Annotated in this window: 37 protein-coding genes and 1 pseudogene (1 of these 38 only partly in view); 18 read left to right on the forward strand and 20 right to left on the reverse strand. The window is 57.2% G+C overall.

What is annotated here, in order from left to right; genetic code table 11:
- From phnK to cbl, 15 genes and pseudogenes are all read right to left on the reverse strand, one after another.
- Nucleotides 1–373 carry the 5' end (the start) of a phosphonate C-P lyase system protein PhnK gene (gene phnK / locus HEP82_RS11780; RefSeq protein WP_192458257.1) on the reverse strand. It extends 416 nt beyond the left edge of the window, so the window shows 373 of its 789 coding nt (coding positions 1–373); it begins with the start codon at nt 371–373; its stop codon lies beyond the left edge, outside the window.
- Complete coding sequence (locus tag HEP82_RS11785; RefSeq protein WP_192458258.1) at nt 363–1,214, reverse strand: alpha-D-ribose 1-methylphosphonate 5-phosphate C-P-lyase PhnJ; 852 nt, start codon at nt 1,212–1,214, stop codon at nt 363–365. The genes phnK and HEP82_RS11785 overlap by 11 nt, the downstream gene beginning before the upstream one ends.
- A complete protein-coding gene (locus HEP82_RS11790; RefSeq protein WP_192458296.1) occupies nt 1,201–2,283 on the reverse strand; it encodes a carbon-phosphorus lyase complex subunit PhnI in 1,083 nt (360 codons plus the stop codon). Before HEP82_RS11790 ends, HEP82_RS11785 begins: the two co-directional genes overlap by 14 nt.
- The gene (gene phnH / locus HEP82_RS11795) at nt 2,283–2,876 is read right to left on the reverse strand and encodes a phosphonate C-P lyase system protein PhnH (protein WP_192458259.1); all 594 of its coding nucleotides are present in this window, start codon (nt 2,874–2,876) and stop codon (nt 2,283–2,285) included. Before phnH ends, HEP82_RS11790 begins: the two co-directional genes overlap by 1 nt.
- Nucleotides 2,873–3,322: a phosphonate C-P lyase system protein PhnG gene (gene phnG / locus HEP82_RS11800; protein WP_192458260.1), complete on the reverse strand. Its 450-nt coding sequence runs from the start codon at nt 3,320–3,322 to the stop codon at nt 2,873–2,875. Before phnG ends, phnH begins: the two co-directional genes overlap by 4 nt.
- Nucleotides 3,323–4,042, reverse strand: a complete 720-nt coding sequence (gene phnF / locus HEP82_RS11805) for a phosphonate metabolism transcriptional regulator PhnF (protein ID WP_192458261.1) — start codon at nt 4,040–4,042, stop codon at nt 3,323–3,325. It abuts the gene before it with no gap.
- Between the two features lie 472 nt (nt 4,043–4,514).
- Nucleotides 4,515–4,783: pseudogene (locus HEP82_RS11815) on the reverse strand (family 1 glycosylhydrolase); the annotation flags it as partial.
- Nucleotides 4,784–5,073: 290 nt separating this feature from the next.
- Complete coding sequence (locus tag HEP82_RS11820; protein WP_192458264.1) at nt 5,074–6,318, reverse strand: DNA adenine methylase; 1,245 nt, start codon at nt 6,316–6,318, stop codon at nt 5,074–5,076.
- Nucleotides 6,315–7,160 (reverse strand): hypothetical protein, encoded by an 846-nt coding sequence (locus HEP82_RS11825; RefSeq protein WP_192458265.1) that lies wholly within the window; start codon nt 7,158–7,160, stop codon nt 6,315–6,317. The genes HEP82_RS11820 and HEP82_RS11825 overlap by 4 nt, the downstream gene beginning before the upstream one ends.
- 560 nt (nt 7,161–7,720) lie before the next feature.
- Entirely contained in the window at nt 7,721–9,139 is a 1,419-nt protein-coding gene (gene ygjG / locus HEP82_RS11830; protein ID WP_192458266.1) for a putrescine aminotransferase, read from the reverse strand.
- Between the two features lie 319 nt (nt 9,140–9,458).
- The gene (patD, locus tag HEP82_RS11835; protein WP_192458267.1) at nt 9,459–10,883 is read right to left on the reverse strand and encodes an aminobutyraldehyde dehydrogenase; all 1,425 of its coding nucleotides are present in this window, start codon (nt 10,881–10,883) and stop codon (nt 9,459–9,461) included.
- Nucleotides 10,884–11,212: 329 nt separating this feature from the next.
- On the reverse strand, nt 11,213–11,983 hold the full coding sequence (locus HEP82_RS11840; RefSeq protein WP_192458268.1) for a YdcF family protein: 771 nt from the start codon (nt 11,981–11,983) through the stop codon (nt 11,213–11,215).
- A gap of 205 nt (nt 11,984–12,188) precedes the next feature.
- Nucleotides 12,189–12,407 carry a hypothetical protein gene (locus HEP82_RS11845; protein ID WP_192458269.1) on the reverse strand — a complete coding sequence of 73 codons (219 nt, stop codon included), beginning with the start codon at nt 12,405–12,407 and terminating at the stop codon, nt 12,189–12,191.
- A 40-nt stretch (nt 12,408–12,447) separates the two neighbouring features.
- Complete coding sequence (gltP, locus tag HEP82_RS11850; protein ID WP_192458297.1) at nt 12,448–13,767, reverse strand: glutamate/aspartate:proton symporter GltP; 1,320 nt, start codon at nt 13,765–13,767, stop codon at nt 12,448–12,450.
- Nucleotides 13,768–14,315: 548 nt separating this feature from the next.
- Entirely contained in the window at nt 14,316–15,269 is a 954-nt protein-coding gene (gene cbl, locus HEP82_RS11855) for an HTH-type transcriptional regulator Cbl (protein ID WP_192458270.1), read from the reverse strand.
- Between the two features lie 187 nt (nt 15,270–15,456).
- Between cbl and HEP82_RS11860 the strand changes: the two genes are divergently transcribed.
- On the forward strand, nt 15,457–16,440 hold the full coding sequence (locus tag HEP82_RS11860; protein ID WP_192458271.1) for a DMT family transporter: 984 nt from the start codon (nt 15,457–15,459) through the stop codon (nt 16,438–16,440).
- Nucleotides 16,441–16,484: 44 nt separating this feature from the next.
- On the opposite strand, the gene HEP82_RS11865 is transcribed toward HEP82_RS11860, so the two are convergent.
- The gene (locus HEP82_RS11865; RefSeq protein WP_012764906.1) at nt 16,485–16,751 is read right to left on the reverse strand and encodes a HypC/HybG/HupF family hydrogenase formation chaperone; all 267 of its coding nucleotides are present in this window, start codon (nt 16,749–16,751) and stop codon (nt 16,485–16,487) included.
- Between the two features lie 457 nt (nt 16,752–17,208).
- Here HEP82_RS11865 and HEP82_RS11870 point away from each other — a divergent pair, with 457 nt between their 5' ends.
- Genes HEP82_RS11870 through HEP82_RS11895 form a run of 6 tightly spaced genes read left to right on the forward strand, consistent with a single transcriptional unit; the run spans nt 17,209 to nt 24,551 of the window.
- Nucleotides 17,209–17,835, forward strand: coding sequence for a 4Fe-4S dicluster domain-containing protein (locus tag HEP82_RS11870; RefSeq protein WP_192458298.1), 627 nt, complete (start codon nt 17,209–17,211; stop codon nt 17,833–17,835).
- A complete protein-coding gene (hyfB, locus tag HEP82_RS11875; RefSeq protein ID WP_192458272.1) occupies nt 17,832–19,853 on the forward strand; it encodes a hydrogenase 4 subunit B in 2,022 nt (673 codons plus the stop codon). Before HEP82_RS11870 ends, hyfB begins: the two co-directional genes overlap by 4 nt.
- Before the next feature lie 12 nt (nt 19,854–19,865).
- A complete protein-coding gene (locus HEP82_RS11880) occupies nt 19,866–20,813 on the forward strand; it encodes a respiratory chain complex I subunit 1 family protein (RefSeq protein WP_192458273.1) in 948 nt (315 codons plus the stop codon).
- 16 nt (nt 20,814–20,829) lie between these two features.
- Nucleotides 20,830–22,269: a hydrogenase 4 subunit D gene (locus tag HEP82_RS11885; protein WP_192458274.1), complete on the forward strand. Its 1,440-nt coding sequence runs from the start codon at nt 20,830–20,832 to the stop codon at nt 22,267–22,269.
- Between the two features lie 9 nt (nt 22,270–22,278).
- Entirely contained in the window at nt 22,279–22,929 is a 651-nt protein-coding gene (gene hyfE, locus HEP82_RS11890) for a hydrogenase 4 membrane subunit (RefSeq protein ID WP_192458275.1), read from the forward strand.
- Between the two features lie 5 nt (nt 22,930–22,934).
- On the forward strand, nt 22,935–24,551 hold the full coding sequence (locus HEP82_RS11895) for a hydrogenase 4 subunit F (RefSeq protein ID WP_192458276.1): 1,617 nt from the start codon (nt 22,935–22,937) through the stop codon (nt 24,549–24,551).
- Here the strand turns inward: HEP82_RS11895 and HEP82_RS20245 are convergent.
- Nucleotides 24,548–24,616 (reverse strand): hypothetical protein, encoded by a 69-nt coding sequence (locus tag HEP82_RS20245; RefSeq protein ID WP_407938284.1) that lies wholly within the window; start codon nt 24,614–24,616, stop codon nt 24,548–24,550. The genes HEP82_RS11895 and HEP82_RS20245 overlap by 4 nt on opposite strands.
- Here HEP82_RS20245 and HEP82_RS11900 point away from each other — a divergent pair.
- From HEP82_RS11900 to HEP82_RS11940, 9 genes are all read left to right on the forward strand, one after another.
- Nucleotides 24,595–26,271 carry a hydrogenase large subunit gene (locus HEP82_RS11900; RefSeq protein ID WP_407938285.1) on the forward strand — a complete coding sequence of 559 codons (1,677 nt, stop codon included), beginning with the start codon at nt 24,595–24,597 and terminating at the stop codon, nt 26,269–26,271. The two genes, HEP82_RS20245 and HEP82_RS11900, sit on opposite strands and share 22 nt — an antisense overlap.
- A 10-nt stretch (nt 26,272–26,281) precedes the next feature.
- A complete protein-coding gene (gene hyfH, locus HEP82_RS11905; protein WP_192458278.1) occupies nt 26,282–26,851 on the forward strand; it encodes a hydrogenase 4 subunit H in 570 nt (189 codons plus the stop codon).
- On the forward strand, nt 26,848–27,639 hold the full coding sequence (locus tag HEP82_RS11910; protein WP_192458279.1) for an NADH-quinone oxidoreductase subunit B family protein: 792 nt from the start codon (nt 26,848–26,850) through the stop codon (nt 27,637–27,639). The genes hyfH and HEP82_RS11910 overlap by 4 nt, the downstream gene beginning before the upstream one ends.
- A complete protein-coding gene (locus HEP82_RS11915) occupies nt 27,636–28,037 on the forward strand; it encodes a formate hydrogenlyase maturation HycH family protein (RefSeq protein ID WP_192458280.1) in 402 nt (133 codons plus the stop codon). The genes HEP82_RS11910 and HEP82_RS11915 overlap by 4 nt, the downstream gene beginning before the upstream one ends.
- Nucleotides 28,030–28,509 (forward strand): hydrogenase maturation peptidase HycI, encoded by a 480-nt coding sequence (gene hycI, locus HEP82_RS11920; RefSeq protein ID WP_192458281.1) that lies wholly within the window; start codon nt 28,030–28,032, stop codon nt 28,507–28,509. Before HEP82_RS11915 ends, hycI begins: the two co-directional genes overlap by 8 nt.
- Before the next feature lie 548 nt (nt 28,510–29,057).
- Nucleotides 29,058–30,086, forward strand: coding sequence for an ABC transporter substrate-binding protein (locus tag HEP82_RS11925; protein ID WP_192458282.1), 1,029 nt, complete (start codon nt 29,058–29,060; stop codon nt 30,084–30,086).
- A gap of 248 nt (nt 30,087–30,334) precedes the next feature.
- A complete protein-coding gene (locus tag HEP82_RS11930; protein ID WP_192458283.1) occupies nt 30,335–31,069 on the forward strand; it encodes an SDR family NAD(P)-dependent oxidoreductase in 735 nt (244 codons plus the stop codon).
- A complete protein-coding gene (locus HEP82_RS11935) occupies nt 31,062–32,111 on the forward strand; it encodes a phosphotransferase (protein WP_192458284.1) in 1,050 nt (349 codons plus the stop codon). Before HEP82_RS11930 ends, HEP82_RS11935 begins: the two co-directional genes overlap by 8 nt.
- Complete coding sequence (locus HEP82_RS11940; RefSeq protein WP_192458285.1) at nt 32,108–33,382, forward strand: aspartate aminotransferase family protein; 1,275 nt, start codon at nt 32,108–32,110, stop codon at nt 33,380–33,382. Before HEP82_RS11935 ends, HEP82_RS11940 begins: the two co-directional genes overlap by 4 nt.
- A 193-nt stretch (nt 33,383–33,575) precedes the next feature.
- On the opposite strand, the gene HEP82_RS11945 is transcribed toward HEP82_RS11940, so the two are convergent.
- Nucleotides 33,576–34,259, reverse strand: coding sequence for a GntR family transcriptional regulator (locus HEP82_RS11945; protein ID WP_192458286.1), 684 nt, complete (start codon nt 34,257–34,259; stop codon nt 33,576–33,578).
- 390 nt (nt 34,260–34,649) lie between these two features.
- Between HEP82_RS11945 and HEP82_RS11950 the strand changes: the two genes are divergently transcribed.
- Together HEP82_RS11950 and fdhF are read left to right on the forward strand one after the other, a co-directional pair.
- Nucleotides 34,650–35,192: a 4Fe-4S dicluster domain-containing protein gene (locus tag HEP82_RS11950; RefSeq protein WP_192458287.1), complete on the forward strand. Its 543-nt coding sequence runs from the start codon at nt 34,650–34,652 to the stop codon at nt 35,190–35,192.
- A 36-nt stretch (nt 35,193–35,228) separates the two neighbouring features.
- Complete coding sequence (gene fdhF, locus HEP82_RS11955; protein ID WP_192458288.1) at nt 35,229–37,379, forward strand: formate dehydrogenase subunit alpha; 2,151 nt, start codon at nt 35,229–35,231, stop codon at nt 37,377–37,379.
- Nucleotides 37,380–37,808: 429 nt separating this feature from the next.
- Here fdhF and HEP82_RS11960 read toward each other — a convergent pair whose 3' ends face one another.
- On the reverse strand, nt 37,809–37,988 hold the full coding sequence (locus HEP82_RS11960; protein ID WP_225622451.1) for a DUF1272 domain-containing protein: 180 nt from the start codon (nt 37,986–37,988) through the stop codon (nt 37,809–37,811).
- A 137-nt stretch (nt 37,989–38,125) separates the two neighbouring features.
- Nucleotides 38,126–40,300, reverse strand: coding sequence for a formate hydrogenlyase transcriptional activator FlhA (gene flhA, locus HEP82_RS11965; RefSeq protein ID WP_192458290.1), 2,175 nt, complete (start codon nt 40,298–40,300; stop codon nt 38,126–38,128).
- Nucleotides 40,301–40,637: the final 337 nt, after the last annotated feature.

The raw sequence follows: 40,637 nt of genomic DNA on the forward strand, positions 1-40,637 counted from the left end.
CCACCGCCATCAGGCGCTCGCCGATATTGCCGCCGGCCGACACCTGCGGCCGCAGCCCGTCGAGCGGATACTGATGCACCACGCCCCATTCGGTACGCAGCAACCGGCGACGCTCGCTCTCGCCCATGGCGTACACATCGCGGCCCAGATAACGCACGCTTCCCTGCTGCGGCGTCAACCGGGCGGACAGCGCTCTGAGCAACGTGGTTTTGCCGGAACCGGATTCGCCGACGATCCCCAGCACCTCGCCGGGGTAGAGATCGAACGACACTGCACCGAACCCTTTGCCGGGCGCATAGAAATGCGTCAGGTTATCCACCTGCAACAGCGACGTTTCGTCCAGCCTGTCCGGCAGGACAGTATCAATGTTCATGGCGCGTCTCCTCCTGGCGTTGACGGCAATAATCGGTATCGGAACAGACGTACATGCGATGGCCTTGATCGTCCATCACCACCTCGTCGAGGTAGCTGTCGCGCGAGCCGCACAGCGCACAGGGCTGATCCCAGTGCTGGACGCTGAACGGATGATCATCGAAATCCAGACTTTCGACGCGGGTGTAGGGCGGCAGCGCGTAAATACGCTTCTCGCGCCCGGCGCCGAACAGTTGCAGCGCGGGCATCATATGCATCTTCGGGTTATCGAATTTGGGGATCGGCGACGGATCCATGATGTAGCGATCGTTGACCCGTACCGGGTAGGCGTAAGTGGTGGCGATGTGGCCGAAGCGGGCGATATCTTCGTACAGTTTCACCTGCATCACGCCGTATTCTTCCAGCGCATGCATTTTGCGGGTTTCGGTTTCCCGCGGCTCGATAAAGCGCAGCGGTTCCGGGATCGGCACTTGATATATCAGAATCTGATCCTCACGCAATGGCGTTTCCGGAATGCGATGGCGGGTCTGGATCAGCGTCGCCGCCGTGGTGCTCAACGTCGTGGCCGCACCGCTGACCCGCTGGAAAAAGCGCCGGATCGACACCGCGTTGGTGGTGTCGTCGGCGCCCTGATCGATGACTTTCAGCACATCCTGCTCGCCGATCAGGCTGGCGGTCAGTTGGATGCCGCCGGTACCCCAGCCGTAAGGCATCGGCATTTCCCGCCCGCCGAACGGTACCTGATAACCGGGGATCGCCACCGCCTTGAGCATGGCCCGGCGGATGCTGCGTTTGGTTTGTTCATCCAGATAGCCGGGGTTGTAACCATCAAGCTGCGCCATCGTCACCCTCCTGATGTTGCTGGCGCAGTCGGCGCAACAGCGCCAGCTCCGCCTGAAAATCGACGTAGTGCGGCAACTTGAGGTGCGACACAAACCCCGCCGCTTCCACATTATCCGCATGAGACAGCACGAATTCGTCATCCTGCGCCGGGCCTTGCACCGCTTCCTGATACTCCGCCGCCTGCAATGCCCGATCCACCAGCGCCATCGCCATCGCCTTGCGCTCCGCACGGCCGAACACCAGCCCGTACCCCCGGGTAAAGTGCGCCGGCGCATCATCAGGCTGAACAAAGCCGTTCACCATTTCACACTCGGTCAGCAGGATTTCGCCGATCTCCAGCGGGAACCCCAGCTCTTCCGGCGCCACCTCCACCGTGACGTACCCGGTGCGGATTTCACCGGCAAACGGATGGTTGCGGCCGTAGCCGCGCTGGGTGGAATAGCCCAGCGCCAGCAAAAAACCCTCGTCGCCGCGCGCCAGCTGTTGCAATCGGGCGCAACGCGGCGCCGGATAGGCGGGCGGTTCGCGCGTGACATCCACCGGCTCACGGCCGTCGTCCTCCTCCACCGCCGCCAGCCCCTCCGCCGTCAGCAACGAAAACAGATGCGGACACGGCTCCGGCAGCGGTTGTTCCGCCAGCTCGACCGACGGTGTTTCGCCTTCCGCCAGCAGAGCGAAATCCAGCAGCCGATGGGTATAGTCGTAAGTCGGCCCCAGCACCTGCCCGCCGGGCAGATCCTTGTAAACCGCCGAGATACGCCGCTCGATGCGTTGTTTACGGGTATCGAGCGGTAGGCTGTCCGCCAGACGCGGCAGTGTGGTGCGATAAGCGCGCAGCAGGAAAATCGCCTCGACCAGATCGCCGCCCGCCTGTTTGATCGCCAACGCCGCCAGCGACCGGTCGTAAATACCGCCTTCGGTCATCACCCGATCCACCGCCAACCCCAGCTGTTGGTCTATCTGCGCCGTTTGTAATGCCGGCAGATTGTCATCGCCCCGGCGCAGTCGCGCCTGCAACCGGTGCGCGGCCTCAATAGCCTTTTCACCGCCTTTCACCGCGACATACATCAGCACACCTCCACTTGCGTAGTGCGGGGCAACGCCAACAGCGACGCGCCGCAAGTCAGGATAACGTCCAGCCCGGCGGGAAAAGCATGCGGGCGAGAACACCAGTAATCCAATACGGCTACCGGCAACTGCGGCGCTATCATCCTTGCTTGCGCCAGCCCCGGCCCGGTCAAGCGCAACGGTAGCCCCCCCGCCAGATCATCGACTTCCAGCACCAGCGTGGTACTCCGTTCCGGCGACAGCTCATCGCCGGGATTGAAACTTGCCAGCGGTTGCTGGCTATTCACGCCAAGCACGGCGAACTGCGCCTGCGCCGGCGATGTCAGTTGGACGCCGGTGTAAAAACGCAGGCTGGTAACGACGTCGTCCTGCGCCAGACGCGGCTCCAGCCACAGCGGCGTTTCATGATCCACCAGCGTCAGCAGTACCGCCGTCGCCGCCGGCGACAGTGCGCCCCAACCGATGTGATGATGCAGCGTCACCGTTTCTCCCGGTTCGCTCATCGCTTTGAGCAGGCGGCGAAAAACCTGCTGGGCGTCGCGATGTGCATCGGCGAACCCCGCCTGTATGGCGTCTGATTGCGCTACGGTCATGCGTTATCCCCTCGTACCAGCGTAAAAAAGTCCACCCGGCTGGCGGCGACTTCCCGCGCACGTTGTTGCAAACGTTCGGCCCGATCGGCGGCCAGCGGCGCAATCAATTGCTGGTGGAGCGCCCCGCTCTCACCCTGCTGCAACAGTAGCCCATCAATCAGCGCGCACAGCTCGGCGTGCGGTTTGTCGCGCCCCATGACGTAGCTGTAACCGCAGGTGCCGTCATCCAATCGAATGACCGCCCGGGTGATAGTCATATCGCCCAGCACAAAACGTGAGCCGGTACCGCCCATGCGACCTTGCAGTCTGGCCAGGCCGATTTCCGGCGCCCGCACGGTTTGCCAAGCGGGATGGAGCCCCAGTTGCCGCCATCGATGGCGTAATTGCGCCGGGTCGCTATGCGCCAGCACCGAGAGCCAGCGTTGTCTTGCGGTTTGCATCGTCATTCAGTGCTCCATGGTCAGTTCAATCATGTCGGCGCGCGTCAGGCTGATGGAATATTCCGCCACCCGATCGCTGCCGGTGCAGGTATTCAACGTGCGAATGCACATCACCGGCGTCTGCGGGGGGATTTCCAACAGTTGCCGTTCCCGTGCTTGCGCCTGACGGGCGCTGATGCGGGTTTGACGCCGGGTCAACGGTTGGTGTAATTCACGCGCGAGGAAATCGTGCAGCGAGCCGCTGCGGAAATGCTGTAATACGGGCCACCAGCGCAGTTCCGGCAGATAGTGGTCAATCACGCATACCGGCGAGCCATTGACCCGGCGCAACGTGCGCAAATGGATAATCTCCTCGCCATCCCGACACCCCAGCGCAGCGGCAATCGCCGCCTCGGCCAACACACACTGCGCCGACAGACGTTCACTGGTGGGATGGCTGCCCTGTTCCAGCAAGTTCTGGCTGAAGCGGGCCTGCGCGTGCAGCGGATAATCATACGGGCGCATCAGTACCAGAGTGCCGACGCCGCGCCGCCGCTGTACCAACCCTTTGTTCACCAGTTCATCCACCGCCCGCCTCAGCGTGTGGCGGTTAACGTCATAACGTGCCGCCAGTTGTTGCTCCGACGGCAGATAGTCGCCGCCGCGATAATGGCTGTGCAGTTCTTCTTCCAGCTGGCGGGCGATCGCTTCGTATAGCGTGGTCGGATGTCTAGACAACACGTCCATAAAAAAAACTCCTGATAACAGGGAAACCTGCTCCACCGGACGAACAAGGCGCAGGAAAGCGTGGCAAAGGACGATTACCCCCCGTATCGCGACAACCCTATATCTTCACCGGCGAGCGACAACGGCGTCAGGGGTTTCACGTTTATCGATAAAAAACGAGGAGTTAACGGTGTTTATGGTGACGGAGAAATATGACAACGCAGTGAAGACAGGATGGCGGAGAGATGAATAAAAAAAGACCAGACAGGTATTCGGCATGCCAACAGCACGAGATAGCGTTTAGACAGGATGTCCGCAATGGCAGTGCCGTGGAAATCATCAACATAAATAAAGCCGTATCGCTTGCTGTATCCCTGGTGTGTGCTGACCCCATCAATCTCAGCCCAGGGAAGTAGCCCATGAGTTCTACGCCGACGGCAATAGCCAGCCAGCCGCATTAGCTCAATATGAGCATGAAGAAACGTAATCAGGCCGGGTTTATCTCTCCATTACCGTCCGGGATCACCCGAGACCAGGAGAGAGAAAAGCGATACGCTTTCAGCCCCATTTCAGCCATCAGTGCAACATCCTTTTCAAACCGATGATAGTGATCGCTGGCAATACGAAAATCTGCCGTTCCGTGCGAATGACTAAGCATGTCAACGACGGAAGGCCCTGTTCTATCCTCATCCCACGCCCTTCGACGTGGTACGCTCCCCAGAGAAACCCGGCAGGGAATGTGGCCGTTTTCTGATAGAAAATGCAACGTGCCCCTCGTGGAAGTACGACATGAGTTCGTCACCGTAGTTGAGCGCTTGAACGCTGGTTGTCTGAATTTCACTGTCCGCGCTACTGTTGATCGCCACGACCGAGGTGATCTGTAGGTAATAAGCCTGTGCATGATATTCATCGGATCAGCGCCAATAAAAGCAGGCAGCGCCGCCGCAAACTGCATTCACATCGGCTCCCGGCAGAGGTTTTTTTCACCCGAATCCCTCACCGGAGTAAATTCATCGGGTACCTTTCTGCCACTCGCATGATGGGGGTATGAATTATAGTAATTCAGGCCTATTCCATTCGGCAGAAACACAAAATTCATACAACTCTTTTTTTGAATTTCTCTTCCTGACTATTTTCGAACTTACATTGTCATAACCTAAAATGCGCAGTGATTGCTCAAAAAGTTTGTCAGAATCCACCTTCACGCCATAAAAGCTTGAATTCCCGACAACATAATCCAATTTTGCACCTTTTGATAAAATATTCCGCAGTGAACTAAAATGCCGATGCATATCAAAGAAATATTTATGCACATATCTGCTCATCAGGTTTGCATGCTTATCATCTTTATTATTGATATCTTCACAGACATCAATAAGTATATCGGGTAGTGATATATCTGACGGTGCCCAATCTTTTAATTTAGAGGTTGCACTTCCCCACGTTCCGCCAATAGCTTTCCAATCTAATTCAGCAGCTTCTTTCGACTCATTCAGGAACTTTGTCCAATACATATATGGACGGAGTTCCCGGATATAACTCATTCGGTTAGGGTAAGGAGGCGAGGTTATAACATGATCAAACAGCATGTTTTGACCATTTTGATCAATCTCTCTCGCGTCACAACGAATGACCCTGGCTTGACAGTGAGTCATGGTGTTAGTCGCAGAGAATAGACTCTTTATGATCATCTGGAAAAGACCCACAACCTCTTGATGATCATGATGAACCGTGTCGATATTAAAAGACATCGATACATGATTAAATGCTGCTGAAGACGTTTCAATGATCAATCGACAAAAACCGATCCAAATCAGACTATGATATTGATTCAATGCATTCGGCTCACCGATTTCATGAACCATTGCTGAGCGTAATGCAGCCAAACTGGCTAATGTATCCTCATTCCACCATCGGTTAATATTATGAATATCGGGAGTCCAATTTTTTTCACCCAAAAAATCATTTGATTTACTAATAATTTCCTGAGCACATTGATACGCTTCATCCAAAAATGACTGTTCAAAAGTAGCCAGTTTAGTATTACCAAACCAAATTAAAAACGGATTTATATCGCAAAGCAAAGCATCATACCCTTGCTCAAGAGAACATAACCCCGTCGTTGCGGTTCCCGAAAATGGATCTAATATTCTCTTACCTTTTTCGGTATTTAAAATTAATTCTTCAACCAGTTTTACAGAATACGCAGGAGTAAGCCGCAACCATCCATGTCGACCCTGGTTTTTATTATATTTAAAAGTATATTGACTACATTTTGATACTTTTTCGCTGTTCATCGTGCGCTCAACAATGTTGATAAAATACTGTTCATTTCATTTTTTATTCTGTCGGAGTTTCTCAAGAAAAAGCCTGACAAATCATAACCTAATACATTTTTTATAAAAGAAAACAGCGATAGATACTCATCGGCTTCGCTTTCATGCACCCCCGTCAGAATACCACACCGATTATTAACATAACGATAGACAAGATCTTTATCAATTTGAGATGAAAAAATCGCAAATATAGGAAGGTACCCACTCGCCCAGGCGACAGTGGCATTATCTATATCGCCATTTTGTCTTTTGCTATCCTTACTTTTGTAACCCTGCCTGACTTCAAAAACAACCCCATGTAATGGCGGAGTCACATCAATCCGTTGGCAATATTCCGTCATCCATTCTTTCACTCGTTTTTTTACGAATAAATTTTTTATTTCGTCTAATTCAAGACGACCATCCAGATAAAGGGTTTTACTTTTCCCGCTACCTGCACGGGTCTCATAGGACCAATTAGAATATTTAGCATCGCCATAAAGACAACTATCCATAATAATTCGTCTAAATAGCTTTTCACAACCGAGACCAATCTGTCTGTAAACAGATGTCATTCCTCCGGCCGCTTTATGGGCTGAATACATAAGGTCACTATCAATACCAATCCAGGAATAAAAGGGGTCACTTCCATAAAGGCTTTTAAACCCACTAAGATCCACCCCATTAACATCATTAATCCCAAATTTAGGTTTATAATCCTTACATTTCCTCACTGGCGCCATAAATAATTCAAAATAAGCATCATCATAATCACTTTCATCTTGGCAGCTATCAGCGATAACTTTCACCCCGACAATTTTCATTTATTCTTATCCCAACCCGGAAAATTAATCTTTATATATTAACATTTACAGATATAAAACACCAGTTTTACGCCTAATTCGTAGATTAAGCATAGATAAAACGCATACACTCACATTTAAAAAAACAGAGCGAAACAGTAAATGAAAATATCGATAAATACCAAATCTGCCATCACCCACATTATTTATAGAGAGGCATAAAGCATCTACCTTATTGATTAATATAAACACAAAAGATATAAAAACCCTACCAACCCGAACAAAAATAAAACAACACAGATGAATAACAATACTATTCTGAATATATGGGCCGCACGCAACCTCAATGAGGTCAACGGGAAATTCAATGGCAGGTCGTTAAATATCTTAACCGGGAAAGATATGGCGGAATGAATTCAGACTGAAATACAAAAAAATCAGTAAAAGCAACCAAACTCAGCGAATATAATATTTCATTATTGCGCCGATACCCGAAAAACTTACCAAAAAAAGCCAGTCGAATAATCAGACTGGCTTGGCGTATCGGCTCAGCACCGGGCTGAACGCATATGACGGAATGTTCACTGTAGCGCAAATTCCATGTTGATGGGTTTAGGCTTGGCATCCTCCACCTGCACCGCCCTCAGCTTTGCCAGTGCGCGATCCGCTTCCTGCAATACGCGACAGCACTGTTCGTGGGTGATGGTTAATGGAGGTTCGATACGGATTGACTTCGCGTTATTCAACGTGCCGGCCACCAGCACACGGCGTTGGAACAGCTCGCTGGCAAACGCATAGCCAATTTCGTTTTCACGGAACTCAATGGCCTGCAACAGCCCCAGTCCGCGTGCTTCTACAATCAAGTCCGGGTACACCGCCGCCAGCCGTTGCAGGCCGGAAAGCAGGAACGCTCCCTGACGAGCAGCCTGTTCAGGCAGCTTGTCGCGCAACAACACGTTGATGGTCGCCAGCGCCGCCGCACATGCCATCGGATTACCGCCGAAGGTGGTGGTGTGCAGAAACGGGTTGTCGAACAGCACCGAGAAGACCTCTTCCGTCGCCACGGTGGCGCCGATCGGCATCACGCCGCCGCCCAGCGCTTTTGCCAGACACAGAATATCCGGTTCGACGCCATAGTGTTCACAGGCAAACATCTTGCCGGTGCGCCCCATGCCGGTCTGTACTTCATCCAGAATCAACAGCGCGCCAGTCTCATCACACAATGCCCGCACCGCCGGCAGATAGTGTTGTGGCGGCAGGTTAACACCGCCTTCGCCCTGAATCGGTTCCAGGATCACGGCGGCGATGCCTTCGCCATTGCGTTGACACTGCACAATCTGTTGCTTCATCGCATCGATATCGCCGAACGGGACGTGGTGAAATCCCGGCACCAGCGGCATAAATGGACGACGGAACATCGGCTTGGCGGTGGCGGAAAGCGCGCCCAACGATTTGCCGTGGAAAGCGCCATGTGTAGCGATAAAGCTGAACCGCCCGCGCGGCGACTGGTAAGCTTTCGCCAGTTTTAGCGCCGCTTCCACCGATTCGGTGCCGCTATTGCTGAAAAAACTGTACTTCAAGTTGCCGGGCGTGAGCGCCGCCAGCGTTTTCGCCAGCAGGGCACGCAGCGGATCCAGCAGTTCCTGACTGTGCAACGGTTGTTTGGATAACTGTTTTTCCACTGCGGCCACCACAGTGGGGTTACGGTGTCCAACGTTAAAGATGCCGTAGCCGCCCAGGCAATCGAGGTATTCGTTGCCCTGTACATCCAGCAAGGTATTCGGGCCGCTGGCGCGCCATTCGACGGCGCCATAGCCCCCGCCGGCAGTCACCGACTTACGGTATTCAAGAAAACCAGGATTGACGTAATCGCGGAAGGCGTGGAGGGTGTCAAGACTGAGCGCGTTCATGGCTTCTGGCGACAATGTATCGCTCATAATCCATTCAAGTGCCTGCTGAGAAGACTCTAGCGGGGTGAAATGTGGGGTTGAACTGGACAAAATGTGCTCCTTGTTTAACAGGTATCACAAGATACCAATCAAGTTTATGCACATATCGAGCCACTTGCTGACCGTACACCGCCGTATCAGCCAGGGTTTCAGAAAAGTCCTTCATAACATTAAGTAAACAAAACTAATCATTATGTGAAATAGTCACCTGGACATCGGGTTCAATCCGCTGCGATGGCCCGCAACATGCACCGTTTGCGGGCAGTTTGCTCCACAAAAAAGCAACGGTTGGGTGCATTCATCATCCCCCAGAAGCCGCCCCCGGCAACACGGCGCCCCTCACGACGGACGCATTGCCGGGCGCCGTTAATTAATGACGAATCATGATATGCCGCACTACGGTGTAATCCTCCAACCCGTAAATCGACATATCTTTGCCATAACCGGAAAGCTTCTGGCCGCCGTGCGGCATCTCGCTCACCAGCATAAAATGGGTGTTCACCCAGGTGCAGCCGTATTCCAGACAGGCCGCGACCCGATGCGCTCGGCCGACGTCGCCGGTCCAAACCGATGACGCCAGACCATAACGCGAGTCATTAGCCCAGGCCACTACCTGCGCTTCGTCGTCGAACGGGGTCAGGGAAATCACCGGCCCGAAGACCTCGCGCTGAACGATCTCGTCCTCCTGACGCGCATCCGCCAGCACGGTCGGCTGGAAATAGTAACCGCCGCCGGGAACACGCTCACCACCGGTAATCACCCGGATATGCGGCAACGCTTTCGCCCGTTCAACGGCTCCGGCTACCCGCTCCAGTTGCTCTGCGGTAATCAACGGCCCCAGTTCGGTATCGGGATCATTCGGATCACCAATTTTCAACGTGGATACCGCCTGGCCCAGCGCCTGCACCAATGGTTCATACACCGACCGCTGGACGTAAAGTCGGCAGGCGGCGGTGCAGTCCTGTCCGGCATTGTAGAAGCCGAAACTGCGGATGCCATCCACCACCTGCTGCAAATCCGCATCGTCAAACACGATGACCGGCGCCTTGCCGCCTAGCTCCATATGCGTGCGCTTCAACGTGGGTGCGGCATTACCGATGATATGCGCGCCGGTGGCGATCGAACCGGTCAGCGAGACCATACGAACCTTGTCATGCCCGGTCAGCGCATCGCCGATGTCTTTGCCACGCCCGAACAGGATATTAACCACCCCCGGCGGGAACAGATCCGCCAACAGACTGGCGAGATAAAAGGTGGTCAGCGGTGTTTGTTCCGCCGGCTTCAGCACCACACAGTTCCCTGCCGCCAGCGCCGGCGCCAGTTTCCAGGCCGCCATCATCAGCGGGTAGTTCCAGGGTGCGATGGATGCCACCACCCCGATGGGGTCGCGGCGGATCATCGAGGTGTGACCTTCCAGATACTCCCCCGCCGCCGAACCGTTCAGGCAACGCGCAGCGCCGGCAAAAAAGCGGAATACGTCCGCCACGGCGGGAATTTCGTCATTCAGCGCAGCATGAAACGGCTTACCGCAGTTGAGCGACTCCAGTTTCGCCAGCGCCTGTGCGTGCGCTTCGATGGCGTCCGCCAGTTTCAGCAACAGTGCCGCGCGGGTCTTCGGCGTGGTTTGCCCCCAATGGGCAAACGCCGCGTCGGCGGCGTTGACGGCAGCATCCACCTGCGCCAAATCCGCCTGAGCGATCGCCGCGATCGCCTCTCCGGTCGCGGGGTTAAATACGGTGTAAGGCTCACCGAGCCCAGCCACCAATTTCCCGTCAATCAACATGTTATTGTGCATACCTGTTTCCCTCTGAGGCCCATTCTGGTCAGGTGATATCACCGTCATACGTCTTCGCGTTATGGCAATGTCAGCGCCATGAGTATCCATGCCCTTGCCCCGTTGCAGCCGCTACACATCACGCGCGCATGCGGCCCGGCAACCTGAAAAGGCCGACGATAGCGGCCCTGCAACACGAAGAACATTGGGGTATGGGCAAGCAAAATATCTGCCAGATTGATTTAAATAGATCAGACGACGCAACGGGCGCTTGCCAGCACCATAAGAAACATAAAAGAAAAAAAACGACAGATGCCGGAACCTCTATTCAAAATAACCCGATCACGGGCTCAGCGGCCCGTCGTTACCCACCCGCTATACGCCGTCAGCCGCTTCCAGGCCTGCATAACCGTAGCGGGAAAATCGACATGCCCGATAAAACCGGCGCCTGATGGGCCATACCCATCGCGATCATCGTTAAGACGGCGAAGCTCGCCCAGCATCATGGCGATATAGCGCTCAACGTCCCATATACCTGGCAGTTGCCCCCCCATAATGACCGGTGCATCGCCAATCCTGAGCAAATGCGGAACAAACACCGGCCAACTGATGAAACGGCACGGCATTCCCTTTTTACGCCAATGAAACAGAAAGGTTTCAACCGTTCGCCGCTGCATCAGCGGATCCTGCACCAGAATAATGTTGCGCCATGTCCGCTGCCCATCACGCAGCAACTCACTACTGAAGTCGGCATTCTCACCACAGTTTCTGGAACGGGGCTCCATCAGAATCTGCGTTTCCTCCATACCAAACACCCGTCTGGCAATTGCGCTTAGCATCTCCGCTTCACACATGCCTGCAGTATCGATAGTTGTGGTCAAGGGGTTTTTCGCCATCGCTGTCTGCAACAATGCTGTCGAATGCCCGATGCCGCCGCTCAGTAGCACCGAGATGTTGATGGATTGAGCCAACGCCAATGCGCCCAAAATGTTGGGCAAGACCGCATGACCGGCCAGAATAAGACCATCAGGATTGATATGAGTAAGACCGGGCATGTCGTCTTGCGCCAGCCAGGTTGCCAGCGTATTCAGGTCAGTCATCATCGCGTCGGATAAGTGCATGGCGTCCTCGTTAACGGATATCCCCGTCATATCGTCGGGATTGTTATTATTGTAGCCAGGGAGGGTGTCAACGCCTGCAACGCCCTCCTGATCCGGTTAGACGTCCATCGAGGGTGCCAAACCGGCTTCAGCACGCGACGGACATCGGCCTAAGCGAATGCCGTGATGAGAAGCCGCAGCCCACATTAACCGACTACGGTGTTGGCTAATGTTTCACCTGCGACGACGTGTCTGCGGGTTGCGTTGCCGTGGAATCGGCATGCTGAACCATCACGTTAGCCTTACGCTGCAACAACGCTGCGGTGTACGGTTCCGCCCACCGCTCGGCAAAGCCATCGATCAACAATCCGACGCCCCCCGCAGTATCATAGAAAGCCACCGCGTCGGCCCGCAGGGTGGCGTACAGGGCGATGCGCCATAGCAAAACCGGGCCTGTAGCCCGGTCTGCCTAAAGCGTTGCGGCACTATTCTTGGCGGGCGGGGCGCGGTTCAACCTGCCGCGCCATCGCCTGTTCATATGCCCGCGCTTTTTCCGTGTCGAACTGCCCTTCCCATTTGGCGATGACCAGCACCGCCAGCGCATTGCCCACCACGTTCAGCGCAGTACGGGCCATGTCCAGAATACGGTCGACGCCCGCGATAAACGCCAGTCCCTCCAACGGAATGCCGACGCTGCCCAGCGTCGCCAGCAGTACGACGAAAGAAACACCCGGTACACCGGCGATCCCTTTGGAGGTGATCATCAGCGTCAGCACCAGCATCAGCTCCTGCCACAGGCTTAGGTCGATACCATAGAGCTGGGCAATGAAGATGGCGGCAATGCTTTGATACAGGGTCGAACCATCAAGGTTGAACGAGTAACCGGTCGGCACCACGAAGCTGGTGATGGCTTTCGGCGCGCCGTAGGCCTCCATCTTCTCGATGATGCGCGGCAGTACGGTTTCCGAGCTGGCGGTGGAGTACGCCAGCACCAGTTCATCCTTCAGGATACGAATCAGCGTCATGATGCGCAGGCGACAAATCCGCGCCACCGTGCCCAACACCACCAGCGCAAAGAACAGGATCGACACATACACCATCACTACCAGCTTCGCCAGCGGCCACAGCGAGGCGAAACCGAAGTTGGCGACAGTCACCGAAATCAGCGCAAATACCCCAACCGGTGCGTAGCGCATGATCATATTGGTGACGCGGAACATGGTTTCCGACGCGCTGCGAAACACGTTCAACAACGGATCGCGCTGTTCACGCGGCAATGAGGACAGCCCCAGACCGAACAGCACAGCGAAGAAAATCACCGGCAGCATGTCCCCTTTCGCCAATGCAGCGAAAATGTTGGGCGGGATCAGCGACATAATCGTCGCCACCAGACTATGCGAGCCGCTCTGCACCTGTTCGGTGGTCTTTTCATACTGGGAAATATCCACGCGGGTTAGCATCGACATGTCAATACCGTGACCGGGCTGGAAAATATTCGCCAGCGTCACCCCCAGCACAATCGCCAATGTGGTGATAATTTCAAAATAAAGAATGGTTTTCAGGCCGATACGGCCCAGTTTCTTGGCATCGCCCACCCCGGCAATCCCCACCACCAACGTGGTAATCACGATGGGTACGACGATCATCTTGATCAACCGGATAAAAATATCACCGGCCGGGCTGAGGATATTGCTGATCAACCACTGCTTGTCGGCAGGGTATTCATGCAAAAACGCCCCGACGGCAATACCGAGGATTAACGCGATGAGAATTTGCCATGCGAGGCTGACATTCTGTTTTTTCATCATAGGATCCATTGTCTGTGCTCCCTGCACCCCATCGACGGCATAACATTTGCCGCCACCGCATCGGCGCGATGCCGGGCGGCTGGATACAAAGGGGGAAGTATGAAGATCGGCAAGGCCGGTTATGTAACGCAGCCCGCCAAGGTACTGGTTGTTTTATTGCCCGGCCGACGTTATCGGCCTCGGCGTGATATGTCGCAGACGCTTGCCGGGTGAGAATCGCCCGCTCAACGACACCGCGTCTCCCGCAACATAGTTATTCACCTGGAGCGCACAACTATTTGTATCAAAAAAGAAAGCCATAATCATAAGTTATTGTTATAGCTGGGCTATGCTACTATCCCCCCCGAATGAGATCAAGCAAAACATACCGTCAGATATTCATAATTATGCGGATATCCGTCGTCGAAGGACAGCGTAGAGGCGGCGATAACCTAAGCAAAAACAGCACGTTTTGCCATTTCAGCGCTTGGAGAAAATCGTTGCGGTGAGATAAACCAAACGGGCATCCGCAGGGATGCCCATCCGATATACGCGGGTGATACAAGTCAGATCTGATAATCGATGGCCGTTTCGCCGTCATCACTCAAGACACGCGCTTTGATCTCTTCTTGAGTCAACTCAGGGTTGCACAACTGAATGAATTTCCAGGTGTAATTGCGCTGTAACTGACCGCGCTTAAGCCCCAGCCAGACGGTACTGGCCTCAAATAAATGACGGCCGTCCAGTTTAATCAGACCCACATCGCGTTCGGCATCAAACGATTGATCCGCCACGATCCCCACGCCTAAACCCAACCCCACATAGGTTTTGATCACGTCGGAGTCCTGAGCGCTGATGGCAACATGCGGCGACAGCCCGGCGGCGGAAAACGCACGATCGATGCGAGAACGCCCGGTAATCCCTTGCCGATAGGTAATCAACGGCACCGCGCTGAGCTTGTCCAGCGTTACCACCGGCTCGCTGGCCAGCGGATGCCCCTCCGGCACCAGAATGGCATGGTTCCAGCGGTAATAAGAAAACGCCGCCAGTGAACCGGTATTCATCAGTTGCTCGGTCGCGATGCCGATATCTGCGGCGCCGGATTCCAACATGCTGACGATCTCGTCCGGCGTGCCCTGATTCAACACCAGTTGTACCTGCGGATAGAGCGCACGGAATTCACGGATCACCGTCGGCAGGCTATAGCGCGCCTGCGTGTGAGTGGTGGCGATCACCAACTGCCCGCTATCATTATCGCTGAACAGATTCGCCAGCCGACGGATATGGTTGGCGTCGTTGAGAATACGCTCCGCCATCACCAGCAACTCCTTACCCGGTTCAGTCATCCCCAGCAGCCGCTTGCCGCGACGGATAAAGATCTCAATCCCCAGTTCCTCTTCCAGCTCCCGGATATGGCGGCTTACGCCGGACTGGGAGGTGAATAAGCTATTCGCCACCTCAGTGAGGTTGTAATTGCACCGTGATGATTCACGGATAATTTTCAACTGTTGAAAATTCACGTCCTAGGTCCCTGTCAATCCTGCCTGTTAGCACTATTGATACGAAGTATTCTTATTCCACACAAATAAAAAAAACTTACTATTTATAACTTTTAACCATAATTAAATCGTCGAATCCCGTTATTATCGGCACTCAGGCATACTGAGCGGCATTGATGTACACGAATTCAGGCTAACCGGGTCAGTTATGTTAAGCGGTATTTTTTTCGCGCTCTCCGCCGGGTTGATGTGGGGGCTGGTATTTGTTGCACCGTTACTGGTGGCGGATTATCCCGCCGCGTTACAGTCCACTGCGCGTTATCTGGCATTCGGGCTGGTGGCGCTGCCGCTGGCGTGGCTCGACAGAACACGTCTGCGCCAACTTCAGCGCGCCGACTGGCTGGAGGCATTGAAGCTAGCGGCGGTGGGCAACCTGCTGTATTACCTGTTTTTAGCCAGCGCCATTCAACGCACCGGCGCGCCTGTCACCAGCATGATCATCGGTACATTGCCGGTAGTGATGGCCGTCAGCGCCAATCTGCTCTATAGCCGTCACGAAGGGAAATTGTCATGGAAACGTCTGGCGCCGGCACTGCTGGCCATCGCTGCCGGGCTGTTGCTGGTGAACATCGCGGAACGTGAACTGACGGCCCCGACCTCGCTCAGCCATTATCTCTCCGGTATTGCGCTGGCGCTGCTGGCGCTCGCCTGCTGGACCTGGTACCCGCTGCGCAACGCTCGCTGGTTGAAACAAAATCCGGCCACCCATCCCGCCACCTGGGCCACTGCGCAAGGCATCATGACGCTACCGCTGGCGTTGGCGGGGTTTGTGCTGGTCAACGGTTATCTGGCGCTGACGGCACCCGCGTTTTCATTGCCGTTTGGCCCTGACCCGTGGGTGTTCATCGCACTGATGATCGCGATCGGGTTACTCAGCTCCTGGCTGGGCACACTCTGCTGGAATGCCGCCAGCCAGCGGTTGCCGACGGTACTGGTGGGGCCATTGCTGGTGTTCGAAACCCTGTCGGCGCTGGCGTACACCTTTCTGCTGCGCCAGGCATGGCCGCCGTTGATGGCGCTGGCGGGCATCCTGTGTCTGATTGTCGGCGTGATTTACGCCATGCGGCTCAAACCGCAGCCGGTGGAACAGCCGGAAAAGCCGACGCCAAACGCCCGCACCGGCGAATGCTGACACTCACACTCCTCCGACGCGCAGGGCAGCGCGTCGGTCGCCATTTATGCCGACTGAGACAGAAATGCGGAAACATCCTGCTCCACCTCCTCCATCTGCCTGAGCGCGTCCAGCGTATCGCGCGCCTCTTGCTCATCCAACCGGCTCATGGCGAACCCAACGTGAACCAACACCCAACAGCCGAGCAGCGCCTCGTCGCCCGCCACCAACGCTACATTGACTTCTCGCCGCACGCCGCAGACATCCACCCACGCCAGTTGCTGCTCTTCTGACGCCCACTCCACTACCTGACCCGGTATACCAAGGCACATAGCCGGTTGCTCCCTGTTCATCGCATTGCTGATTCAAAATGATATGCCAGCCTAAGCAAATTCGGTGCCAGCGACGTTGATCGCAACAGGGTAATGGTGTCGATGCCTGATTTGTCAGGACTTTCATTCCGCCCCTTTCCCACGCGACGACCATTCTGCACCCACCGCCAGCTGCCGCTAGCCGCAGGCTCGTCAAAAGTGTCGACATGATACGAAAACGGCCGAATTCCGCTCGGCAATGAAAACTCGTCGACTGTCGACAGTGACGACGCAACGCGACGCATGCCGGAAAAAACGTCGTCACTAATGTCGAGTCACCGCCGAGCAGACACGTCAAACTCACAACAAAAAACAATTAACCGATTGAATTTATTTAATATAATTCCAATATTTTTCTTATGGCATGAAAAATGCTTTCCGGGGTAAAACATTCATTATCACCCCGGAGGGTATGGCTATGAACCGCTTCGTCATTGCGGAGCCAAAACGTTGTATCGGATGCAACACCTGTATGGCCGCCTGTACACAGGTGCACCGACAGCAGGGTCTGCAAACCCATCCGCGACTGACGGTGGAACGCGATGCCGGCGGCACCGCGCCGGTGTTGTGCCGTCACTGCGAAGATGCGCCTTGCGCCAAAGTGTGTCCGGTCAATGCCATCAGGCATGAAGATCATGCAGTAATGCTGGATGAGAACGCCTGTATTGGCTGCAAACTCTGTGCGATTGCCTGTCCGTTTGGCGCGATTACGCCATCCGGCAGCAAGCCGTTGTCCACGCCGGAAACCTTCGACCAGCACATTCCGTTGTCGCTGTTGTCCGATGTGCCGGTCAGCGTTTCGTCCATTCATCCCATGCTGTCCTGGAACGCCGGGATACGCAGCATCGCGGTGAAATGCGATTTGTGTCATTTCAGCGAACAAGGGCCGGAATGCGTCCGCGTTTGTCCCACCCAGGCGCTCTACCTGATTGACGATACGGAACTGGACAACGCCGTCGCCGCCAAGCGTATGCAGGCGGCGGTCTGGCCGGCCGGCAACGACCCCTTCCCGACAACGAACCATCAACGGGAGCCGAAACTATGATGACCACTCTGGAATGGCTGGGGCTGTCGCTGTCGTTCTATCTGGCCGGCGCGCTGCTGTCATTATTGCTGTGCCGTCAGGAAACACTGGCGATCCGCGCCAGCGGCCTGTGCGCGTTTATCGGCGGCTGCGCCGGCGTAGCGGCGGCGTTGCCGATTCTGCTCGGCGGCGCCGCCGTTACCGCCGTCTTTAGCGGGCCGTTCGATGCCTTCGCGCATCTGACGCTGCGTGTGGATGCGCTGGCGGCCTTTATGGTGCTGGTGATTTCGCTGCTGGTGATCGTCACCGCACTCTACTCGCTGGCTTACCTGCAGGAATACCGCGGGCGCGGCGCCTGGGCGATGGGGTTCTTCATGAACCTGTTTATCGCATCGATGGTGGCGTTGGTGGTGGTCGATAATGCCTTCTACTTCATCGTACTGTTTGAAGTGATGTCGCTGAGCTCTTACTTCCTGGTGATTTCCGACCAGGACGAGGAAGCCATCAGCGCCGGGCTGCTGTATTTCCTGATTGCGCACGCCGGTTCGGTGCTGATCATGATGGCCTTCTTCCTGCTCTACCGTCACAGCAACAGCCTCGACTTCGCCGACTTTCGTCAAGCCTCGCTGTCTGCACCGCAGGCATCCGTCGTCTTCCTGCTGGCGTTTTTCGGTTTCGGCGCCAAAGCCGGGATGTTGCCGTTGCACGGTTGGCTACCACGCGCACACCCGGCTGCGCCGTCGCATGCATCGGCACTGATGTCCGGCGTGATGGTAAAAATCGGCATCTTCGGCATCATCAAGGTCGGTATCGATCTGCTGGGCGCCACCGAAGCCTGGTGGGGTGTCGTGGTGCTGGCTTTCGGCGCCGTTTCTTCGGTGCTGGGCGTGCTGTACGCTCTGGCGGAGCATGACATCAAACGGCTGCTGGCGTACCACACGGTAGAAAACATCGGCATCATCCTGATGGGCGTCGGCGTCGGCATGATCGGCATCGCCACCCACCATCCGCTGCTGGCGCTGCTCGGCCTGCTCGGCGGGCTGTACCACCTGCTCAACCATGCGGTGTTCAAAGGGTTGCTGTTCCTCGGCGCCGGCGCGGTGATCTACCGTGTTCACACCAAGGATATGGAAAAAATGGGCGGTCTGGCGCGTCTGATGCCGCGTACCGCGCTGGCGTTTCTGACCGGTTGTATGGCCATCTCCGCGTTGCCGCCGCTCAACGGCTTCGTCAGCGAATGGTTTACCTATCAGTCGCTGTTCACCCTCAGCCATGACGGCGACATCGGCATGAAACTGGCGGCGCCCATCGCTATCGTCATGCTGGCGATTACCGGCGCACTGGCGGCGATGTGTTTCGTTAAGGTTTATGGCATCAGCTTCTGCGGCGCGCCGCGTAGCGAAAAAGCCGCTCAGGCGCGCGAAGTACCGTGGCCGATGACCGTCGCTATGCTGCTTTTGGCGCTGTTGTGCGTACTGCTCGGCATCGGCGCCAGTCTGGTCTCCCCCATCATCACCGGCATCGCTGCTGATCTGGCGCACACCAGCGCGGTCGCGGTAGCACAAGGCAGCCAGGTCTTCCCCGGCGACAGCCGCCAGACCACGCTTGATACCCCGTTGATCTTCATCCTGCTGCTGGCACTGCCGCTGCTGCCGCTGGCGATCTACAGCCTGCTGCGCGGCCCACGACTGGGTTTTCGCCAAAAAGGAACCCCCTGGGCTTGCGGCTACGGCTATGAATCCGCCATGTCCGCCTCCGCCGGCAGCTTTACCCAACCGCTGCGGGTGATGTTCGCGCCGCTCTACAAGATGCGTAAAACCCTCGACCCGGCGCCCGCCATGCAACGTGCGCTGGAGCGTACCACGCAGGCCGCCGCGAGCACCGAACCGGTGTTCGACGACCATATCGTGATGCCGATTGTGCGCGGTGTGCAGCGTCTCAGCCGTACTGCACAGTGGATCCAGCATGGCGATTTTCGGGTGTACTGCCTGTATGTGGTCGCCGCGCTGGTGATCCTGATGCTGGTCACTGTGGTTTAAGGAGAGAGAGCCATGACACAAACCGCCTTGTTGATTCCCCTCGCCTGCGCGCTGTTGCAGGCAGTGGTCATGATGGCGGCAGCTCCGCTGCTGTCCGGTATGTCCCGCGTGATCCGCGCCAAAATGCACTCCCGTCAAGGCCCCGGCATTCTGCAAGACTACCGCGACCTGTTCAAATTGCTGCGTCGTCAGGAAGTCGCCCCCCAACACAGCGGTGGCGTATTTCGTCTGATGCCGTTCGTGCTGTTGGGCACCATGCTGCTGGTGGCGATGACGCTACCGGCCGTGACCGATGCTTCGCCGTTTGGCGCCGGCGGCGATGTGATCACCCTGCTGTATCTGTTCGCGGTGTTTCGTTTCTTCTTTTCGCTGGCAGGGCTGGATTCCGGCAGCACCTTCGCCGGCATCGGCGCCAGCCGCGAGCTGACGCTGGGTATTCTGGTGGAGCCCATCCTGATGCTCGCCCTGTTGGTGGTGGCGTTGATCGCCGGTTCGACCAACATCGGCAACATCAGCCAGCATCTGGCCGGCGGTAACTGGGCGTCGCCCACCGCTACCGGGCTGGCGCTGCTGGCCTGCGCCTTCGCCACCTTCATCGAAATGGGGAAAATCCCGTTCGATGTGGCGGAAGCGGAACAGGAACTGCAGGAAGGGCCGTTGACCGAATACGCCGGCGCCGGGCTGGCGTTGGTGAAATGGGGCATCAGCCTCAAGCAGGTGGTGGTCGCCGCGCTGTTTCTGTCGATTTTCATCCCGTTCGGTAAGGCGGCCGCCTTTTCTGCCGCCGGTCTGCTGTGGGGAACGCTACTGCTGTTCGTCAAACTGGTGGTGGTGTTCGTCATCGCCGCGCTGATTGAAAACAGTCTGGCGCGCGGACGTTTCCTGCTAACCGGGCGCGTTACCTGGCTGGGCTTCGGCGTTGCGGCGCTGGCGTTCGTTTTCTACCTCACCGGTCTATAAGGAGTCGGCATCCATCATGGAGAATATTGCCCTTGCGACCCTGCTGCTGCCGTTTCTCGGCGCGCTGCTGATCGCCTTCATGCCGCAGCGAATGGCCAAAGTCCTGTGTACGTTGTTTGCACTGCTGGCTACGCTCGGTATGGCGGCGCTGGCCTGCGCCTATTTCAATAACGGTAAAACAGACGTGGTGTTCACGCTTTACCGCTACGGCCAGACCGATCTGTTCGGCTTCGTGTTCGATCGCATCAGTCTGTTGATCGGTTTCGCCGTCGTTTCGCTCGGCTTTCTGGTCAGCCTCTACTCCTGCGGCTACCTGACGCTGGGCAACCGCGAGCACCCGCACGACGGCAGTAATCGCTACTATGCGTTTCTGCTGGTGTTTATCGGCGCGATGGCCGGGCTGACGCTGTCGTCCACCATTCTGGGACAACTGCTGTTCTTCGAAGTCACCGGCGGTTGCTCCTGGGCGCTGATCGGTTATTACCAGAAACCCAAGTCGTTACGTTCGGCGCTGAAAGCGCTGTTGGTGACTCACGTCGCGTCCATCGGCCTGTATCTGGCGGCCGCCTGGCTGTTCGCCACCACCGGCACCTTCGCGCTGAGCGCCATCGCACAGCTGGATGACACCAGCAAGATTGTGGTGTTCGGCGGCGTGCTGTTCGCCGCGTGGGGGAAATCCGCCCAGTTGCCGCTGCACGTCTGGCTGCCGGACGCGATGGAAGCGCCTACCCCGGTGAGTGCTTACTTGCATGCCGCGTCGATGGTGAAAGTGGGGGTGTATATCTTTGCCCGCGCGATCCTCTCCGCCGGCGATGTGCCGCACGTTATCGGCTGGGTCGGCGCCATCATGGCGACCATCACGCTGGTGTACGGTTTCCTGATGTATCTGCCGCAGAAAGACATGAAACGGCTGCTGGCCTACTCCACCATCACCCAGCTCTCCTACATCTTTCTGGCGCTGTCGCTGTCCATCTTCGGATCGCGCATGGCTTTCGACGCCGGCATGGCCTACATCTTCAACCACGCCTACGCCAAAAGCCTGTTCTTCCTGGTGGCAGGCGCGCTGAGCTACAGCTGCGGCACTCGTATGCTGCCGCAATTGCGCGGGATGATGAAGCGGCTGCCGTTGCTGGGCATCGGCTTCTGTGTCGCGGCATTGGCGATCACCGGCGTACCGCCGTTCAACGGCTTCTTCAGTAAATTTCCGCTGTTCGCCGCCGGGTTCGCCCTGTCGCACGAACAGGTCTGGCTGCTGCCGCTGTTGGTGATCGCTCTGGTGGAATCGGTCGCCAGCTTCGCCTGGTTCCTCTACTGGTTTGGTCGTACCGTGCCGGGCGAGCCGTCCGAGGAAGTGGCCAGCGCCACGCCGGTGCCTGCGTCCATGAATATCGTACTGCTGGTGCTGATCGTGATGTCGCTGTGTTCGAGCGTTATCGCCGCACTCTGGCTGAAATAAGGAACGACTATGACTGGATCACTGCTTGTCAACAATCTGGCCGGTCTGTTGATCATCACCTCGCTGTTGGTGATCGCCGCCAGAAAACCTACCGTCTCCGCCTGGCTGTATGCGTTGCAGTCACTGGTACTGGTGCTGATCTTCGTCGCACTGGGCGGGCTATTGGGCTCCCATGAGCTCTATTTGTGGTCGCTGACCGCGTTCGTCACCAAGGTCATTCTGGTGCCCGCCATCATGTATCGCGCTTTCCGCCGGCTTTCGGATCCTAACGCCGACGGCGGCGTGCTCAGCACCGCCACGCTGATCCTGATCGCCACGTTAATCGTCCTGGTGAGCTACTTTGCGGTAGCGCCGGTGCAATTGCCGATAGTCAGCAACCTGAAGCCGGTGCTGGCGGTGTCGCTGGGCCATTTCCTGATCGGCCTGCTGTGCATCGTCAGCCAGCGCAATATCCTCAAGCAGGTGTTCGGCTACTGCCTGATGGAGAACGGCGCGCACCTGACGCTGGCGCTGCTGGCCTACCGCGCACCTGAGCTGGTGGAAATCGGCATCGCCACCGACGCCATCTTCGCCGTGATCGTCATGGCGCTGATGGCGCGCAAAATCCACCGAACGCTGAACACGCTGGACGTTCAGCAACTGACCGCACTGAAAGGGTGACTGTCATGGCTACACTGGATCTGTTTATCACCCTGCTCGCCACCCCGCTGGTGGTGGCGCTGCTGGCCTTCGTCAGCCGCTTTACCGGCGGCGCCGCACGCACTCTGGTGACGGCTGTTCACCTGATCGGCATTGTTGCGCTGCTGGCGGTGACGCTATTTACCGTTTGGAGCGTTTACCAGCAGGGCGAACTGCTGGCGGCCAATCGCTGGCTACATCTGGATAGCCTGAGTGCGCTGTTCCTGGCGATCCTCGGCGTGATCGGCTTTATCACCGGCCTCTACTCCATGGGCTATATGCGTCATGAACTGGAGAGCGGCGAAATCAGCCTCCCGACGCTGTGTTACTACTACGGCTTCTTCCACCTGTTCCTGTTCACCATGTTGCTGGTGATCACCAGCAACAACCTGATCCTGATGTGGGCGGCGATTGAAGCCACCACGCTGAGTTCCGCGTTTCTGGTCGGGCTGTACGGGCAGCGCTCCTCGCTGGAAGCGGCCTGGAAATACATCATCATCTGTACCGTCGGCGTGGCCTTCGGTCTGTACGGTACGGTGCTGGTGTACGCCAACGCCGCCAACGTGATGACCGATCCGGGCAACGCTATATTCTGGACGGAAGTGCTGAAACACGCCGGTGAGCTGGACAGTACGCTGATGCATCTGGCGTTTATCTTTATCCTCATCGGCTTCGGCACCAAAACCGGGTTGTTCCCAATGCATGCCTGGTTGCCGGATGCCCACAGTGAAGCCCCCAGCCCCACCAGCGCCATGCTTTCCGCCGTGCTGCTCAACTGTGCGCTGCTGGTGATCGTGCGTTACACCATTCTGATCAGCGCCGCCATCGGGCCGGAATTTCCGCAACGGTTGTTGCTGGTGTTTGGCCTGCTGTCGGTGGCCGTGGCCGCGCTCCTGATCCTGGTACAACGGGATATGAAGCGTCTGCTGGCCTATTCCAGCGTGGAAAACATGGGGTTGATTGCCGTGGCGCTCGGCATCGGCGGGCCGCTCGGCATTCTGGCGGCGCTGCTGCACACCCTCAACCACAGCCTGGCGAAAACCCTGCTGTTCTGCGGTTCCGGTAACGTGCTGCTGAAATACGGCACCCGCGATATGGATGCAGTGAAAGGTATTCTGCGCGTGGCGCCGCTGACCGGCGCACTGCTGGCGGGTGGCGCGCTGGCGCTGGGCGGCATGCCGCCGTTCAACGTGTTCCTCAGCGAGTTCATGACCGTCACCGCCGGGATCCACGCCGGGCAGCTACCGCTCACACTGCTGCTGCTGGCGTTGTTGACCGTGGTGCTGGCCGGGCTGGTGCGCATGGTGGCGATGACCGTCCTCGGCAGCAAGCCGGAGGCCGTCAGCCGCGGCGAACTGGGCTGGCTGACCACCGCTCCCATGCTGATCCTGCTGGTGCTGATGCTGGTGATGGGCACCCGCATCCCGCAGCCGGTGACGCAACTGCTGGAGCGAGCCACCGCCATCGTGCTCAACACCGCGCCGGGCGCCGACGGCCAGGCGGCCCCGCTCGGCTGGCCGTCGCTGAGCCTGCGCGCTGCCCCTCAGGAGCAAGCGCCTGTTTCATCGTTAACCCCTTCCCGTCAGGAGATGTACCGTGATTAATCAAACCCCCGCGCAAAACGCCGATGCCTTGGGCGCGAGCTATATTGCTCAGGTAAGAGCGAAATTCCCCACGGCGATCCTGGAGGAAGAGCGGCAGACCAGCAATCAGCTGACGATTACCGTGAAGCTGCATACGCTGCCGGAAGTGGTGGAATACCTCTATTACCAGCACGGCGGCTGGTTGTCGGTGCTGTTCGGCAACGACGAACGCTCCCTTAACGGCCACTTTGCCGTCTACTACGTGTTGTCGATGGAACAGGGCGAGAAGTGCTGGGTGGTGGTGAAGGCGCTGGTTAACCCGACGGTGCCGGAATTCCCCTCGGTCACGCCGCGCGTGCCCGCCGCCGTATGGGGCGAGCGCGAAGTGCGCGACATGTACGGGCTGATCCCGGTCGGCCTGCCGGATGAGCGTCGACTGGTGCTGCCGGACGACTGGCCGGACGAACTCTACCCGCTGCGCAAGGACGCGATGGATTACCGTCAGCGCCCCGCGCCCACCCGTGACGACGAGTCCTACACCTTCGTCAACGACGCTACCGGCGATACTCGCGTGGTGCCGATCGGCCCGATGCATATTACCTCCGACGAGCCGGGCCACTTCCGGCTGTTCGTCGACGGCGAGCAGATCATCGATGCCGACTATCGCCTGTTCTACGTCCACCGCGGCATGGAAAAACTGGCGGAAACCCGCATGGGCTACAACGAAGTGACATTCCTGTCCGACCGGGTGTGCGGCATCTGCGGTTTCACCCACAGCGTGGCCTACACCTCGTCAATCGAGAACGCGCTCGGCGTCGTGGTGCCGGCCCGCGCCCATACCATCCGCAGCATTTTGCTGGAAGTGGAGCGCCTGCACAGCCACCTGCTCAATATCGGGCTGTCGAGCCACTTTGTCGGCTTCGATACCGGCTTTATGCAGTTCTTCCGGGTGCGCGAAAAATCAATGCAAATTGCCGAGATGCTCACCGGCGCACGCAAGACTTATGGGCTGAATCTGATCGGCGGTATTCGCCGCGACATCCTCAAAGAAGACCGGCTGAAGACCATCAAGCTGATCCGCGAAATGCGCGAAGAGGTCACGCAACTGACCGATATGTTGCTCAACACCGCCAATATGGCGCAACGCACCCAAGGCATCGGCGTGCTGAATCGGCAGGTGGCGCGCGATTACAGCCCGGTGGGGCCGATGATCCGCGCCAGCGGATTTAACCGCGACGTGCGCGTCGACCATCCGTTCGCCGGCTATCTCGACCTGCCGATGGAGTTGCACCACCTCGATGGCGGCGACGTGTACTCCCGCGTGTTGGTGCGGGTGCGCGAAGTCTTTACCTCACTGGCGATGATCGAATTCGGGCTGGACAACATGCCCGGCGGGCCGATCCTCAACGAGCATATTCACTACCGGCCGCACAAGTTCGCACTGGGCTTTACCGAAGCGCCGCGCGGCGAGGATATCCACTGGAGTATGACCGGCGATAACCAGAAGCTGTTCCGCTGGCGCTGCCGTGCCGCCACTTACGCCAACTGGCCGGTACTGCGCTTTATGCTGCGCGGCAACACGGTATCGGACGCGCCGCTAATCATCGGCAGCCTCGACCCGTGCTACTCCTGTACCGACCGTGTCACGCTGGTGGATGTACGCAAAGAGAAGATCACCACCGTGCCGTACAAAGAACTGGAACGCTACGGACTAGAACGTACCCGTTCGCCGCTGAAATGAGGGATGCATCATGCTGAAACTGTTTAAAACCATCCTTAAAGCGGGCAACAGCACGGTGAAATACCCGTTCGCTCCGCTGGAGGTCCCGACGGGGTTCCGCGGCAAACCGGAGTACGACCCGGCCCAATGCATCGGCTGCGCCGCCTGTACCATGGCCTGCCCGGCCAATGCGCTGACCATGGACAACGACCTCAATAACGGCGAGCGCATCTGGCAGTTGTTCCTCGGCCGCTGCATTTTCTGCGGTCGCTGCGAAGAAGTCTGCCCGACTCGCGCCATCGTGTTGTCGCAGGAGTTTGAAATGGCGGTCGCCAACAAGGCCGACCTTTACCAGCGAGCGACCTTCCGCCTGCTGGAGTGCCGTGTTTGCCATCGGCCGTTCGCGCCGCACAAAGAGGTGGAATACACCATGGCGTTGCTGGTGCAATCGGGGCTGTCGGAAAGCGAGGTGGAGTCCCGCCGCAGCCAGTTTGAAACCTGCCCGGACTGCAAACGCAAAAAGAATATGGATAACAAAGGCAACGTCATGCTGAGCCACCACCTGCCGACCCCGGCCCACAAAGAGGGGAATCCGTCATGAGTATGCTGCCCAACGGCGCCGACCACTACCGCACCACGCCGATCACGTTGGACGAGCAAGCCCAACAATTGAAAAAAACGCTGCTGAAGGACATCCAGCGTTCCGCGTATGTCTACCGCGTAGACTGTGGCGGTTGTAACGGCTGCGAGATCGAGATCTTCTCCGCCATCACCCCACTGTTCGACGCCGAGCGTTTCGGCATCAAAGTGGTGGCGTCACCGCGCCACGCCGACATTCTGTTGTTCACCGGCGCGGTCACACGCGCTATGCGCACCCCGGCGCTGCGCGCCTACGAATCGGCGCCGGATCCGAAAATCTGTATCTCCTACGGTGCGTGCGGTTGCGGCGGCGGTATCTTCCACGATCTGTACTGCGTGTGGGGCGGCAGCGATAAAATCGTGCCGATCGACGTGTATATCCCCGGCTGTCCGCCGACGCCGGCGGCGACCATTTACGGGTTCGCCGTGGCGCTGGGCCTGCTGGAGCAGAAGCTGCACGGCCAAAGCCACCAGCAGGGCGAGGACGAAAAAGCCGCGCTGATCCACCCCGACGTACCGCCCGATCTGCGGGTACTGCTAGAGCGGGAAGCCCGGCGGATGGCGGGCTATCGTCAGGGCCGCGAAATCAGCGATCGGTTTCTGGGGCTACTGGAAAACCAGCCGCTGGCCGGGTTTGAACAACGGGTGGACAGCTGGCTGCAGCAGCATAACGACCCGCGCCTGACGGAGATCGTCGGCCAGCTGTTGCAGATCTACCACGCGATGCTGAGCGGAGCGATCGTCCGATGAACGCGAAAGTCATGTTCTATGCGCTGAACCAGAAGTTTCTGGACAGCCGTGACAAGGTGCCGGAGCAAGCCCAGCAGGTGATGTATTACTCACTGGCCATTGGCCACCACGTTGGCGTGATCGACTGCCTGAAGCGGGTACTGGAGTGCCCGCTGGCGGACTACGAAGGCTGGGTGGGTCAACTGGAAGACGGTGATGCCAAGCGCAAAATGCTGGGCCTGCTGCGCTTTGGCGAAATCACCATCGACCAGACACATGCCGCCCTGCTGGGCGGCGCTTTTTCCACGCTCGCCGGGCAAGATCAATACCCGGAATGGACCCAAACGCTGACGGATAATCTGGCAGCGATGCAACGGGAACCGGCGCTTTATCTCATGGTGAAACGTATTGATGACTGAACACCCGTTACGTACCGAGAATATGGTGTTGACCGTCGGCAACACCATGATGGCCGACGACGGCGCTGGGCCGTTGCTGGCGGAGCGCATGACTCGAGAACCGGTTCCCGGCTGGTCGGTCATTGACGGCGGCGCCATCCCGGAAAATGCTGCCCATACGCTGCGGGAGCTGAAACCGCAACGCCTGCTGGTAGTCGATGCCACCGATATGGGGCTGGCGCCGGGCGAGATCCGCATCGTCAACCCGGACAGAATCGCCGACGACCTGTTGATGAATACCCACAATATGCCGTTGAACTACCTGATCGATAGCCTGAAGGAAGACATTCCCGAGGTGATTTTCGTCGGCATTCAGCCGGCATTGGTGGCGTTCTATTTTCCCATCGGTGCGGAAGTCACCCAGGCGGTGGAGCATCTTTATCAACGTCTTGAAGGCTGGGAAGGACATGGCGGATTCGCGACGCTGGAATAAATCGGGCCATTGACGCCGAGCGTGCGTTATCTCCGCGTTCTTAATGTCATGCTGTGCGTACATGCTTTCAACATCATGACCGATGTGGCCAGGTGACGTCGCCAGCGCCGGCGCTATCTGCGCTTCAGGGGAAACGCCACATGACGTTTCCCTCTCCTTCTGCTACCGGAACCGATCTCAGCCGCAATCCACCGCATCCCGGTTGGCGTTTTATCTTTGTTAAGCGTTATGCCGCTTAACAAGCGCGCTGAGCCATTTCGGTATCAGGCTCATGTCATCGTTTTTTTACTGCCGTGCTCATCAATTGACCATGCTCGTGCGGGTTTTCCCTTTACGTCGCGTTCCGCCACGTTTTTCACCCGCGTGGTGCACACCGCCCTCCAGACCGGCAGAATACGCGACAACTGACGGCCATCCCTTGCGATAAATTCATCACGATTATTTTAAAAACAATGCGTTGATTCATATTCATGCTATCGCTTCCAATTTGGCATACATGATGCATCATATATAAAAACAGCGTAACTACACACCATGAGGAAAGCAGCATGCTCAACAAAACACTACTGGTTGTCAGCCTGTTCGGCGCTTCGCTTGCCGCTCAGGCAGAAAGCGTGACCGTTATTTCGTTTGGCGGCCTGAATAAAGAAGCGCAACAGAAAGCGTTCTATGCGCCATTTAAACAGGCGGGTTTAGGCAGCGTCGAAGCCAGTGAATACAATGGTGAGATGGCCAAGATCCGAGCCATGGTGCAGACCGGTCAGGTAGGTTGGGACGTGGTAGAAGTGGAAAGCCCGGAGCTGGTGCGCGGCTGCAACGAGGGGTTATTCGAATCACTGGACTGGAAAAAGCTCGGTAATGAAGCCGACTTCGTCAAAGGCGCGACGTCCGAGTGCGGCGCCGGCATTTTCCTGTGGTCGACCGTGTTGACCTACAACAGCGATAAGTTGAAAAACGGCCCGAAAGACTGGGCGGATTTCTGGAATATCAACGAGTTCCCCGGGAAACGTGCGTTGCGCAAGAGCGCCAAATTCACGCTGGAGATCGCGCTGCTGGCGGATGGTGTCAAGCGTGAGGACGTTTATAAGGTACTGTCGACCCCGGAAGGCGTTAACCGGGCGTTCAAAAAACTCGATCAGATCAAACCCAGCATTCAATGGTGGGAGTCCGGCGCGCAACCGTTACAGTGGCTGGTGTCGGGTGATGTCGTGATGACCTCCGCCTATAACGGTCGCGTCACCGCCGCCCAAAAAGAAGGCCATGCCTTCAATATCGTCTGGCGGGACAGCCTCTATGACCTTGATAGCTGGGCCATTGTGAAAGGCACCAAACACAAGGCACTGGCGGAACAATTTATTGCCTTCGCCAATAAGCCGGAAAACCAGCGCGTGTTCGCCGAAACCATCCCTTACGGCCCGACCAACAAAGGCGCGATGCTCAAGCTTGACCCGGCAGTGGCGGAAAACCTGCCCACCAACCCGAAGAATCTGGAACTGTCGGTCAATATCGATACCGCATTTTGGATTGATCATGGTGAAGAACTGGAACAGCGCTTCAACGTCTGGGCCGACAAATAATCCCCTCGCTGAGTTTCCGGAGCGCCGGAAACTCATCATTGGCGGCACGGGTTCGCATTTCCCCGTGCCCGTCACGACGACAAAAATGACGACATCCGCCCCAAACCGATGTAGCGCAGAGCGCAGGTAGCAGGATCCGGTGGCGGATTCGCTACGTCCAGCACCAGGTAGTCGCGCATGCGACAAATTCAGTTTGCCTTCACACTGAATTGCGCTATTTTATGATGCATCATATATTGAGGTGAATCATGTCCGACAACAAAACGCTATTATTGACCGGCGCCAGCCGGGGAATCGGCCACGCGACGGTGAAACATTTTCACGCCGCCGGTTGGAAAATCTTCACCGCCTCCCGGCAAAGCTGGGTCGAGGACTGCCCCTGGGCGGAAGGACTGCTGAATCACATTCACCTCGATCTGGAAGATATCCAGGCGCTACAGGACAATCTGCCCATGATCAAGGAACGGTTAGGGGGACAACTGCATGCACTGGTCAACAACGCCGGCATCTCTCCTAAAGGCGATGACGGCGCCCGGCTTGGCGTCCGCGAAACCGACTACGCCACCTGGCTAAAAGTCTTCAACGTCAACCTGTTTTCCACCGCGATTCTGGCCAACGGGTTGTTCGACGAACTGCGCACTGCGCAGGGCAGCATCATCAATGTGACCTCGATAGCCGGCTCCCGCGTGCATCCGTTCGCCGGCGTCGCCTATGCCACCTCAAAAGCCGGGTTGTCGGCGCTCACACGGGAAATGGCGCACGATTTCGGTAAGTTCGGCATCCGGGTTAACGCCATCGCCCCCGGCGAAATCGACACGTCGATTCTGTCACCCGGTACCCAAGACATTGTGGATCACACCGTGCCGATGAGACGGCTCGGTAAACCGGAAGAAGTCGCGTCGCTGATTTACTTCCTCTGCACACACGGCGCCTCCTACGTCAACGGCGCAGAAATCCATGTTAACGGAGGGCAGCATGTCTGACGCCATGGCGTTGTTCACCACTGATGTTCCCCGTATTACCGCTGGTCAGGCGCAAGACTTCACCCGTTCCCGCTATGGGCTGGACGGCGATATTCTGCCGTTGCCGGGCGAGCGTGACGCCAACTTCCAGCTTGTCACCGCCGAACGCGGCTGCTACATGCTGAAATTCATTAATCCGGCAGAAGCGGCCGAGGTGCGGGATTTTCAGACACAACTGTTGTTGCATCTGGCGCAACAGGATCCGACCCTACCGATACCGCGCGTTGCGCCGGATTGTCAGGGCGATGTCTCACCGGTTTTGCATACGGCCTCGCACCCGTTTCACGCCCGACTGATCTCCTGGAGCGACGGGCTGCCGCTGTACCGCATCGAAAAAAATACCCGGCTGGCTACCAACCTGGGCACAACACTGGCGCGTCTGGATCTCGCGTTACGCAGCTTCGCCCACCCGGCCGCTGAACGCGAGTTGCTGTGGGATATCACCCGTATGCACCGAGCCTATGACTGGCTGGATAGCATCAGCAATCCCCGGCAGAGGGAACTGGTTGAGGTGTGGCTGAACCGTTGGGAGCACACCGTCGCGCCACAGTTGTCCTGCCTGAGAACACAAACGATCCACAACGATTTTAACCCGCATAACGTATTGGCGGATCCGGCTCAGGATATGCGGGTATGCGGCATTATCGATTTCGGCGACGCACTCTGCGCCCCGTTGATTAACGAGCTGGCGACCGCGCTGGCGTATCAGATCGGCGATACTACCCAGCCGCTGGCATGGATACTGCCGTTCGTGGCCGCCTATCATGCGGTGTTACCGCTGACCGAGCAGGAAATCCGGCTACTGCCTTGCCTGATCGCCGCTCGTCTGATCCTCACCATTTCCATTACTCAGTGGCGTAGCGGCCTGTATCCGGAAAACCGCGATTATATCTGCCGTCATCTCAATGCCGCCTGGCTTAGCTTGCAGTACCTCAGCCGCCTGCCGCTTGATGAATTCATCAACCAACTGTTGCTGGCCTGCCATAAGGAACCCGCATCATGACTGCGTCCATCACATCATCGACAAACGCGATGCTGGATCGTCGACACCGGCTGCTTGGTGCCGGTTATCGCTTGTTTTACCAACAACCGGTACACGCCGTGCGCGGCGAAGGCGTCTGGCTGTACGACGCCGACGGCAAACGTTACCTCGATGTCTACAACAATGTCGTGTCCGTCGGTCACTGTCACCCGGAAGTGGTGGCGGCCATCGCTCGTCAGGCCGCGACGCTCAACACCCATACCCGCTATATCACCGACGCCATTCTGGATTTCGCCGAGGACTTTCTACAGGAATTCCCTGACGAACTCGGTAATATCACCATGACCTGCACCGGCAGCGAATCCAACGATCTGGCGTTGCGCATCGCGCGTCAGACCACCGGCAACCGCGGCATCATAGTGACCCGCTGGGCTTATCATGGCGTTACGTCCCTGTTGGCGGGGCTGTCGCCCTCGCTGGGCAGCGGTACGCCGCGTGGCGAGCATGTCTGGTTGATTGATCCGCCGGACGGTTATCGCCACGCCCCCGGCCAGATGCTGGCCAGCGTAAACCGGGCGCTGGAGGACATGGCAACGCAAGGCATCCGCCCCGCCGCGTTGTTGTTCGATACCCTTTTTTCCAGCGATGGCATCTTCGGCGCCGACGCGAAAGAAATACAACAGGTGGTCGCGCAGGTGCGCGCGGCAGGCGGCCTGTATATCGCTGACGAAGTTCAGGCCGGTTTCGGCCGTACCGGCTCGCATCGCTGGGGATTCGCCCGTTACGGCGTGACGCCCGACCTGGTCAGCATGGGCAAACCGATGGGCAACGGCCATCCGGTGGCAGCGGTAGTGGGGAGACCGGCATTGTTCGATGCCTTCGGCCATGCTCAACGCTACTTCAATACCTTTGGCGGCAACCCGGTTTCCTGCCAGGCAGCGCATACGGTACTGAACATCATTCGTCGCGATCGGCTACAGGAAAATGCGGCGCATGTGGGTAGCTATATTGAAGCCGGGCTGCGACGGCTGGCCGAACGCCATGAGCGGATAGGCGACATTCGCGCCTACGGTTTTTTCATCGGCGTGGAACTGGTGACAAGCCGACAAAGCCGACAGCCCGCCACCGATGACGCCGTCAGGCTGGTAAACGGTATGCGTCAGGCGGGCGTATTGATCAGCGCCACCGGCCCGCATGGAAATATCCTGAAAATCCGGCCGCCGCTGGTGTTCACTCAGCAACATGCCGATATCTTGCTCGACAACCTGGATACGGTGATGGCGGCGTTATAGATGCGCCCTAAGCGGGCCCGGCGGAAGCCACCGACGCGGTATGTTCACACTTGATATCGACAGGACAACCGTAAGAATACGGCGTACCGCCAGGCCGCTGCATCGCGTCGCTCCGCTTAATCAACTTAACGGCAGACGGCAGCGGATTCAGGCTATCGTTCCTTGAAACGGCGCCGTGGCCAGTCCCGCGTGATTAGCCCGCCGCGCTTTCCTGCCGCGCGACGGTGATAAATTCGATCATCTTATTGTGGCCATCCTGAATATCCGCCTGAATCGCCAGCCGCGCCGCCACCGGATCCGCCGCCTTCAGGGCATCCAACACGTCGCGGTGATGCCCCACCGCCATCCGTTCGGAAAAATGGCTGTAAGCCTGAGCGATCAACGGCCCGGTACGCATCCATAAACTGTCGATAAAGCTGCACAACAACGGCATTTGCGCCGTGCGGGCCAGCAGCAGATGAAATTCGCTGTTCAGGCGCAACGCATCCGCCAGATCGCCACGTTTTACCGCCTCGACATTCTGCTCAATATTCACTTCCACCTGCGACAGTGCGTCCGGCGTCACGCAACGTGCCGCGTTTTCCGCCCCCATGCCTTCAATAGCAATGCGCAGCATACGGATTTCCAGATACTGCTCCAGCGTCAGTTCCGGCACACGGATATCCCGCGGGGTACGCAGCTCCAATGCCTGTTCCTTCGCCAATTGCAAAATGGCATCCCGCACCGGCGTCACGCTGGTGCCCAGTTGCGCCGCCAGCTCGCGGATCCGCAGGCGATCGTTAGGTTTAAAGCGCCCGGTGATCAGCGCATCCCGCAAGGTGGCATAAACGCTGTTGCTCAGCCCGGTACGAGTAATCGACGCAATCGGATAATTCACGTTGTCTCCCGTTCGTCATCACTGAGGAACCTAATGGGAATAGGCTCTTCGTCGTATTCCGCCATCGGCGGCATCCAACCCATGACAATACAACACTGACCGCGATAAATCATGTCGACGGCGCGCCGCGGGCAAAGGACACTCTCCACCGACGGCGCCTCGACATCATTCCGTCGTCAAATCTGCCGAACGCCGTCGTTGGCCGTCGTCACCGTGACAGGGAATCGTCCAGATTCCGGCAAAAATAAATTTTAATTTCATAAAAATCAATTGATTAATCTATAAGCATTTATTCTGGCATAAACCCTGCTTTATGTGTGGCGATGTGTCGGCGGCCCGGGCTGTCGACAAACCCGACATTCAACCAGAGCCGCGGAAGGAGACCTTGTCATGAACCGGTTCGTTTTAGCAGACCCCAGGAAATGTATCGGCTGCCGCACCTGTGAGGTCGCCTGCGTGTTGGCCCACAGCGATGGTAATCCCTCGTCGTTGTCGCCGGAGCATTTCACCCCCCGACTGAAAGTGGTGAAGGGCCTGAACGTCAGTACCACTATCCAGTGCCGTCACTGTGAAGATGCCCCCTGCGCCAATGTTTGCCCGAACGGCGCGATTGTGCATGCCGGCGATCATATCAAGGTGCAGCAGGAAAAATGCATCGGTTGTAAGACCTGTGTGGTGGCTTGTCCCTACGGCGCCATGACGGTGATCAGTAAACCGGTGGCGCGTATCAGCCATTATCAAACCCTGGGGAATTGCATCAAGGCCGAAGCCCATAAATGCGATCTGTGCGAAGGCCGCGCCGGTGGGCCGGCCTGTGTCGAAGTCTGTCCGACCAAAGCCCTGCACCTGATAAGCCGCGATGACATTCAGGAAATGATCCAACGTAAACAGCGGCGCGCAGCATTAGACGAAGCCGCGGAAATGAAATTCTGACCGTGCCATCAAGGTACGCTGAAGGAGAGCAATGTCATGCAGAAAGTGATTACCGTCTGCCCCTACTGCGGGTCAGGCTGCAAAATTAACCTGTTGGTGGAAAATGGCAAAGTGGTTGGCGCCGAAGGGGCCAACGGCCTCACCAACGAAGGCGAGCTGTGCCTGAAAGGCTATTACGGCTGGGATTTCCTTAATGACACCAAGTTACTGACCCCGCGTCTGAAACAGCCGATGATCCGCCGTCAGAAAGGCGCGCCGTTTGAAGTAGTGTCCTGGGACGAGGCCATCGAATTCGCCAGTTCCCGTTTGAAAGCCATCAAAGAAAAATACGGCCCGGACGCCATCATGCACACCGGCTCTTCGCGTGGCCCGGGCAACGAAACCAATTTCGTCATGCAGAAATTCGCCCGCGCCGTCACCGGCACCAACAATATCGACTGCTGTGCTCGCGTATGTCACGGCCCGTCGGTATCCGGTTTGCAGGTCACGCTGGGCAACGGGGCAATGAGTAACTCGATTTGCGAAATCGAAAAAACCGACTGCATTCTGGTGTTCGGCTACAACGCCGCCGACTCCCACCCGATCGTGGCGCGCCGCATCATCAAAGCGAAAGAACGCGGCGCCAAGATCATCGTCTGCGACCCGCGTCACATTGAAACCGCCCGCATCGCCGATCTATGGTTGCCGCTGAAAAACGGCTCCAACATGGCACTGGTGAACGCCTTCGCCAACGTGCTGATCAACGAAGGGTTGTACAACCAGAACTTTGTGTCTGCGCACACCGAAGGGTTCAACGAATACCGTGAAATCGTGGCGAAATACACGCCGGAATATGTGGCGGACATCACCGGCCTCGATCCGCAACTGATCCGTGAAGCCATCCGTCTGTACGCCGCTGCGCCGTCTGCCACTATTCTGTGGGGCATGGGCGTGACCCAATGGACGCAAGGAGTCGACGTGGTGAAAGGCCTGTCCGGCCTGGCGCTGCTGACCGGCAACCTCGGCCGCCCGAATGTCGGCGTTGGCCCAGTGCGCGGTCAGAACAACGTACAGGGCGCCTGCGATATGGGCGCGTTGCCGAACCAGTTCCCCGGCTATCAGAAAGTCACCGACGCGGACGTGCGTGAGAAGTTCGCCAAAGCCTGGGGCGTGCCGTCGTTGTCTGACCGTATCGGTTACTCGCTGACCGACGTACCGCACATGATCAAGGAAGGCAAGATCAAGGCCAACTACCTGATGGGCGAAGACCCGTTGCAGACCGAGCCGGATCTGTCGGTAGTGCGGCAGACCTTCGCCGAACTGGAATTGCTGATCGTTCAGGATATTTTCATGACCAAAACCGCCGCGATGGCGGATGTGATCTTCCCGGCAACCTCCTGGGGCGAGCACGAAGGGGTTTACTCGGCAGCCGACCGTGGCTTCCAGCGCTTCTATAAAGCGGTGGAACCGCAGGGCAACGTCAAGCCGGATTGGGAAATCATCAGCCTGATGGCCACCGCCATGGGCTACCCGATGCACTACAACAACACCCAGGAAATTTGGGATGAGCTGCGCCATTTGTGCCCACTGTACTACGGTGCGACCTACGACAAGATGGCCGGGCTGGGCTACGTGCCTTGGCCGTGTCTGACCGAAGACAGCCCAGGAACACCGTGGCTGTATGCCGGCAACAAGTTCGACCGCCCCAACGGCAAAGGGCTGTTGTTCGCCACCGAATGGCACCCGCCGATGGAGCAGACCGACGCCGAATATCCGCTGGTGCTCTCCACCGTGCGTGAAGTAGGTCACTACTCCTGCCGCTCCATGACCGGCAACTGTACCGCATTGCAGACGCTGGCCGATGAACCCGGCTATGTACAGATGAACCCGGAAGACGCCGCCGCTCTCGGCGTGCGCGACCAGCAGTTGGTGTGGGTTGCTTCCCGCCGCGGCAAAGTGATCAGTCGTGCCATGGTCAGCGAACGCATTAACAAAGGGGCGGTATACATGACCTACCAGTGGTGGATCGGCGCCTGTAACGAGCTGACGCTGGATGAAGTGGATCCGATCTCCAAAACACCGGAGTACAAACACTGTGCCGTGAAACTGGAGGCTATCGCCGATCAGAACTGGGCGGAAAACTATGTCGTTCAGGAATACAGCGCACTGAAGGCGCGTCTGCGTAAAGAAGCGGAAGTCGCAGGTTAATCCAACCGGACACACCCCACCGATCAACCGGTGGGGTGTGAGCTGTTCGAAGCACAAACCGCCACCCGCCATGATGTTCGGCAACGGCCGGCGATCATATCACGGTGCAGCAAGGCGCAAACCGCAGAGTCGCCAGCCCAAACAGGCAGCGGCGACACCGAATCGCCGTGGATGCTTCCAGTCTGTTCGGGACTCGCCCCGGAATAGCGTGTTCAACATCGCCGCATACCCGCCATAGCCGTCATCCGCTATCTTGGCATCGGCTAGTTTGATGCGATGAAGGGTGAAAAAACACGTTAACCCCGTTCGCTTGCTGAAGCGGCCATCTACGATTTCATCGCGTCATCCGCCAAATCCAGCGAGTGCTGCCCCAGGTCGTAAAAACATCATCTTGTTTACGCCGCAGCGGCGCATAATCCTGGAGGCCGTTTAATCCTTGTCCAAACGTCGGGTCGGCCTTCTCACCCATTCACCGCCACAATTAGGACACGTGGTCTCCAACACATGCGTAGCGCACTCAGCGCAGAAGGTACATTCAAAAGAGCAAATCAGCGCGTCTGTAGCTGTTGTCTGCAAGCCTTTGCCACAGCGTTCACAATGGGGTTTCATCGCTAACACTATTCTCTCCTCGGTTATCGTCCATCGTCATCATGACACCGGACGCTACCGAACGGACAGGCCAAAACAGGACATCGGCCCGCCCTGAACGGACAAGTGGGCGTGTTTGCCCGCCAACCGGCGGCGGATCAGGAAATATCTTCAATCTCTCTGGCGGAAATGCCCATACGTTGCATACGGGAGAGCAACGTAGTGCGTTTGAGCCCTAGGCGAGCGGCGGCACCTTTGGGGCCGGCGACAATACCGTTGGTATCGCGCAGCGCCCGGATAATGCGATCACGCTCAGATTCTTCCTCTGCATCCAGCGCATGCGACACGTCTGCTTCTGGCGGCGGTTCAATCTCTCGATGATGATGCGGTTTGGGGGCTTCCAGCGGCGAAAGGTGGTGCTGCAGTTCATCCATTTGCAGGTTGAGGGTGGTGCCGCGCGTCAGAATAACCGCCCGCTCCACCACGTTTTCCAGTTCGCGCACGTTACCCGGCCAGGGCAAACGGCTTAGCTGCCGCAGTATTTCGGAAGGAATACTGTCGATGGTGCGATTCATGCGGCGGGCGATTTTGCGGGTGAAAAACTTCACCAGCAACGGAATATCCTCCGGCCGTTCACGCAACGGTGGAATGACGATGGGAAACACATTCAAACGGTAATAGAGATCGCTACGGTATTCCCGATCCGCCACCATCTGTTTAAGGTCGCGATTAGTGGCGGCAATGAGCCGCACATCCACGGGAATGACTTTGCTGCCGCCGAGGCGTTCGATTTCCCGCTCCTGTAAAACACGCAATAGTTTGGGTTGCAGCTCCAGCGGGATATCCCCTACCTCATCCAGAAACAGCGTGCTTTTGTCCGCGATTTCGAAACGCCCCTGCCTCAGAGCGGTAGCGCCGGTAAATGCCCCTTTTTCATGGCCGAACAGGTCGCTTTCCAGCAGGCCGGAGGGGATGGCGGCACAGTTCATCTTCACCATGCGTTGAGATTTACGCGGGCTCAAACTGTGAATCGCCCGGGCGATCAGCTCTTTCCCGGTGCCGGTTTCTCCCAGAATCAGCACGGTACTGTCGCTGGAGGCAACCATCTCTACCTGTTCCAGTACCCGACGGATCGCCTCGCTGCGGCCGATGATTTCACCGAATTCATCGCCGCCGGCATGCTGGATCCGCTCAGTAAGCTGCTCCGTCAAATAGAAATTTTCATGGATCAAGGAATCTTTCAGGCGGGATATCTGGTCGTAAGCCAACGCATTATCCAATGCAATGGCGATGCGCGCTGCAATCTGCCGCAGCAAACGAATCTCCGCATCGCTCACCGCCAGGCGTTCACGGTGCGCCAGCTCCAATACCCCCAACATGCGATTACCGAACGCCAACGGCAGCAGACAGGCATGGGTGGGGCCAGCGTCAAACCACTGCACCAGACAACGCGGCTCGCCGTTGCGCGGCATGTCGTTCTCACTCACCAACTGCACTTGATTATGCCGCATGACGCCGTCGGCCAGCGTTTCCTCTCGCCCTACATCACCCTGCACCGTTTTGGGCGCGCCGCTTCCGGCATAGTGAGTCGCAAAATATTTGAGCGTGGCGTCGTCGCCCTCCGCTTCTTTCAGCACCAGCGCAATAAAATCGATGCCGAAAAAACGGTGAATTTCACGGGAGACTTCCAGCGCCAGCGCTTTTAGTTCAAGACGGGAAATAACCGTGTTGGTGACATCCACCAGGATACGGTAGTGATCGCGCTCCTGGCGCAAACGTTCTTCTTCTCGCTGAGTCTGTTCGCGCTCGTTGATATTTTCCACCACCAGCGACACAACACTGGTAATCGACTGAAAGAATTGGATTTCGCTTTCGGTAAATTGGCTACCGTCGGTTTTTATGAACTCAACGCCACCCAGCACCCGGTGTGGCCCCAGCAACGGCAGTTGGCAATAATCGCTCAGCCCCACATAAGCCGGTTGCTCGACCAGATGTGGGAAATCACGCTGGAAATGCAGCCGGTTACAATGCAGCATCACATGAGTGCTCCATACGATGCCGCCGGGCCCGTCGGCCAGCAGAACATTTTCGTCGCTCAGTTGTGTGCGTGCTGATTCACGGTCGTGACGATAAAACGCCATCTGATTATGCAGCGGATCCATCAACAGCAGGTTAACGCGGCCGAAGCGCACCACAGAGAACGATAATCCGTCGAGCGCCTGCAGCACTCCCTCAATGCTGCGCTGTCGCAGCAATGTCTGGGAAACTTTCAGCAAGGCATCCTGCCACATAATAGAAAGGCAAGATGGGGAGCCAGTCAGTCGTGTCGCCATAACCACCGCAATCCAATCTCCATCACTTTTATACGGAAAATAGTGTAAGGGGTTCCCTGGGGAAAAAACACGTCGCCTCACCAATAGCTTGATCTGTATCGTGCTTAAGAATAGTAAAGTCGTTACCCTGGATAATAATAAGACCTATTTACTATTTATTCTGGCGACAGCCTGACTTATCGCCACCGTTTCTAGCGTTACCGGAAATGTTTTCAACCGGCCATGCGCACCGCAATTAACAATTACAAAACGATAAAAAAACACGACCACTACAGACAGGCCCGGATAACGTTATTTATGGCATTTATTTTTCAATAAAAAATAGGTTACTGAGATA

The sequence above is a fragment of the Musicola keenii genome (assembly GCF_014855505.1).
Lineage (GTDB): Bacteria > Pseudomonadota > Gammaproteobacteria > Enterobacterales > Enterobacteriaceae > Musicola > Musicola paradisiaca.

Coding starts and splice junctions, on each gene's coding strand:
- HEP82_RS11950 (WP_192458287.1), top strand. CDS start 34,650: ATGAACCGGTTCGTTTTAGCAGACCCCAGGAAATGTATCGGCTGCCGC.
- HEP82_RS11935 (WP_192458284.1), top strand. CDS start 31,062: ATGTCTGACGCCATGGCGTTGTTCACCACTGATGTTCCCCGTATTACC.
- HEP82_RS11825 (WP_192458265.1), bottom strand. CDS start 7,160: ATGAAAATTGTCGGGGTGAAAGTTATCGCTGATAGCTGCCAAGATGAA.
- HEP82_RS11790 (WP_192458296.1), bottom strand. CDS start 2,283: ATGTATGTCGCGGTGAAAGGCGGTGAAAAGGCTATTGAGGCCGCGCAC.
- phnG (WP_192458260.1), bottom strand. CDS start 3,322: ATGACGATGCAAACCGCAAGACAACGCTGGCTCTCGGTGCTGGCGCAT.
- HEP82_RS11940 (WP_192458285.1), top strand. CDS start 32,108: ATGACTGCGTCCATCACATCATCGACAAACGCGATGCTGGATCGTCGA.
- fdhF (WP_192458288.1), top strand. CDS start 35,229: ATGCAGAAAGTGATTACCGTCTGCCCCTACTGCGGGTCAGGCTGCAAA.
- hyfB (WP_192458272.1), top strand. CDS start 17,832: ATGATGACCACTCTGGAATGGCTGGGGCTGTCGCTGTCGTTCTATCTG.
- HEP82_RS11865 (WP_012764906.1), bottom strand. CDS start 16,751: ATGTGCCTTGGTATACCGGGTCAGGTAGTGGAGTGGGCGTCAGAAGAG.
- HEP82_RS11960 (WP_225622451.1), bottom strand. CDS start 37,988: ATGAAACCCCATTGTGAACGCTGTGGCAAAGGCTTGCAGACAACAGCT.
- HEP82_RS11785 (WP_192458258.1), bottom strand. CDS start 1,214: ATGGCGCAGCTTGATGGTTACAACCCCGGCTATCTGGATGAACAAACC.
- HEP82_RS11880 (WP_192458273.1), top strand. CDS start 19,866: ATGACACAAACCGCCTTGTTGATTCCCCTCGCCTGCGCGCTGTTGCAG.
- HEP82_RS11860 (WP_192458271.1), top strand. CDS start 15,457: ATGTTAAGCGGTATTTTTTTCGCGCTCTCCGCCGGGTTGATGTGGGGG.
- HEP82_RS11915 (WP_192458280.1), top strand. CDS start 27,636: ATGAACGCGAAAGTCATGTTCTATGCGCTGAACCAGAAGTTTCTGGAC.
- gltP (WP_192458297.1), bottom strand. CDS start 13,767: ATGAAAAAACAGAATGTCAGCCTCGCATGGCAAATTCTCATCGCGTTA.
- HEP82_RS11870 (WP_192458298.1), top strand. CDS start 17,209: ATGAACCGCTTCGTCATTGCGGAGCCAAAACGTTGTATCGGATGCAAC.
- HEP82_RS11885 (WP_192458274.1), top strand. CDS start 20,830: ATGGAGAATATTGCCCTTGCGACCCTGCTGCTGCCGTTTCTCGGCGCG.
- hyfE (WP_192458275.1), top strand. CDS start 22,279: ATGACTGGATCACTGCTTGTCAACAATCTGGCCGGTCTGTTGATCATC.
- HEP82_RS11925 (WP_192458282.1), top strand. CDS start 29,058: ATGCTCAACAAAACACTACTGGTTGTCAGCCTGTTCGGCGCTTCGCTT.
- patD (WP_192458267.1), bottom strand. CDS start 10,883: ATGCACAATAACATGTTGATTGACGGGAAATTGGTGGCTGGGCTCGGT.
- HEP82_RS11820 (WP_192458264.1), bottom strand. CDS start 6,318: ATGAACAGCGAAAAAGTATCAAAATGTAGTCAATATACTTTTAAATAT.
- hycI (WP_192458281.1), top strand. CDS start 28,030: ATGACTGAACACCCGTTACGTACCGAGAATATGGTGTTGACCGTCGGC.
- hyfH (WP_192458278.1), top strand. CDS start 26,282: ATGCTGAAACTGTTTAAAACCATCCTTAAAGCGGGCAACAGCACGGTG.
- flhA (WP_192458290.1), bottom strand. CDS start 40,300: ATGGCGACACGACTGACTGGCTCCCCATCTTGCCTTTCTATTATGTGG.
- phnH (WP_192458259.1), bottom strand. CDS start 2,876: ATGACCGTAGCGCAATCAGACGCCATACAGGCGGGGTTCGCCGATGCA.
- HEP82_RS11910 (WP_192458279.1), top strand. CDS start 26,848: ATGAGTATGCTGCCCAACGGCGCCGACCACTACCGCACCACGCCGATC.
- phnF (WP_192458261.1), bottom strand. CDS start 4,042: ATGGACGTGTTGTCTAGACATCCGACCACGCTATACGAAGCGATCGCC.
- HEP82_RS11895 (WP_192458276.1), top strand. CDS start 22,935: ATGGCTACACTGGATCTGTTTATCACCCTGCTCGCCACCCCGCTGGTG.
- HEP82_RS11840 (WP_192458268.1), bottom strand. CDS start 11,983: ATGCACTTATCCGACGCGATGATGACTGACCTGAATACGCTGGCAACC.
- HEP82_RS11930 (WP_192458283.1), top strand. CDS start 30,335: ATGTCCGACAACAAAACGCTATTATTGACCGGCGCCAGCCGGGGAATC.